Source organism: Tardiphaga sp. 841_E9_N1_2, from assembly GCF_051811065.1.
Lineage (GTDB): Bacteria > Pseudomonadota > Alphaproteobacteria > Rhizobiales > Xanthobacteraceae > Tardiphaga > Tardiphaga robiniae.
This window is the reverse complement of the sequence record NZ_JBPWQC010000003.1, coordinates 1-55,387: the sequence shown is the minus strand read 5'-3', so window position 1 is coordinate 55,387 and position 55,387 is coordinate 1. Positions and strand designations below refer to the sequence as shown.

The 55,387-nt window shown below is 58.8% G+C and carries 57 protein-coding genes and 1 pseudogene (1 of these 58 cut by a window edge); 21 read left to right on the top strand and 37 right to left on the bottom strand.

From position 1 onward, the window contains the following. Positions 1-700, bottom strand: partial view of a formylglycine-generating enzyme family protein gene (locus tag AB8A50_RS30520; protein WP_439065968.1) — the 5' portion only. The gene continues 275 nt to the left of window position 1, outside the view; 700 of the gene's 975 nt are visible here — the first part of the coding sequence; its start codon is at positions 698-700; its stop codon lies off the left edge, out of view. 864 nt (positions 701-1,564) lie between these two features. Here AB8A50_RS30520 and AB8A50_RS30515 point away from each other — a divergent pair. The 3 genes and pseudogenes from AB8A50_RS30515 (at position 1,565) to AB8A50_RS30505 (ending at position 5,425) form a co-directional block, all read left to right on the top strand. Next, on the top strand, positions 1,565-2,557 hold the full coding sequence (locus AB8A50_RS30515) for a SphA family protein (protein ID WP_439065967.1): 993 nt from the start codon (positions 1,565-1,567) through the stop codon (positions 2,555-2,557). Between the two features lie 145 nt (positions 2,558-2,702). After that, positions 2,703-3,030, top strand: a pseudogene (locus AB8A50_RS30510) (IS5 family transposase); the annotation flags it as partial. 916 nt (positions 3,031-3,946) lie between these two features. Continuing rightward, positions 3,947-5,425, top strand: coding sequence for a PAS domain-containing protein (locus tag AB8A50_RS30505; protein ID WP_439080104.1), 1,479 nt, complete (start codon positions 3,947-3,949; stop codon positions 5,423-5,425). 574 nt (positions 5,426-5,999) lie between these two features. Here AB8A50_RS30505 and AB8A50_RS30500 read toward each other — a convergent pair. The 4 genes from AB8A50_RS30500 to AB8A50_RS30485 form a co-directional block, all read right to left on the bottom strand. Beyond that, positions 6,000-6,206, bottom strand: a complete 207-nt coding sequence (locus tag AB8A50_RS30500; RefSeq protein WP_439066007.1) for a hypothetical protein — start codon at positions 6,204-6,206, stop codon at positions 6,000-6,002. A 43-nt stretch (positions 6,207-6,249) separates the two neighbouring features. Continuing rightward, a complete protein-coding gene (locus AB8A50_RS30495) occupies positions 6,250-6,642 on the bottom strand; it encodes a response regulator (protein WP_439066975.1) in 393 nt (130 codons plus the stop codon). Positions 6,643-6,834: 192 nt separating this feature from the next. Further along, on the bottom strand, positions 6,835-6,993 hold the full coding sequence (locus AB8A50_RS30490) for a hypothetical protein (protein ID WP_439066005.1): 159 nt from the start codon (positions 6,991-6,993) through the stop codon (positions 6,835-6,837). An 819-nt stretch (positions 6,994-7,812) separates the two neighbouring features. Then, positions 7,813-11,028: an autotransporter outer membrane beta-barrel domain-containing protein gene (locus AB8A50_RS30485; protein WP_439066976.1), complete on the bottom strand. Its 3,216-nt coding sequence runs from the start codon at positions 11,026-11,028 to the stop codon at positions 7,813-7,815. A gap of 640 nt (positions 11,029-11,668) precedes the next feature. On the opposite strand from AB8A50_RS30485, the gene AB8A50_RS30480 reads away from it, so the two are divergent. Next, positions 11,669-13,267, top strand: coding sequence for a winged helix-turn-helix domain-containing protein (locus tag AB8A50_RS30480; protein ID WP_439066977.1), 1,599 nt, complete (start codon positions 11,669-11,671; stop codon positions 13,265-13,267). 216 nt (positions 13,268-13,483) lie between these two features. On the opposite strand, the gene AB8A50_RS30475 is transcribed toward AB8A50_RS30480, so the two are convergent. The 5 genes from AB8A50_RS30475 to AB8A50_RS30455 all read right to left on the bottom strand — a co-directional run bounded on the left by AB8A50_RS30475 (position 13,484) and on the right by AB8A50_RS30455 (position 16,419). After that, a complete protein-coding gene (locus AB8A50_RS30475; protein ID WP_439066978.1) occupies positions 13,484-13,924 on the bottom strand; it encodes an MltR family transcriptional regulator in 441 nt (146 codons plus the stop codon). 32 nt (positions 13,925-13,956) lie between these two features. After that, the gene (locus AB8A50_RS30470) at positions 13,957-14,133 is read right to left on the bottom strand and encodes a hypothetical protein (protein ID WP_439066979.1); all 177 of its coding nucleotides are present in this window, start codon (positions 14,131-14,133) and stop codon (positions 13,957-13,959) included. Then, positions 14,093-14,530 (bottom strand): ATP-binding protein, encoded by a 438-nt coding sequence (locus AB8A50_RS30465; protein ID WP_439066980.1) that lies wholly within the window; start codon positions 14,528-14,530, stop codon positions 14,093-14,095. The genes AB8A50_RS30470 and AB8A50_RS30465 overlap by 41 nt, the downstream gene beginning before the upstream one ends. 301 nt (positions 14,531-14,831) lie before the next feature. Continuing rightward, positions 14,832-15,482, bottom strand: coding sequence for an SMC-Scp complex subunit ScpB (gene scpB, locus AB8A50_RS30460; RefSeq protein WP_439066981.1), 651 nt, complete (start codon positions 15,480-15,482; stop codon positions 14,832-14,834). 1 nt (position 15,483) lies between these two features. Next, positions 15,484-16,419 carry a DUF1403 family protein gene (locus AB8A50_RS30455; protein WP_439066982.1) on the bottom strand — a complete coding sequence of 312 codons (936 nt, stop codon included), beginning with the start codon at positions 16,417-16,419 and terminating at the stop codon, positions 15,484-15,486. Between the two features lie 122 nt (positions 16,420-16,541). Here AB8A50_RS30455 and AB8A50_RS30450 point away from each other — a divergent pair, with 122 nt between their 5' ends. After that, positions 16,542-17,681: a site-specific integrase gene (locus AB8A50_RS30450; RefSeq protein ID WP_439080103.1), complete on the top strand. Its 1,140-nt coding sequence runs from the start codon at positions 16,542-16,544 to the stop codon at positions 17,679-17,681. An 87-nt stretch (positions 17,682-17,768) separates the two neighbouring features. Here the strand turns inward: AB8A50_RS30450 and AB8A50_RS30445 are convergent, their stop codons facing one another. Further along, positions 17,769-18,164: a type II toxin-antitoxin system VapC family toxin gene (locus tag AB8A50_RS30445; protein ID WP_120286849.1), complete on the bottom strand. Its 396-nt coding sequence runs from the start codon at positions 18,162-18,164 to the stop codon at positions 17,769-17,771. Then, positions 18,164-18,409: a type II toxin-antitoxin system VapB family antitoxin gene (locus AB8A50_RS30440; protein WP_439066984.1), complete on the bottom strand. Its 246-nt coding sequence runs from the start codon at positions 18,407-18,409 to the stop codon at positions 18,164-18,166. The genes AB8A50_RS30445 and AB8A50_RS30440 overlap by 1 nt, the downstream gene beginning before the upstream one ends. A gap of 400 nt (positions 18,410-18,809) precedes the next feature. Here AB8A50_RS30440 and repA point away from each other — a divergent pair, with 400 nt between their 5' ends. From repA to AB8A50_RS30420, 4 genes are all read left to right on the top strand, one after another. After that, positions 18,810-20,018: a plasmid partitioning protein RepA gene (repA, locus tag AB8A50_RS30435; protein WP_439066985.1), complete on the top strand. Its 1,209-nt coding sequence runs from the start codon at positions 18,810-18,812 to the stop codon at positions 20,016-20,018. Further along, entirely contained in the window at positions 20,015-21,040 is a 1,026-nt protein-coding gene (gene repB, locus AB8A50_RS30430; protein WP_439066986.1) for a plasmid partitioning protein RepB, read from the top strand. The genes repA and repB overlap by 4 nt, the downstream gene beginning before the upstream one ends. A 194-nt stretch (positions 21,041-21,234) precedes the next feature. Next, positions 21,235-22,467 (top strand): plasmid replication protein RepC, encoded by a 1,233-nt coding sequence (gene repC, locus AB8A50_RS30425; protein ID WP_439066987.1) that lies wholly within the window; start codon positions 21,235-21,237, stop codon positions 22,465-22,467. A gap of 245 nt (positions 22,468-22,712) precedes the next feature. Then, positions 22,713-23,075 (top strand): DUF2188 domain-containing protein, encoded by a 363-nt coding sequence (locus AB8A50_RS30420; RefSeq protein ID WP_439067391.1) that lies wholly within the window; start codon positions 22,713-22,715, stop codon positions 23,073-23,075. Between the two features lie 243 nt (positions 23,076-23,318). On the opposite strand, the gene AB8A50_RS30415 is transcribed toward AB8A50_RS30420, so the two are convergent. Then, positions 23,319-23,786: a MarR family winged helix-turn-helix transcriptional regulator gene (locus AB8A50_RS30415; RefSeq protein WP_439066989.1), complete on the bottom strand. Its 468-nt coding sequence runs from the start codon at positions 23,784-23,786 to the stop codon at positions 23,319-23,321. Between the two features lie 365 nt (positions 23,787-24,151). Here AB8A50_RS30415 and AB8A50_RS30410 point away from each other — a divergent pair, with 365 nt between their 5' ends. Further along, positions 24,152-25,684 carry a porin gene (locus AB8A50_RS30410; RefSeq protein WP_439066990.1) on the top strand — a complete coding sequence of 511 codons (1,533 nt, stop codon included), beginning with the start codon at positions 24,152-24,154 and terminating at the stop codon, positions 25,682-25,684. A gap of 552 nt (positions 25,685-26,236) precedes the next feature. Here AB8A50_RS30410 and AB8A50_RS30405 read toward each other — a convergent pair. Both AB8A50_RS30405 and AB8A50_RS30400 read right to left on the bottom strand, forming a co-directional pair. Next, the gene (locus tag AB8A50_RS30405) at positions 26,237-26,548 is read right to left on the bottom strand and encodes a HigA family addiction module antitoxin (protein WP_439080102.1); all 312 of its coding nucleotides are present in this window, start codon (positions 26,546-26,548) and stop codon (positions 26,237-26,239) included. Between the two features lie 75 nt (positions 26,549-26,623). Beyond that, on the bottom strand, positions 26,624-26,899 hold the full coding sequence (locus tag AB8A50_RS30400) for a type II toxin-antitoxin system RelE/ParE family toxin (RefSeq protein ID WP_439066992.1): 276 nt from the start codon (positions 26,897-26,899) through the stop codon (positions 26,624-26,626). 60 nt (positions 26,900-26,959) lie between these two features. Here AB8A50_RS30400 and AB8A50_RS30395 point away from each other — a divergent pair, with 60 nt between their 5' ends. From AB8A50_RS30395 to AB8A50_RS30375, 5 genes are all read left to right on the top strand, one after another. After that, on the top strand, positions 26,960-27,682 hold the full coding sequence (locus AB8A50_RS30395) for a hypothetical protein (RefSeq protein WP_439080101.1): 723 nt from the start codon (positions 26,960-26,962) through the stop codon (positions 27,680-27,682). 424 nt (positions 27,683-28,106) lie between these two features. Beyond that, on the top strand, positions 28,107-28,811 hold the full coding sequence (locus AB8A50_RS30390) for a hypothetical protein (protein WP_439066994.1): 705 nt from the start codon (positions 28,107-28,109) through the stop codon (positions 28,809-28,811). Further along, complete coding sequence (locus AB8A50_RS30385) at positions 28,808-29,272, top strand: DnaA N-terminal domain-containing protein (RefSeq protein ID WP_439066995.1); 465 nt, start codon at positions 28,808-28,810, stop codon at positions 29,270-29,272. Before AB8A50_RS30390 ends, AB8A50_RS30385 begins: the two co-directional genes overlap by 4 nt. Positions 29,273-29,743: 471 nt before the next feature. Beyond that, complete coding sequence (locus AB8A50_RS30380; protein WP_439066996.1) at positions 29,744-30,280, top strand: DUF4142 domain-containing protein; 537 nt, start codon at positions 29,744-29,746, stop codon at positions 30,278-30,280. Positions 30,281-30,293: 13 nt separating this feature from the next. Then, positions 30,294-30,509: a DUF2188 domain-containing protein gene (locus tag AB8A50_RS30375; RefSeq protein ID WP_439067012.1), complete on the top strand. Its 216-nt coding sequence runs from the start codon at positions 30,294-30,296 to the stop codon at positions 30,507-30,509. A 265-nt stretch (positions 30,510-30,774) separates the two neighbouring features. Here AB8A50_RS30375 and AB8A50_RS30370 read toward each other — a convergent pair whose 3' ends face one another. Further along, complete coding sequence (locus AB8A50_RS30370) at positions 30,775-31,050, bottom strand: SemiSWEET family sugar transporter (protein ID WP_439080100.1); 276 nt, start codon at positions 31,048-31,050, stop codon at positions 30,775-30,777. A gap of 5 nt (positions 31,051-31,055) precedes the next feature. Next, positions 31,056-32,225 (bottom strand): zinc-dependent alcohol dehydrogenase, encoded by a 1,170-nt coding sequence (locus AB8A50_RS30365; RefSeq protein ID WP_439066998.1) that lies wholly within the window; start codon positions 32,223-32,225, stop codon positions 31,056-31,058. Between the two features lie 118 nt (positions 32,226-32,343). Between AB8A50_RS30365 and AB8A50_RS30360 the strand changes: the two genes are divergently transcribed. After that, the gene (locus AB8A50_RS30360) at positions 32,344-33,129 is read left to right on the top strand and encodes an SDR family NAD(P)-dependent oxidoreductase (protein ID WP_439067013.1); all 786 of its coding nucleotides are present in this window, start codon (positions 32,344-32,346) and stop codon (positions 33,127-33,129) included. Here the strand turns inward: AB8A50_RS30360 and AB8A50_RS30355 are convergent. The 4 genes from AB8A50_RS30355 to AB8A50_RS30340 are packed head-to-tail and all read right to left on the bottom strand — an operon-like array spanning position 33,126 to position 35,071. Next, a complete protein-coding gene (locus AB8A50_RS30355) occupies positions 33,126-33,737 on the bottom strand; it encodes a cysteine hydrolase family protein (protein WP_439066999.1) in 612 nt (203 codons plus the stop codon). The two genes, AB8A50_RS30360 and AB8A50_RS30355, sit on opposite strands and share 4 nt — an antisense overlap. 2 nt (positions 33,738-33,739) lie before the next feature. Continuing rightward, positions 33,740-34,171 carry a DUF3147 family protein gene (locus tag AB8A50_RS30350; RefSeq protein WP_439067000.1) on the bottom strand — a complete coding sequence of 144 codons (432 nt, stop codon included), beginning with the start codon at positions 34,169-34,171 and terminating at the stop codon, positions 33,740-33,742. Next, the gene (locus AB8A50_RS30345) at positions 34,168-34,509 is read right to left on the bottom strand and encodes a DUF3147 family protein (protein ID WP_439067014.1); all 342 of its coding nucleotides are present in this window, start codon (positions 34,507-34,509) and stop codon (positions 34,168-34,170) included. Before AB8A50_RS30345 ends, AB8A50_RS30350 begins: the two co-directional genes overlap by 4 nt. After that, positions 34,502-35,071: a phosphatase PAP2 family protein gene (locus AB8A50_RS30340; protein ID WP_439067001.1), complete on the bottom strand. Its 570-nt coding sequence runs from the start codon at positions 35,069-35,071 to the stop codon at positions 34,502-34,504. Before AB8A50_RS30340 ends, AB8A50_RS30345 begins: the two co-directional genes overlap by 8 nt. A 267-nt stretch (positions 35,072-35,338) precedes the next feature. Here AB8A50_RS30340 and AB8A50_RS30335 point away from each other — a divergent pair, with 267 nt between their 5' ends. Then, positions 35,339-35,842 carry a YciE/YciF ferroxidase family protein gene (locus AB8A50_RS30335; protein WP_439067002.1) on the top strand — a complete coding sequence of 168 codons (504 nt, stop codon included), beginning with the start codon at positions 35,339-35,341 and terminating at the stop codon, positions 35,840-35,842. 357 nt (positions 35,843-36,199) lie between these two features. Here the strand turns inward: AB8A50_RS30335 and AB8A50_RS30330 are convergent, their stop codons facing one another. The 8 genes from AB8A50_RS30330 to AB8A50_RS30295 all read right to left on the bottom strand — a co-directional run bounded on the left by AB8A50_RS30330 (position 36,200) and on the right by AB8A50_RS30295 (position 41,421). Further along, positions 36,200-36,349 (bottom strand): hypothetical protein, encoded by a 150-nt coding sequence (locus tag AB8A50_RS30330; RefSeq protein ID WP_439067003.1) that lies wholly within the window; start codon positions 36,347-36,349, stop codon positions 36,200-36,202. A 191-nt stretch (positions 36,350-36,540) separates the two neighbouring features. Beyond that, positions 36,541-36,846 carry a hypothetical protein gene (locus tag AB8A50_RS30325; RefSeq protein ID WP_439067004.1) on the bottom strand — a complete coding sequence of 102 codons (306 nt, stop codon included), beginning with the start codon at positions 36,844-36,846 and terminating at the stop codon, positions 36,541-36,543. 13 nt (positions 36,847-36,859) lie between these two features. After that, complete coding sequence (locus AB8A50_RS30320; RefSeq protein WP_439080107.1) at positions 36,860-37,783, bottom strand: NAD(P)/FAD-dependent oxidoreductase; 924 nt, start codon at positions 37,781-37,783, stop codon at positions 36,860-36,862. Positions 37,784-37,851: 68 nt separating this feature from the next. Then, positions 37,852-38,040 carry a hypothetical protein gene (locus AB8A50_RS30315; protein WP_439067005.1) on the bottom strand — a complete coding sequence of 63 codons (189 nt, stop codon included), beginning with the start codon at positions 38,038-38,040 and terminating at the stop codon, positions 37,852-37,854. A 9-nt stretch (positions 38,041-38,049) separates the two neighbouring features. Then, positions 38,050-38,541: a ferritin-like domain-containing protein gene (locus AB8A50_RS30310; RefSeq protein WP_439067006.1), complete on the bottom strand. Its 492-nt coding sequence runs from the start codon at positions 38,539-38,541 to the stop codon at positions 38,050-38,052. Between the two features lie 846 nt (positions 38,542-39,387). Further along, positions 39,388-39,798 (bottom strand): phage holin family protein, encoded by a 411-nt coding sequence (locus AB8A50_RS30305; RefSeq protein ID WP_439067007.1) that lies wholly within the window; start codon positions 39,796-39,798, stop codon positions 39,388-39,390. A gap of 95 nt (positions 39,799-39,893) precedes the next feature. Beyond that, a complete protein-coding gene (locus tag AB8A50_RS30300; RefSeq protein WP_439067008.1) occupies positions 39,894-40,118 on the bottom strand; it encodes a hypothetical protein in 225 nt (74 codons plus the stop codon). 25 nt (positions 40,119-40,143) lie between these two features. Further along, a complete protein-coding gene (locus AB8A50_RS30295) occupies positions 40,144-41,421 on the bottom strand; it encodes a DUF892 family protein (RefSeq protein ID WP_439067009.1) in 1,278 nt (425 codons plus the stop codon). A gap of 547 nt (positions 41,422-41,968) precedes the next feature. Between AB8A50_RS30295 and AB8A50_RS30290 the strand changes: the two genes are divergently transcribed. From AB8A50_RS30290 to AB8A50_RS30275, 4 genes are all read left to right on the top strand, one after another. Continuing rightward, complete coding sequence (locus AB8A50_RS30290; RefSeq protein ID WP_439067010.1) at positions 41,969-42,457, top strand: SDR family NAD(P)-dependent oxidoreductase; 489 nt, start codon at positions 41,969-41,971, stop codon at positions 42,455-42,457. A 551-nt stretch (positions 42,458-43,008) separates the two neighbouring features. Next, positions 43,009-43,284 (top strand): hypothetical protein, encoded by a 276-nt coding sequence (locus AB8A50_RS30285; protein WP_439067011.1) that lies wholly within the window; start codon positions 43,009-43,011, stop codon positions 43,282-43,284. A gap of 827 nt (positions 43,285-44,111) precedes the next feature. After that, positions 44,112-44,369, top strand: a complete 258-nt coding sequence (locus tag AB8A50_RS30280) for a hypothetical protein (RefSeq protein ID WP_439065980.1) — start codon at positions 44,112-44,114, stop codon at positions 44,367-44,369. Between the two features lie 471 nt (positions 44,370-44,840). Further along, the gene (locus AB8A50_RS30275) at positions 44,841-45,683 is read left to right on the top strand and encodes a universal stress protein (RefSeq protein WP_439080099.1); all 843 of its coding nucleotides are present in this window, start codon (positions 44,841-44,843) and stop codon (positions 45,681-45,683) included. A gap of 237 nt (positions 45,684-45,920) precedes the next feature. Here the strand turns inward: AB8A50_RS30275 and AB8A50_RS30270 are convergent, their stop codons facing one another. The 8 genes from AB8A50_RS30270 to AB8A50_RS30235 all read right to left on the bottom strand — a co-directional run. Further along, a complete protein-coding gene (locus tag AB8A50_RS30270; RefSeq protein WP_439065978.1) occupies positions 45,921-47,222 on the bottom strand; it encodes a glycosyltransferase in 1,302 nt (433 codons plus the stop codon). A gap of 431 nt (positions 47,223-47,653) precedes the next feature. Further along, a complete protein-coding gene (locus AB8A50_RS30265) occupies positions 47,654-48,172 on the bottom strand; it encodes a helix-turn-helix domain-containing protein (protein ID WP_439065977.1) in 519 nt (172 codons plus the stop codon). A 333-nt stretch (positions 48,173-48,505) separates the two neighbouring features. Then, positions 48,506-49,699, bottom strand: a complete 1,194-nt coding sequence (gene nhaA / locus AB8A50_RS30260) for a Na+/H+ antiporter NhaA (protein ID WP_439080106.1) — start codon at positions 49,697-49,699, stop codon at positions 48,506-48,508. A 1,251-nt stretch (positions 49,700-50,950) separates the two neighbouring features. Further along, positions 50,951-51,880, bottom strand: coding sequence for an HlyD family secretion protein (locus AB8A50_RS30255; protein ID WP_439065975.1), 930 nt, complete (start codon positions 51,878-51,880; stop codon positions 50,951-50,953). Positions 51,881-52,361: 481 nt separating this feature from the next. Beyond that, positions 52,362-52,679 (bottom strand): hypothetical protein, encoded by a 318-nt coding sequence (locus AB8A50_RS30250; RefSeq protein ID WP_439065974.1) that lies wholly within the window; start codon positions 52,677-52,679, stop codon positions 52,362-52,364. 30 nt (positions 52,680-52,709) lie between these two features. Beyond that, positions 52,710-53,699 carry an HAD family hydrolase gene (locus tag AB8A50_RS30245; RefSeq protein WP_439066968.1) on the bottom strand — a complete coding sequence of 330 codons (990 nt, stop codon included), beginning with the start codon at positions 53,697-53,699 and terminating at the stop codon, positions 52,710-52,712. Positions 53,700-53,701: 2 nt separating this feature from the next. Then, positions 53,702-54,079, bottom strand: coding sequence for a DUF1622 domain-containing protein (locus tag AB8A50_RS30240; RefSeq protein ID WP_439066969.1), 378 nt, complete (start codon positions 54,077-54,079; stop codon positions 53,702-53,704). 105 nt (positions 54,080-54,184) lie between these two features. Then, positions 54,185-55,387, bottom strand: a 1,203-nt coding sequence (locus AB8A50_RS30235) for a sulfatase-like hydrolase/transferase (protein WP_439080098.1), incomplete at its 5' end; no start/stop codon positions are given.

Genomic DNA, 55,387 nt, shown 5'->3' with positions numbered 1-55,387 from the left:
AAACGTTGCCGACCAGGTCGTGTACGCCGTAGCCGTTCGGCGGAAACGCCGTCACCGGCGAGGTGCGCTCATATCCGTCCGTGTTCAGGTTCTGACGGGGAAACTCACCTTGCCAGGTGTTGGCCATATGGACGCCGTCCGGCGTGAACTCGTCGCCCCATGCGAATTCAGCACCCTCGAGACCGCCGCGCGCCGCGAATTCCCATTCGGCCTCGGTCGGCAGGTCCTTGCCCGCCCACTGCGTGTAGGCCAAGGCATCGGCGAACGACACATGCACGACCGGATGATGATCGAGGACGTTGATGTTGCTCTTCGGTCCGTAGGGATGACGCCAATCGGCCCCCTTTAGGAACTGCCACCATTGGCTCCAGTCGCGCAGATTGGTCACACTCTGCTGCGGCGCAAACACCAATGAACCTGCGTACAGCATGTTCGGCAGCGCACCCGGATAGTCCTTCGGGTCCGGCGGAATTTCGGCAGACGTCTTGTAGCCGGTCGCTCTGACAAACGTCTTGAACTGGCGGTTTGTCACCGGCGTCCGGTCGATCCAGAAGCCCTCCACCTTAACTCGGTGAACAGGTGTTTCCTCTGGATAGTGGTCATCGGATCCCATGCGGAATATGCCGCCCGGAATCCGGACCATGTCCGAGACGTCGACCGGCCGTTCAATCTCTTCCGGAGCGGCGTCCGACAGTGTCATGACAGGCTGCTCCCGGCATTTATCGGCAATAGTCCCAGAAACCTTGGGTCCGCGATGAGTCCGTGTAGTACCAACACATGCCAGGCGCCGGAGGAGTGCCGGCCCAGGCCGCAGCGGTCGCGGCCGTCACGACTCCAATGGCCGCGCCTGCCGCTATCGCACCGCCTCTGGGCCAGCCGTAAGGACGAACCCACCGAACTCCGCCGCCGGCATATCCTGGGCGCCCCACGGCTCCTGCGCGAACAACCGTTCTACTATGATACACGCCGCCTCTCGGACCGACCGCCGTCCTGGTGCGCACTGCAACACGCCCTCGCGCACGCACCTGCGTTATGTCACCGTAATTGCGAACCTGCTGCTGGAGTTCGACGCCTGGGCTGAATGCAAATGCGGCGGGTGTGACATTCCACGCAACGCATGCGCAAGAAATACCGACCGCATATGTCGATTTGCGGAAAAGTTGGAGCAGCCTGTAGCTAGTAGGAAGAATATGGTTCACCACGAAAGAATGCATGTTGGACCCTTTCAAGCTTCGGAAGCCCTGGGAACACTGCTTTATCCGCGACAGGCGCGGACATCTTCAGGTTGCTACACTCTGCCCGTATTATTTCGGCCGTCAATGGGCAATGATACTTCGCTATTATGACGATACCCGCCTGCTCTCATGTCCGTAACTTTTATGCGCTATTGAAGACCTGAACACTCACGCGAATTCTAATCAATGTCCTGACGGTTTATATGTGACGAGCGGATGATCGCGTCGCCGCCAGAGTGGGACATCTGTTGTAATAGCGACGGAGCTGTGATCAGATTGCGCGAATATAATCTGCCAATATCAGTTCACTTTCGTGCTGCGGGTGACAGATGCGACGTGATTTTTGTGCAGCTCTTGCGTTGATCGCGATCTCGATTGTTCCCCGGCCATCGATTGCCGCCGAAGGCGGAACTGGCGCTTATCTACTCGGAACAAGAGGTCCCGGCGCTGGATTCACTCCTCCGCCTGGCGTCTATTTTCAAGACGACACATATTTCTATAGCGGAAAACTGGGCGCCGGCAGAACCTTGCCCACGGGCGGTCTTCTTGTCGCAAATGTGTCGCAGCAGACGTGGATCAACCTCCCGACAACGATCTGGGTGACGCCGGCCAAGATCCTTGGTGGCGATCTGGCGTTCTCATTGACCACACCATTTGGAGAGCCAAGGGTAAGTGCTAATCTCTTGGTGAATTCGCCGCGCTTCGGACCGATCGGCGTCAACGCAGTAGATTCCGAACTGGCTCTCAGCGACTTCTTCATCAATTCCTTCGTTGGCTGGCATTCCGGAAATTTCCACTGGCAAGTCGGTGTCGGCGGCGTGATCCCATCCGGGACTTACGTACCCGGGCAGCTCTCGAACGCGTCGCTGAACCGCCCGGCCATTGACGTCTTCACAGCGCTGACGTGGCTCGATCCGACACTGGGCTGGGATCTCTCCGCAAGCGCGGGCTTCACGTTCAATCAGCCGAACACCGCTACGGACTACAAGAGCGGCGACGAATTTCACCTTGAATGGGCAGCGACGAAATACATTTCCAAGGAATTCACACTTGGCCTAGTCGGCTATTATTATCAGCAGTTGACCGCCGATTCCGGAAGCGGCGCTCGCCTCGGATCATTTGAAGGGCGCGTGGTTGCGCTCGGCGGATCGATCGGCTACACATTTGAAGTCGGCAAGCTTCCCATTTCAACGCGCCTCAAAGTCTTCCGCGAATTTGCGGTAGAAAATCGGATGGAGGGCACATCCGGCTTTCTCACAGTGTCCCTACCGATCGCAATGGACGCGAACGTTCCCGCCGGTGCGATCAAAACGAAGTTCTGAAGAGTTGTGGGATCGACCAGCACGTAGGGCGTCTGATTACTGGACCTACGGCCGAGGCCTTGGCATGTAGTTGAGATTGAACCAGTTCGGTTCAGACGCCGGTTAGGTTCAATGTCTGCAAAGAGTCAATCGCGACGGCGTGACGGTGCCGAGGGTGGACGACCGACGGGTCCTCAACGGCACCTTCTGGAAATTTGCGGTCAGGAGCGCCATGGCGCGATCTGCCAGAGTCCTTTGGGCCTTACACGACCTGCTACAACCGGTTTGTGCGTTGGCGGACATCTGGGACTTAATCATGGAGGCCCTCGAAGAAACTCATGATGGCTGTGTCCAGATGATCGACACCTCCATTGTCCGCGTACATCAGCACGGCGGTTGCGCGGGTGGGGCCGAAACAAGGCTGATGGGCCAGTCGAGAGGTGGGCTGACGACCAAAAATACACGCTTGCGTCAATACCAATGGAATGCCGGTGCGGACTTGAACTGACGACCGGCGAGGCCCTGCTCTGCACAGACCGGGACATCTCGGCTTTGTTGCAACACCGGATTTTTCGAACCAAAAGGGAGTGTTCGGCGACCTACCATTTTGGCGCGAGCGCGAACCTTGTTGAAGATCGACACACGAAATGCCTGGCAATGCTGGGTCGTGCGACCCCTCATTTTCGGACTGCCATTGCCTATCGTCGCGGCATGGTGCGATCTGCAGCCATCTTGGAAGCTGATGGCGTGGACGTTTTTCAGCATAGTTTGGTATGGAGCGACCGACCGCATCGATGCGAGACCAAACGATGGTCGACAGCAGCCAAAGCCACCAGCCACACTCTTAACGAGGGCTCAGATTGCAGAATTGGCCAAAAGCAGCCGTCCCGACTAAGGGCTGAGATGCTTCGATTTGCCCGCAAGCGCCGCTATAAAGTCTGCGCGGCGCTATCTTCCCGCCCCTGATAGCCGCCGGATGACATCTCCTTTGCGCGCACCGGGACATTTCAACTTTGTTGCAACAGCGCGCATTCGCCGTTCGCACGTTATGGAAGGCCGAACTTTGCGGCTTGCGCAATCGCGGCACCAGCGCGCACTGAGCCTTTCAGTGCGCGCCCATGTGCGGGAGCCACGAGACACGCAACGCGCCGAATGGGCCCATCATAGCGATCCGAATAGGAGACCAGCGACCTTCCGAAGGACTTGGCGGACGAAAGGAAAGTGTCAGCGCCGCGGAAGCGGTCGCCTCAGGCCAAAGCGGCCAAAGTCGATGAGGTGGAGTCGCTATTGAGACCGGCTTTAGCCATTTCCCACTTGTGTGAACACGCCTAAAATGGTGAGGGATAGCTGTGTTCCGCTGAATTGGAATAGGTCCCAACAGCATCAAGGGGGGTGGCCGTGAGGGGCTTGGTGTCTGACGAACCTTTCCCGTTCGGCGGCGGTGAAAACGGCGCTCTTATTCGTGCGCTTGATTGGTCCGACACCGGTTTGGGACCAATCTCCGAGTGGCCCGAAAGCTTGAAGACCACGGTCAGCGTATTGCTGCGTTCCCCGGTTCCCATTGTGCTCCTGTGGGGACCGGACGGCATCATGATTTACAATGACGCCTATTCTATTTTTGCCGGAGGACGCCATCCCCTCCTGTTCGGGTCAAAGGTCCGCGACGGTTGGCCGGAGGTGGCCGACTTCAACGATAACGTGATGAAGGTCGGCTTGAGCGGGTGTACGCTGTCATACCGCAACCAAGAGCTTACCCTTCATCGTTCAGGCGTCCCTGAGCAGGTCTGGATGAATCTCGATTACAGCCCAGTGTTGGGCGAGGATGGTCGTCCGGAAGGCGTTTTCGCCATTGTCGTGGAAACAACGCAACAGGTGTTGGCAGAGCGAGCGTTAGGCATCGCGGAGGAGCGACTACGACAAGCTCTGAACGCTTCTGGGATGGTAGGTACGTTCAGTTGGCATGTACAGTCCGACACCTTCTATTCCGACGCGCGATTTGCTGAGATGTTCTCGGTCGATTCCGCCAAAGGAGACAAAGGTGCTCCGTTGTCGGAGTATCTAGCTGGCATTCATCCCGAGGATGTTCGGCGGATCGCCGATGCCGTGAACCACGCTGTCCTCACCCAGGAAAAGTATGTTCAAGAATATCGGCTTCTTCAGAAAGACGGGAGTATCCGCTGGGTCGAGATGCGCGGCGAGTGCCTCTACAGCGAGAATGGTAAGCCGGACCGCTTCGTTGGTGTAGTGATCGACGTGACCAATCAGAAGAACGCACAAGAACGTCAACGTTTGCTCGCTCGCGAAGCGGATCACCGAGTAAAGAACATTTTCGCCAATTTCCACGCAATGATTAGTCTGAGTGCACGGAGTGCCGGAAGCCCAAAGGAGATGGCTCAAGCTCTTCGTGGCCGATTGGACGCGCTGTTGCGAGCCAAGGATCTTGTCCGTCCAGGTATCATGGGTACTGAGCACGAGAGCGAGCAGACAACGATGGACGCGCTGGTGCGCACAGTGTTGCAGCCTTATGAAGATGGCTCGCCTGACCGCATCGTCATAAGCGGACCCAACGTGCCAGTGGGAGCAAGGGCCGTGACGGGCCTTGCTTTAGTGTTGCACGAGACGGCGACGAATGCGGTCAAGTACGGGGCCCTGTCTCGGCCGGATGGTTCGATCCATGTCACATGGAACGCGAGCGGTGACTACTTCAGTCTAGACTGGGACGAAACTGGCGGTCCCGAAATTAATATAACACCGCAGACGCGCGGCTTTGGTAGCACTCTCATCGACCGCAGTGTGACCGGAGAACTGGGAGGTCGGATCGAGCATGACTGGCTGAGAAACGGTCTTAGGCTAAAGCTGAGCATTCCGCTGCAACGCCTTTTAGTTTGAACTTGCATAGCCGATCGCCACCTGATCGAAGGTCCGCTTCGCACCCAGAAGCTGCCACAGCGGGTTATCGGTGTCGTCGATCCTCGATAGCACCCTTGGCTCGCAGATCGGCCCTTATCTTGCGTACGCCTGGCAGCTGAATACCCAAATCGTACGCCTTCCTTTTGACTGACGTAATGGGCCGGTCGAGCGCTGCTGCAGCACGTAGAGCAGACGCTCCGCTGTCGACCAGTGCTTTCAGCTTGGCAACGTCTTCCGTGTCCCACTGCTTCGCAAGGAGTCGCCTGCCCACGGCTATTTCTCCAGCGGCCGAAGCTCACCCTTCAACCAGCCTGCGGCTTGGATCGCGGGATCTGGCTCAACGGCGGTATTGATGAAGCTGCACTTCGGGCATCCGTAGGAATGCACAACGAAGCCCTTTTCCGGCAGAGAGCATCTGATCCAGTCAGTGGTGGCTCCGCAATTTGGACATGGTGGTGTTCGGGTGCGCGGCATGGCAGCACGTCATCAATTACAATATCCGCCCTACATAATATTCTTCAAACAAGTTGCTATCAAGGGAGGCAGAGCTCGCTCAGATCGAGGGAGCGCGCTCAATTCTGTTTTGGAACAGCGAACGCGGAACAACTTTAGAGCGAAGCGCTGCCGCTAACATTTTGCAGACGCACATCGGTTCACCTTTAACGGTAGTGCATCTGCATGTATCGCCGTATGCAAATTTGATCAGCCTGTCGATGTCGCGATCGGCGATAGCTGCTTCAATCTGATCGCTATAGGTCATGAAAATCTCGGCTGCAAACATCGTAAATCTAAGGAGAAGCGTATCAAGAAGGGTTTTGGCCGCCAATGTTGAGAAGTTGCGCTACCGCTGTCAAAAGCTGAGCAGGCGCAAAGGGTTTGGTCAGAAGCACGCTGTTCGGTACTCCTTGGGAGCTCCATTCCGCGGCACTATCGCCGGTCATATACACGACCGCCAGTTCAGGGTCGACCGATCTCGCATGCCTGGCCACATCCCACCCTGATAGCGTGCCGCGACCTAATTTTATGTCAGTCACAAGCGCGCGATATTTTGATCCGGAACTGCCGAGTAGCCTGACCGCTTCTTCGCCGGTGTCAGCCAGGACGACTTTGAATCCGCCGTCATCCAACGTCTCTTCGACTATGTTTCGGATCAGCTCTTCGTCTTCAACGAGCAAGATTACTGGAAGGTCGTCCACTGATGCGCCCCCTTGACTGTCGGAGGCGACGGTCGCGCTACAATTGATGCGGAGCCGAAAAGTTCCAATAAACCTTCGATGCTTAGCCGCCCTAGTAATGGAAAGATTGGTCTGAATTGACGCGAGTTGAGCAAAAGCGAGGTGGGATGACGGCAGACCGGTCGCATTGCGATACGGTAAACTGCCCAGCGATCACTTAAACTCGCGCGCTATTTTTTCCTTGATGTCAGTACGGCAACGCTCGGCCTCGCGATAGTAGTCAGCCCGAGTAACAGAGTCTTGTGTTTCTCGAGCAAGCGCCGTTAGACGCCGCATCTCTTGGACCGGTGTTTCGCGAATTTTGATTTTCATGTTTACCTCGTCACGGCGCCTCCGGGGTGACGTGGGTCAAGTCACCAATTGAGGATAATTTCCCCCAGCGGCGCCGAGCCTGACCGGTCCGAAGGGGGTGTGCCGGAGATGGCCTGCTAGAAGACGTCGGCATCGACCTTGCCAACGGCCCTGCGCTATTTCCTATGCCTTAATCGGCAGTCAATGTTGGGCTGCGGTTCTCCAGTGCAGCAAACAGCCTTTCAGAAGCTGACCCTGATCTGCACTCCCCCGATGCGGTCGGCGTTGGCGGAAAGGTCTCCGTCAAGGTGGAGACCAAGCCGGATATGTTCGCTGAGGCGGGCGCTGATGCCGGCGGGGATAAGCGTGCTGTTGTGATCGGCGGCGCTCCGCCGTCGCGATAGCGGCTCAAAAGCCGATAAGTCTGCCGTGGCGTGACGTTCATTAGCCCAGGCGCAGCCGCAACCGTCAGCCTGTTACTGTTCAACCGTGCGAGAACATCAAGACGGTTTAGCTCGCGCTTGTTCATCAACACCACGCTCATCGAAACGACAGCCTCCAGCGTTCCCAAAAGGACAGGAAACTGACATCTGAACTTTGCTCAGTGCTGACATTCTAGCTTTGCTGCTACACGAGGCATTCGTCCTTCGAGTGTTATGGAATGCACGGCTAAGGATACGGTCCGAGATTATTTTGGCGCGGTCCTACTGCGGCAGCTCAGCGGCGAAAACAGGCGGAGCGTTTTCGCCGAGCCAAGGGACGGAAGCGCTCCGGGGCAGGCTGCCCGATCTAGCCGTAATTTGGCAATGCGGTGGGAGCCCGCGAAGCGGGCTGCTAGCGCTACCAGGCGTAACGCACCACCCCCTTGCCCGCGTAGCTGCGGCTGACGTCGGAGAATTCGCCATCGAAGGTGGCCGCGACCGACCAGCCGCCTTTGAAGGACATTTCAGCCGAGGCCGAAGTCAGCGCCGCATTGTGGGCAGCGCGGGCGCCGTTCACGGTGAAGGTCGAACCGGGCAGCGACTGGAACACGGCGCTGACGTTGCGGTCGTTGTTGTAGTCATGCGCCCATGCGGCACGGCCGCGCAGCGTGAGAAGCGCATCGTTGACGGCGAAGGACTTGTCGCCGCGCAGGCCGAGTTCGGTGCGCGTCGAGGTCACGGTCTTCGCCGCGTAATTCAGAGCGAAGCCGCCGGCTCCGTTGGCGGATGTTTCCGAGTAGCCCGGCAGGTCGAACGCCGTGACCTGCATCGCCGCATAGGGCGTTACGCCGATGCCACCCAACGTCGGCATCAGCCAGCGATTGCCGCCTTCGATACGGCCCGAATACGCATTGGCGCTGAAGTTTGCGCGCAGGCGTTCGGTGCCGACAGCCGTGATCAGACGATCGGTGCTGATATCCTGCCAGCCATAGGCTGCGGTCGCGGTGATGTAGGACGACGCGAAGCTGTGGCGGACGAACGCGCCGGCCTGGAATAGATCGGACCGGCCATTGCCGCCATTTGCTACCGAGAAACTGGTGCCGCCACCGGCAAGCGCGAAGCCGGCCACGGTCGACGGCGAGAACCAGTAGTCGGCGCCGACGGCAGCGCCGGCGATGTTGCCGGTGGTGCGGTTCGAGCCGAGGGCCGTATTGCCATCGGTGGTGCGCGAACCGCCGAAGCCGGCGGCCCACGCGTTCCAGCGTGCCTCATAGGCGCGCGGCGGCGCCTTGGTGAACATCGCAAAGGCATCCCGCTCACCGCGCGAGCGCTTGCGGCCGTCCGGCGTATAAGCGAGCGCGTCGTCGTCGGCAGCGAAAGCCGAAGCACCCGGTGCAGTGCCGCCGCGGCCAGCGGTGAAGGGATCCGACATCACGCCCATGAACTGGGTCATGGCATCGAAGGTGGTCTGTTGCGCGCCGGTGATGGTCTCGCCCGAGATTTGCGTCAGGGCATTGAGGAGATTGTTGCCGGTCAGCACGAAAAGCCCGTTGAACGACGCAGGCATGATCGCACCGGCCTCGAGCGCGTTGTCGATTCCGGTGGCGACGTTCCTGTGGTTGATCGAGGCATTACCGGGCAGGCTCGGGTTGAGCAAACCGGGATCGAGGGTCAGCAGCACGTCGTTGCCGACATAGCTCAGCCGTGCATTGCGGCCGAAATTATTGGTCAAGGAAGCGCTGTCGAATGTGCCACTGAGCGTGCCCGCATTGAAGATCGTATAGGTCGTGGTGGATGCGAGACGCGCCAGCGGATCGACACTGACCTTGCCGGCGATGGTGGCTGTACCCGTCACGATCGTCTTGTCCGACAACGTGCCGGAGACCTGCACCAGATAGGTCGAGGCCGCGGTCATGGTCAGGCTGCCGATGGTGAGCGTGCCGATGGAATTGCCGGGCGCCAGCGTGCCGCCATTAATGACGGTGCCGCCGAGCACACCATTGCCGCCGAGTATGCCGCCGGCATTGACCGTGAGCAGGCTGGCGGCAGCGAGATTGCCGTTCACCGCGAGCGTGCCGCCATTGACGTTGACGGAGCCGGTATAAAGCGACGTACCGGTCAGCGACCACAGCGAGCTGTCGATCTTGTTGAAGGTAGTGAATCCGACATATTGAAGTGCTGGGTCCAAGCCGAGCTGCGAGATATCGAAGCTTCCGGTGCCGGTACCACCGAGCTGCAATGTGTTGCTGCCAACGGGAGCGAGGACCTGGCCTGAGATGACGGAGGTTGGCGCCAGCGTGAGCGTGTTGCCGCCGCTTTGGAAAAGCATCGCTGCGCCGAAGAACAAGGGGTCGGTGCCGCCGCGGATGGTGCCAGCGTTGAAGATCGACACGCCGGTGCTTGAGACATCTCCGTAAATCGCGACCCCAGCGGCGCTGATACTTGCTCCCGCGTTGTTGACAAGCTGCAGTCCGCCGCCGACAACGGCAATGCCGGAGCCGCCTGATGAAATCGTTCCGAAATTGGTGAGGGACAGGTTCGCAGCAGTGATGGCGGTATCGGGGAAGCTCGCGGAGATACTTGCGCCGGCGTGATTGACCAGCGTGCCACTCCCGAAGACTCTGTTGATGATGCCGAAATTGTTGGTATTCAGCACGCCGCCCAACAGCCCGATCACGCCCGTTTCCGTATTGAGCACCGTGCCTGTCGCGCCGCTGACCCCACCGAGATATCCGGAATTCTGCGCGACCATATCGGCCCCCGCGATGACGTTGCCGTTGATCGTTGCGCCGGCCCGGTTGATCAGCGTCAGATTACTTTGAGAGGAGGCGGCTACCGTGCCCGCGCCTCCGACCGTAATGGTTCCTGAATTGTCGAGATTGAGCGAACCACCACGCCCGAATATTCCGATTGTCGGACCGGAAATGACACCGCCAGCCCGGTTGATCACCGTGCCGCCGTTGAGGACATCGATGCCGGCCGTGGTCGTGCCGGTGATGCTTCCGGCATTATCGAGGGTAATGCCGCCGTTGGTCGAAACGACGCCGTTGGCACCTGAGATGACACCGCCGGCATGATTGGTCACCGTCACGTCGGAGGCCGCACTGATGCCGTTACCGGTCGTTCCGGTGATGCTTCCTGAATTGTCGGCGTTGACGGCGCCGCTGGTCGAAGCGACGCCGTCAACTTGACCGGAGATGGCGCCAGTCGCGTGATTGGTCAGCGTCACGCCGGTGGCCGCGGTGATGGCAGTCCCGTTCGTGCCGGTGATCGAACCCTCATTGGTCACAGCGAGAGAGCCGGTTGCGCCGACGATGCCGTTCGTCCAGCCCAGGATCGTGGAGCCGACACCGTTGTTGATCACGGCATCGCCGACCCAGATGCCGTGACTGGCTCCGAGCGTTGATCCCTGCACCGACGCGTTATTGAGGACGTTGATCGTGATGCCCGTTTGATTGCCGGTGCCGTAGCCATTGGGCGAATTCTGTTCGGTGGTCGTCAGGTCGCAGGTCACCGTCGTGCCCGGCGCAGGTGTGGTTGCATCGACGGCGCCAGGCGTACATGCGGCTTGCGCCAGTGTTGCCGTGGTGATTGTCACGCCGACCACCAGAGCCGCGCCCGTAGCGCGCTGCATCAACCGCTGTCCCCGACCAAACTGCACGTTCGCCCCCATCGATTTCACGCCTGCGGCGCATGTCACGATGGAGTTCAACAACGGACCGGGGCACCTCCACAACCATTAATAATGGCTTCTGCCCAAAACATGTGATGCAAGTGTCTGAAAGAGCTCACTTTCTAACAATTACTCGACAATTCAAGAACAATGCCGCAACACTCCACACGCGATGCGTGTAGCAGATAGAAGGCGTGAAAATACCGATATGTCGTTGTTGTGCATGCTTGACGGAACCTCGGCTCGATTCGGCATCGACCCGCGCTGACACACGCAACAGGGTGGCACCGCCCTGACCGCGTGCGTCCGTCAGCTGAACCTTGTCGCAGTCTATGCGGCCATCGCCTTTGTCGGCGCCATCGTGCTGCATGTGCTGTGGGGCCGTGCTTATCCCCGTTATTGCGAGCAGCGAGCGCCGAGCAACAGAACCGGCGGCGGCCTTCCTGTCGACTTAGAACCAAGTGCGCAGGACAACTGGCCGCATCCTGACGGTGGCGCATCCAGACGGTGGCAGGGTAAAGAGTAGATAAGCGCAGAATCGTCCGTTGCGAAACCGATGCTCGGTTTCGGTATCAGGTCGAAAAGCGCGACTGGAGCTGGTATGAGCAAAGCGCAAGGTCCCACTTTCGGAGAGCTGATCCTGGACGAGACCTGCCTGTTCGCGCGACGCGGCGGCACAACCATCCAGTTCACCCGCAACGAGCGCGCCCTGTTGCTTGCCTTTTCGCGCAACCCGCACCAGTTGATGTCGCGCAGCCGGCTGATTGAGGAGATCGCGTCGCCGGAGAACGAGTCTTCCGATCGCAACATCGATTTCCTGGTCAACCGTCTGCGCACCAAACTCAACGACAGCGCCAAGATGCCCCGTTACATCGCTACGCAATATGGTGAGGGCTATGTCTGGATCGCCGAGCCGTCGGCGGTGCCGGTCGCAGCGCCGCTGACGGGACCGATCGATGCCTATCTCGCCATCGTTCCGGCCTTTGCTGAACAAGGCGCGCGCATCGACCCGCGGGCTTCACAACTACTCGATCGATTGCGCGACGGAATCGCCATCGACCTGTCGCCCGCGCAGACGGTCGTCATCGTGGACGACTGGCGCCACGGCGTATCGAGCGGGGTGCGCTATGTATTGCAGGTGAGCTTTCAGACCGCCGGCGATCGCCTCGATTGCACGGCGACGCTGCGCGAGATGCCGTCAAAACGCATCGTCAGGGCGTTTCGCCTCGATCTCGCCGACAGCGCATCCTTTGCGTCAGAAGCGACCCGGGTTTCGCACGGCACGATCATCGAGCTACGAAACGCGCTCACCCACGCATCGGCGGGCCTCGGCACGCCGTCCGACCAACCGCTGGATGTCCGCCTGCGCGAGGCGTCGACCCTGCTGTCGTCGTCCAGTCCGGCCTGGCTCAAGAAGGGCCAGGAACTCAGCGCAGCGCGTGCGCAAAATCCGGCCGATCCCGACATTGCGCTGCAATGGTGCCTGCATCTGTTCGCGCGCCTCGTGCTCGCGGATCCCTTCACCGGCATCAGCAGCGAAGAACGCGCCGAGATCGAGGGCGAGATCGAGGCCACGGCGCTGGATTGTCTGCCGGCGATCGAGAACAATCCGCTGCTGATGCTGGCGGCCGCCAAGGTGTTGTATTTCGTCCATCGCGGTCATCTCGACCTCGCCGAGGATCTCGCCGATCGCGCCTTCGCACGCACGGCCGACTTCGCGGCCGCGCTGCCCCTGATGGGTCAGTTGCGGCAGGCACGGGGCAACTTCAAGGAAGCCGTCATCCTGTTCGACCGCGGCATCGAGATGGCCGATCCGGAGTCCGCGTTCCTGCTCTATCTGCGCGTGCTGAAATGCATCGCGTTGCTGGCGTCGGGCGATCGCAGCGCGCTCGATGCCGCCAACACCTTCACCTACGATATTCCTCACAGCCCCGCGCTTGTCGTGATGATCGGCATGACCATGACGGCCGCCGATCAGCCGCTGTCAGAGGCCGTGGAGAAGACGCTGACCGCGGCCGGCTCTATCGGCGTCCGCAATGCACTCGAGTATGTCTATTCCACCTCAGTGCGTCATCTCATCGCACGAACAGCACGCGCGAATGTCATGCGCGGGTTAGTCGCGCATGCGATGCGTCTGCACGGTGCAGTGGCGATTCCGCCTATCGTCCCGGCCGGCACCGGCCTTATCATTGATGCGTGACCGCGGCTCCAGTTGGCTCATCTGAGCCATCATGGAGCGCTGGGAGATCGCGCACCCGAGATGACCTGAAGTCATCTACGCGATCCAGACCCGAGATTTTACCTAGGACGGAAATCGGCTGCGCGCGGGCGTGAGTAGACGTGTCCGCTTTGCGTCCGACATCGGACGTTCGGCCGTCGAATGTTATGGAACGTGCAGCTTAAAGGCTGGCGGCGACTAGTCATCCTTTGGGAATCCGTCGACGAATGTCCAAACCGTGCCGAATAACGGTAATCGTGCTCTCAGATCCGGTTCATGCGCTGCTTGTAAGAACAATCCAGTCAGCGCCTGAGATATGACGGTGAACTGTGCACTAGCCGATCGCCGCTCATTATTTGTGTCGAGGGATATGATGGCCCCGTACAGCTTCAATCGATTACACACGACCGAGACGGCAGGAGTTTTGAAGTCAAGGTGGACCGTCGAGTGAGCAAAGGCATTTCGGACGGTGCGGATTGTGTCGAGGTCGTCACGGACAATCTTGCCATACAAGCCCAGAGCGTATCCGATTTTGATTTTGGCGGAGAATGAGGAAAGCGGCGCTTCACCTTCAAACAGCCCGCTCACCGCTCTGTCGGCTTCCTTTTCGTCGCTCGGCCATTTTAAGGCTGAGATCACACATGCTTCGAGGGCGCGTTCGAGGAGCGCGCTTAGACGCCGGCGTCCTTGAGGTCCTGAATAAGCTCACCTGACTTTTCAGCCTGACGCTGGCGGAAATAATCGCCCAGTTGATCGCGGATGTATTCGAGAACCCGGGCAAAATCGGGATCAGTCAGGCCTTCGAACTCAAGAAGGTTGGCCTTGGCAATCTCGTTGAAGATCGGCATCGATTTCGATCTTGATCCGGTATCGCTTAGCCTTGTCCTCGTACACGGAGTTCCACACAGCGCGGCGTGCGAGCGAGTAGAAGCGGAGGCGACCTTGGCCCTCCTTGCCATGAATGGCGCGCCCGAGAACGGGCGTCCGTGGCGCGTGAAGCTTCCACGAGTCACCGAGGCTCTCGAAGTCATGTTCGGCACGAACCTTCGTGATGCCAATGCCGGTGTCGGGGATCACAATGCTCTCGAGGCCCCCGAGCGCATTCCGGACTAAATCGACGCTCGTCGTCGCTGCATCGGCATCGAGCGCGTTCCAAACAAACTCCGAAATCGCCTTGATGAAGTCGCGCGTGCTCGCAACCTTCTCAAGGTGATCGTTTTTCGCTTTAAGTGTGAGAACAACCATGCTGCTTCGGCCAAGCCTGCGGAAAAAGACAATGACACCCTGGATGGCCGAGACACCAGAGTTTAAGCGGGCGGCCTAGAAGCCATCCACTGGGACGTAGCTTTAAGGTCGTTGCTCGTTGTTTGTTCTACGGCTTCGCCTTGACTGCACAGGAACCGCCAACTGACAGACCGGACTTACCAGGAGAGTGGCTGCTCCGCTTGGCCGCAGGCCTGTCCTTTCATGATCATGTGGGACTGGGCCCGCGGCTGGCGGCACGCAGGAAGCCGAGTCCGGCATGCCGTTAGAATATCGTGGTCCGCTATTGCTCCTCGATCTCTCCTGCCGTGAGCATGATGTCGGCCGCAAACAAGTTCTCCTTGCTCAGGAGCCCGGCATCTTCAAGCGCCTCCATGTCGGGCAGATCGCGCAGCGTGTCGAACCCGAACTGCGCCAGGAATGCCTTGGTCGTCACATAGGTGTAGGGCGCGCCGGGCTGCGGTGCCCGCGGGCCGGAGCCAATCAAATCCAGTCTGCGCAGCTGCCCGATGACGTCGCGGCTGATCTCCTTGCCGAAGAATCTCCCGAGCTCGGCGCGGGTGATCGGCTGGAAATAGCCCACGCACAGCAGCACCTGCATCTCGCTCGCCGACAGCGCGCCGCCCGGCTCCCCGGCCCCGGTCGCGGTGCGGATCGCGTCCGCAAATTGTTTGCGGGTGCGGTGCTGCCAGCCGCCGGCGACGGCGACGAGCTCATAGGGTCGGCCGCGCAACTCGGCCTGGATGTCGTCGATGATCAGATCGAGATTGCAGTTCGGGCCGACGACCTTCGCGAGCATGGCGCGGGTGACCGGCTCGCGTGACGCAAAGATCACCGCCTCGACCCGGCCCATCCATTCGCGCCAGCGCAGCGCGCTCGGCAGATCCGCCAGCGCGGTGTCCAACGTCACGTTGGCTCTTGGTCGGCGTCCCATCCTACAGCCCGTACAGTCGGAACGTCGGCCGCCCGGTCAGTTCGCGGACGACGCCGAGCGACACCAGCCGTTCAAACAACCGGCGGCTGGAGCGATCGCTGGCGGTCTGCCCTCCCCGCGCCGGCTGCGCATCCTCGCTGAGCAAGGTCGCCACCATGCTGTCGGCGTCCCGGCTGCGTAGTTTTGGCGCCGCGGCGAGCAAGCGATCTGCGCGGTGTCCGAGTTCGGCATAGCGATCCCAGGCGGCAGCGGCGGCGCGCGCATAAGCCAGGCTGCAGACCTGCATCCAGCCTTGATCGTCGCAGTCAATTGTTGCCCGGCGCAGAGCATTGCCGGTGAGATGCGCCGCCAGCAATGGCACCGGCGCCGGCCAGCTGAGGTGATGGGCGAGCACGGCATCGGCCAGCCACAGCGCCAGCGCCCGGCAGTCCGGTCGAACCCGCAAACTTATCGCGGCCGTTGCGCCGGCCGCGCGAACTGGATTGCCGCCGCCCGAACATTGAAGACGCGCAAAAGCAATGACCTCTTGGAGCTTCTCGTCGTCACGGCACGCCAGCAAGGCGGGCATGGTTGGCCCGGTGTTGAAGGCGAGTGCCTTGCCGGTGCCGAGCAGGCGCCAAGCGCCGAGCAATCGGCCGGCTGGGCCGGGATCGGTGGCACTCTGGCGCAGGTACCAATGGTCGCGCAAAGTTGTTTCGCCTTCGGTGCGACCGTCCTGCCACGCGAGTACAGCGGCGCACTGGAGCGCCAGGCGCTGGCGCCAGAGCCGGCCCAGCAAATGCTCGTCGCGGGCCAACGGATGCAGCGCCGCGAGCGCTGCGCCAGCCACAAATGGCGCATCGTCCGCGCGGCCTGGGACATCGCGCAGCCGCGCCCAGCCCGGCATCGGCGGGAAGCGGCGGGGCGGTGCGGGAATCGTTCGAGCGCGGGAAGACATGCCGGAGGATAAGTTGCCGCGGCGCTTATTGCCACAAAAAGCGCCAAAACCGCCCCAGGTTATGGTTAATAAAAACGAACGATAATGTTGCCTTATCGTTCGTTTTTCGAATACTCGCCCATATGAGTCTTGCCGCCCCCTCCAGCGCCGAATCCGCGACCCAAGATGGCGCCGCTCCGCCCGACGGCGCGACCGCCCCCGGCGATCGTGCGGTCGCAGACCCGGCGGGCGACGGCCTTAGCGCCCTGCCCGCCCCGGTCAGAGATCCCCGTATGCCGCCGCAGCTCGCCCGGCTGGCCGATCGCGCCCGTGACTATGTCGATGCCGCGAGCTCCGCCAATACCCGCCGCGCCTACGCCGCCGACTGGAAGCATTTTGCCGCCTGGTGCCGGCGCCATAACCTCGAGGTGCTGCCGCCCTCCCCGCAGACCGTCGGCCTTTATGTCACCGCCTGCGCCTCCGGTGCTGCGGCCGCAGATGGCCTGCCGAATTCCGTCGCCACCATCGAGCGCCGGCTGTCGGCGCTGAGCTGGAATTATGCGCAGCGCGGCACGGCGCTGGACCGTGCCGACCGTCACATCGCCACCGTGATGGCCGGGATCCGCAACACCCATGACGCCCCGCCCGGGCAGAAAGACGCCGTGCTGCCCGAGGACGTCATCGCCATGCTGGAGACGCTGGATCGCGGCAGCCTGCGGGGGCTGCGCGACCGTGCCATGCTGCTGCTCGGTTTTGCCGGCGGACTGCGGCGCTCGGAGATCGTCGGCCTCGACCTGCACCGGGACGACACTGAGGATGGCCGCGGCTGGGTCGAGGTTCTCGACAAGGGCATGCTCGTCACTCTGCGCGGCAAGACCGGCTGGCGCGAGATCGAGATCGGCCGCGGCTCGTCGGATGTCACCTGCCCGGTCACGGCGCTGCAGACCTGGTTGAACCTGGCCCGCATCGGTCACGGCCCGCTGTTCCGCCGGGTGACCGGGCAGGGCAGGGAGGTCGGACCAGATCGCCTGCACGACCAGGAGATCGCCCGGCTGGTCAAACGGGCCGCGCTTGCCGCTGGCGTCCGAGCCGATCTCAGCGAAGGCGACCGGGAGGGCAAGTTCGCCGGGCATTCGCTGCGTGCCGGCCTCGCCACCTCCGCCGAGGTCGATGAGCGCTACGTCCAGAAGCAGCTCGGCCACGCCAGCGCCGAGCAGACCCGGAAGTACCAGCGGCGCCGCGATCGCTTTCGGGTCAATTTGACCAAGGCGGCAGGGCTGTAGCGTTGTTTGGCGTGGGCCTAGCGAGGATCAACTTGCGGCGTTTGCCAGGCCCGAAGGTGGCCTGGACGGAATGAGACGATCCGAAAACTAAGCTGCCTCAATATCGGTCTGCGGAAAATCGCCACCCTTAAACATCAGAGGCTCGCCAAGATGACGAGCACACGCGTAAGCGAAGCAGTCTCCGAAATTCAGCCGAGCTGGGTGCCGACCTTTGCCGAAACGGTCGAAAGCGTTGAGTGCAATCTGGGCCGCCTCAGGCGGTACAGGCACCGCCGTGATCTCCATGAGCGACAAGTAACTTTCAACAGCCTCAGCAGCATCAGCTATCGGAAGATTAAGAATGCGCGCGACGGCGATCGCTGTTTCCCATACTGCGAGAGGCGAAGTCAGTCGGGTTTTCGCGCGCTGGACCCGGGCGAGCAACTCCCGCGCCTCATTTTCGTCGGTCAGCATCGCCGTGAGCGCCGACGCGTCGATAAACATCAGGCTTCTTCATATAGGCTGTCGCGGAACGCCTTATCCGCAGGCTTACCATTCTGCGGATCGGCCTTGGCTCTCAGATCGCGACAGAATTGTACCCCAAGATCGACTAAGCTCGGCGCGCCCTGTTCGCGCTCAAGTTCATGAGCCAAGGCAGCATGCACAGCCTCGGTCAAACCGATATTCTTTAGCGCTGCGACGCGCCGGGCTAACGCGTCCGTCTCGGGATTTTTAATATGGAAAGCCATGGACGGCCTCTACCTTGCATCGTGTAGCCTAATATAACGAGAAGGATAGACGATTATAAGTGGTCGGTGAATGGGGTGTTGGACGTTTCCCTCCAATGGAATCAACATGGCAGAGCGGCCGCTGCCGGCTGTTCCGCCGGGTCGAAGGGCAGGGGTGGGAGGACCCGGCTCGTCCCGACAACCAGGAGGTTGCCTCGCCAGCCAATCGGGCTGCGCTCGCAAGGGCAAGGTCTCGATTGCAATGGCAAGCATGCAAGAACGTTGTCTGCTGACAACATTCTTTCGCTGGACGTGTGGCCGACTGTGTAACGATCCGTTAACCCTTAAATTCTTGCGGCGACTCGGAAATCGTGTTCTCTCAAGACGGACAAATGCCGTCTGACGCAGAGAAACCGTCTTAATGACAGATACCGTAGGCGATATCGGAACAGAGGCGGCGAGCTCGAGGGTGACTCGGCACGCGAGTCTCTTGTCTGGACAACTGCGCACCCTAAGCACCACGCTCTTTCCGCCCGCCGCTCACAAAACGCTGCGCTCCTTCACCTCCGGTGAAGTTGCCAAGATCGTCCGTGTGTCAGACGGATATTTGAGACAATTGTCTCTGGACGGTCTTGGACCGGTTCCTTCGACCGGGCACGGCGGTCGGCGATCTTATACGTTGGCCCAGATCAACGAACTGCGGTCGTACCTGTCCGGTGCAAGGCCGCGGGAGGGGCAAGAGTTCTTTCCGCGGAGGCGAGAGGGCGAGAAGCTCCAGGTCATTACCGTTGCCAATTTTAAAGGCGGATCAGCGAAGACAACAACCGCGTTATATCTTTCTCAGTATCTCGCACTGGCCGGCTTTCGAGTGCTGGCTTTAGATCTTGATCCCCAAGCGTCTCTTTCCGCGATGTTTGGCTATCAACCTGAATTCGATATTGGGCAAAATGAGACGATTTACGGGGCCATCCGTTATGATGATCAGCGCCGCCCGCTGAGCGAGATCATCCGCCCCACGTATTTTGACGGGATTAGCCTCGTTCCCGGAAATCTCGAGCTTATGGAGTTCGAGCATCATACGCCAAGAGCGATGATCGAACGACGGGAGAGGGGGCATGACCTATTCTTCCGGAGGTTAGCAGTCGCGATCGATGAAGTGGCCGACGATTACGACGTGGTCGTAATCGACTGCCCGCCGCAGCTCGGCTATCTCACGATGGGAGCGCTTAACGCCGCAACGGCGATGCTCGTAACGATCCATCCGCAAATGGTGGATGTTGCTTCGATGAGTCAGTTCCTGCTGATGACTTCTGACCTCATGGCAGTCATCGAAGAAGCGGGCGGCAGGCTAGATCATGACTTCATTCGCTACGTCATCACCCGCCACGATCCTAATGACGTACCGGAAGCTCAAATCGTTGCGCTTCTACGAAATCTGTTCGGGTCCGACGTGCTGCAAGCCACGGTATGGAAGTCGACGGCGATCGCCAATGCGGGCTTAACCAAGCAATCGCTTTACGAACTCGACCGCGGATCGGTAGGGAGGGCAGCATACGAACGGGCTCTCGAATCGGTAGACGCGGTCAACGGCGAAATCGCCCAACTCATGAAGAAGGTGTGGGGACGATGAGCAAACGCACTGACACGATCAAAAGTCTGTTCACAGCGCCTCCGGCCGGATCGTTGTCTGCGGACAACAAAAACCCGGGGGCGCCGATGCCCGCGCGAGTCTCGGCCGGCGCAGTGAGATCGTTGAAGGATTCCTTTTCCGAGGTCGAAAAGGAAAACCAGGAACTGCGAGACCAGATTGCTGCAGGCGCGTCGATAATGGAAATCGATCCGCTGCTAGTTGACCCCTCTCCCGTCGTTGATCGGCTGCGCGACGATGACTCCAGCACCGACGAAGTATTAAAGCAGTCAATCGCGCAGAGGGGCCAGGAGGTCCCGATCCTCGTCCGTCATCACCCGACAATGGCCGGACGATATCAAAGTGCCTACGGGCACCGTCGCGTCCGTATTGCGCGGCAATTGGGCATCTTGATTAAGGCGATCCTCAAGCCGCTCTCAGATGAACAGCTCGTAATTGCCCAAGGCCTTGAGAACGGTCCGCGAGAAGACCTAAGCTTCGTTGAGCGAGCAATGTTTGCGCTGCGCATCGAAGAGGCTGGTCACAAGCGGTCGGTGGTTCAAGATGCGCTAGCCATCGACAGAGCTGAAGCTTCGAAATTGATCGCTGTTGCTAAGGCGATCCCACGCGACATCGTTGAGGCAATCGGTAAGGCTCCAAAGGTTGGTCGCGGTCGATGGCAAAGTTTTTCTGAACTGCTTTCGGACGTCGAAGCAGTCAAGCGCATCCGTACTGCGATCGGTGATCCGGTTTTCGCTAGCCAAGATTCAGATACGAGATTTCTCGCTGCTTTTTCTGCGGCTCGTCCGGTAGTTCGGCAAGTACGGAAGAATGATCACACAGCCCGGGTCTTGGCGGGCAATGGCGAGCAGATTGGTGAAGTTCAGCGAGCAGATCGTGAACTCAGACTTATCCTCGACAAGAAAGTGCCTGCTGCGTTTGCGGACTTTTTGGTCGGACAACTTCCGCGCTTGTTTGATTCGTTTTCCGGGTCTGAGGAGCGACGGGATGCCCCCGAGACGTAGCGAGCGTCTCAGTCACTAACACGAACCAGGAGCAGCGCTAGGCAAAAGAAAAAAGGCCCCCGAAACGAGTTCCGGAAGCCCTCTCTTCAAGTCTGACAACTGAGAGAGAATCACTTTCGCTAATCGTAGTCAAGACTGAACGCGATTCGTCGTTTCGGTAGCGGATTTTCTTTGCCCTAACTGAGGGCGAACATATGAATACGCATACCCCCACGACGCCCTTTGGGCGGCGGTCGCTGACGCTTGCCCATGTGGCGAGCCAGATGGTGGCCACTGAGAGGCCGCCTGAGAAGGTCGTGCACAAATGGAAGGTCTATCAGACCATCTGTGCCGCCCGACCACGGCTCGCGGTTTCCGAGCGATCGCTTTCGGTGCTGAATGCGCTCCTGACATTTCATCCAGAGACCACGTTGACGGGGGAGGGCGATCTGATCGTCTTCCCGTCCAACCATCAATTGTCGTTACGCGCACACGGGATGCCGGCATCCACGTTACGGCGCCATCTTGCCGTGCTGGTCGATGCTGGCTTGGTCGTTCGGCGCGACAGCCCGAATGGCAAGCGCTATGCCCGCAAGGGCACCGCCGGCGAGATCGAATTCGCTTTCGGCTTCGATCTGTCTCCGCTGGTTGTTCGATCGGAAGAGTTCGCAGGCCTCGCCGCCGAGATCCAGGCAGAAGCGCGGGCGCTGAAGCTTGTCCGCGAGCGGATCACGCTATGCCGGCGCGACATCGCCAAGATGATCGCTACGGGCATCGAGGACGATGTCCCGACACGTCGGGGAGGGCAGGGCCCGGCCGACTGGCAGGAGGTCCACACGGCCTTCCGCTCCATCGTGGACGCGATTCCGCGCACGGCGACCAGGCAAGAACTAGAGCCGATTGCCGAGGAGCTTTCGCAGCTTGCTGACGACGTCCTCAATCTTCTCGAAACACACATTAAATCCAAGAATACGAGCGCCAATGAGTCCCATTCCGAGCGTCACATACAGAGTTCAAATACAGACCCCCTTATTGATCTTGAACCTAGCCTTGCAGAAGGCAGGGCTGAAACTCTCGAGACAAAGCCGCGGGCAGAGGCGAGGGTGGAAGCAACCTACCCATTGGGGATGGTGCTGAATGCTTGCCCCGACATCGTCGATTACGCGAAGAGTGGAATTGCGAACTGGCGCGATTTTCTCGCCACTGCCGCGGTCATCCGCTCGATGCTGGGGATCAGTCCAAGCGCCTGGGAGGAGGCCGAAAAGGTGCTCGGCGAAACGCCGGCCGCGATCGTGGTTGCGTGCATCCTGCAGCGCGGGGAGGCGATCAGATCCGCCGGCGGATACCTGCGCGGGTTGACGCAGAAGGCGAGGAACGGTGAGTTCTCGCTCGGCCCGATTTTGATGTCGCAGATCAATTCGAAGCTTCGTGAAAAGCGGCGGGCGTGATGCGATGGTCTCCGGTAAGGCACGCAAGTGCTGTTCTGGAAGAGTACAGCACTCCTTTCGATGAGGTGGGCCGAGTCTGGTATCGCAACACTGTTAGCGCCTGCGAGCTTCTCGTGAAAAAACCGGATCAACTCGTCCGCTCTTAAACTTGGCGGCCTAAGTGATCGGGACGTTTGTCGCTCAATGCTATGCTCATGATCAGGCGCGTACGCGTAGAGTGATCGCCCGCACTTTCCTGCGGGAAGATGAGGTTACGAGGAGATGATAAGCCTTGTCTCCATCGGTATTCTTCCGATCGAATGTCACGACAACAACATTGTCCGTGCGCTGCACCATGGTCTAAAATTTCAATCAAGCGCAGGGAGATCGAGATGCCAGAGCGAGCGAAGTTCTACGTCATTAGCAATGACGGAAAATGGATAATTCAGCACCTGAGCAAGAACATCGGGACGTATAAGACACAGACCGAGGCCATGGATGACGCGCGGAAGATGGCAAAGAGACAACATGATGAAGGCCACAAGGCCCAGGTCCTAGTGCAAGGTAAGGACAAGCAGTTCCGAACGGAATGGACGTACGGGGACGATCCTACTGAAACGTTGGGCTAAGCTTAGACCGCCGAGCTTGCCAGTGACTGCTGATGAAGCCGCCAACCCCGAAAAAAAATCGACAAGAAGAGAGTTCGTTCAAGCAAGGCACAGCAAAGAAAGCGCCCCGACGCTTAGCCCGGAGCGCCGAGCTTCGCCTAAGCGTGGCTTTTGCAGTTACGCCGACTATTGACACAGCATCTCTACATGACGCGCGTCGTCGCCGCTTTTTGTGCATCAACAGGCGACGAGCGGGGCGCGACGTCAATCATCCAGCGCTAAAACAAGGGGAGCCTTTCCGTACCGCTTCTCCAAGCGCCTTAGAGCAGTGAGAAGGGTTTCAAGTTCGCGCGCTTCGAAGTCTGCAAACAGAAAAGCGTTAAGCGAAGACTGCCGTTGCTCGACAGCCATCATACCTTTTGATGCAAGTTCGGTGAGTGACATCAGCATGACGCGTCCATCTTCCTTGGACTGCCGACGGTGAACGAGGTTTTCCTTCTCCAGCAGTTTTGTCTGGGCTGTGACGAATGAGGGGTCGACGCGCACTCGACGCGCCACTTCTGCCACCCGTATCCCGGCGCCTTCGTCGAGTGCCTTGATGGCTGCTAAAATCGACCATTGCGGTACGGTTATGCCCATCGGTTTTGCCCAGAACTCTTGGGTCTCACCTAGCAGCCGACTTATCGATTCCAGGGCGTCAATTAGCGCCTGAGGCGTCTTTCCATCGAACATTGAGGCAGGTTCCATCACACCCTTGCCATATTACTGAATCTCCACCGCGTAAAAATCTCATCAATATCAAGTACTTGCTGCGTCCGCTCACAAAATCGTGTGTTGCCGGAATGCAACGATGCTTAACTTCCGATCAAGTGAGGCGGCAAAGTATTTTGCTAATGTGATTTGCTCATGCATTGTTGTTCCAGCGATGGGGCTCGCCCGACTCGCTCCGTCAGTGGTTCGCTTAGTACCTCGCGTACGCGGGTTTCCGAAGCGCGAAGTGCTCGGCGGTTAGTTTGGGGACTTGGGGGACTAAATCTTCGGGCGTTCGCGCCTGGCAGATCCGGAACCTTCCCTTTTGGACAACTTGGAGGTTTAACATGACAACGATTAAGGGCCTTATTCTCGGCTCGGCGGCAGGTTTGCTCGCCATCGGCGGAGCCCAGGCAGCCGATCTTCCGGTGAAGGCCAAGGCGGTGGAATACGTGAAGATCTGCTCGCTCTACGGCGCAGGCTTCTACTACATCCCGGGCACCGACACCTGCATCAAGATCGGCGGCGCGATCCGTTTGGACGTTGCGTTCAACGGCAGCACCTACGACGTTCCGTTCTGGCAGGGTGGTGCCGGCGGCAACAATCTCTGGACCAAGAACTACTTCTCGACCCGTGAACGCGTCAACTTGACGACGGACACCCGCACCGCGACCGAATACGGCGTGGTTCGTACCTACGCGAACATCCAGTTCGACTTCCTCCAGGATCGTGAATCGATCGCTGGCGGTTACACCGAAGTCGACTACGCGTTCATCCAGTTCGCCGGCTTCACCTTCGGTAAGGCCGTCTCGCAGTTCGATCCCCAGTGGGCGCTCGCCAAGCCGTACATCTCGTCGGGCTTCAACGCTGGTTCGAACAACGCGACCGGTATCCCGCAGCTCGCTTATACCGCTTCGTTCGGTAACGGCGTGTCGGGCACGATCTCGATCGAAAACGCATCGCCCTACCGCAACGCCGGTCTCTGGAACACCAACTCGTTCATCGTCGGCCCGGGCGCATCTTCGTTCACAGGCGCGTTCTACGGTTCGGCCTCGAACACCTTCCTGGGTAACTCCTACGGCGGCAACCACATTCCTGACATCGTCGGCAACATCCGCCTCGATCAGGCTTGGGGCACCTTGCACTTCGGCGCAGCAATGCACGCCATCACCCCGGGCCTTTACTCGGGTGCGAACGAGCAGCTCGGTCACGCTGACGACAGCTACGGCTTCGCAGTTACCGGTGCGGTCGAATTCAAGAACCTGCCCACCGGCGCAGGCGATAGCTTGAAGATCGAAGCATCGTACGGCAAGGGCGCAGCCAAGTACGTCTTCGGTGGCACGACCGACACCTCGGGTGGCGGCCGCTATGCGAAGGTTGATGGTAACAGCCTCGGCTTCGGTTACGTGCTCGACGGCGTTTACTCCACCAACGGCCAGGTCATCCAGAGCTCTGCTTGGGAAGTTAGCGCTTTCTACGAGCACTACTGGAACCCGGCTTGGCGCACCTCGCTGTTTGGCAACTACAGCCATATCTCGTACGGCTCCGGCAATGACCTGATGATGGCCTCCTTCCAGGGCCTGACCACTGGTGGTCCGGGCTTCAACTCGTCGGCCGCAGGCGCCGCTCGTGCAGGCGTGTTCGCCGGCACCGGCAACTTCGACCTGGGTCTCGCCCAGATCGGTACCCGTACCGCCTGGACCCCGGTTCAGAACCTGACCCTGTCGGCACAGTTCACCTACAGCCGCCTCGATCAGAACCTGAACGGCACCTACACCACGCTTGCTACTGGCGTGTCGGGCAAGCCGGCCGGTACGATCTTCAATACCGCCGACCAGAACCTCTACAACGGTTCGGTGCAGATCCTGCGCTCCTTCTAATTCTGATCGTCTCACGACGGCCAGTCTTTGAAACAAAGACCCCCGGCAGGAAACTGCCGGGGGTTTTTGCTTTAGATATTCCAGTTATGTGACAAAATAAGTTATTGCGAAAACGTTCTTCACTCATCTAAGCTTGCTGTTACCGGTTGCGGGATCGCGATCGGATGTAAACCTCCAAAGCCCCCGGGAATGCCCTCCCGGGGGTTTTTTAGTCGGCGGCTGATTGTCCTCGGCGAGGACTACACGCCGCACGACGGGTTCCGAAGACGGATCTTAACGACGCCCTGACACCGTGCACAGGGGCTTCGACAGCTACGTCACGATCACGTTTAAGAGCAAAACGGCCGATTGGTGTTGTGGATCGCGGACGGGGACCGTTCAATATCAAAGGGTCCGGCATCGGTCTGTCGAGCAGCAGACAATGCAATCCGTATGGGTGGGTATAGCACTCAGCGATGACGTCGTTCAAAACCGTTCCTTTCCGGAACAGTTTCCGCAAGCGGGCTCTCAATCAATCGAGCGGTGAACAAACGTGAGTCGAAACTGAGATGCTCACGCGGACTGCAGAAGCTTGATTTTGCTGACATCAACGGAGCGTTCAGCGTGCCAGGTGTCATACGCCCCCTGCATACGAACCCACGTGCCGGCACCGCCCCCAAACAACTTGGCGACGCGGACGGCGATTTCCGGCGAAAGCGGCTTCTTCTCACTGAGGATGTCATGAAGGTGCTGCCGGGAAATGCCAAGCAGCTCCGCGATTTCGGTCTTGGTGCGGCGGGTGGCCGGGATCACATCTTCGCGCAACAGCGCGCCAGGATGCGAGGGGCAGCGATTCGTGCTGCGCTTGGCGGCGTATTCACTCATTTTCGCTCTCCAGCGTTTGCCTGCGGCCTAATTTAATTCCCTGGGCCGATGGGCAGCAGGACACCGACCCTCATTTCAATGATACTGCTCAAAATCCACGCGGTAGGCGTCGCCTTTTTCAAGCTCGAAGGTGATGCACCAAGGTCCGTTGACGTGAACAGAATAGCGCTGCGGCTTTCCCTTTAGCGGGTGGAAGTCGAAGCCGACGAGATTCATGTCGTCCGGAGCCGAAGCTTCTTCAAGACGATCGAGCCGCCTCAGAATGCGTTCCTGCATCCTTTTATCGATCTTTGCCGATTTCTCCTTTTCCCAGAAATCCGCCAAGCTCTTGCTGCGAAACGACTTGATCATGCGATGCGTTGTAAGCTATCGTCTTACATCGTGTCAACAGTTAGACGGCAGTAGAAATAAGTGAATGCGCCTTTGGTTCCCCCTCGTTGGATCAGTTTGCGCGAAGCGTTGGAGCATGTCGTCGCTTATCGGCATTCCTCGAAATTGGCTCAAACGGCGCTCCGTGACGCTCTAGCCGCCGGCAAAATAGCCTCGCTTGCAGCGAGTTATCGAGCTGTTCCGTACCACTATGTTCCTCACAGTCCTTTCGAGCTGAAAAGTTTTTGGCCGCCTCCCGTCCCCGTCGCCAGGCAAAACTACGAAATTGAACCCGCGCTTTGGGAGCAGCTGACCATCGTCTGGCACGAGTCCGCGGCCTCGCGAAATCAAGAGATGAAGCCAAAGGAGTACGGCAGGTGGGGGGAGAGCGAGAAGCGTTTGGCTGCACGTGCAGTTTTGCATCCCACCATCGACATGTCTGGGATCGTGGTTTCCGAGGCGCACATCTTCGAGATCTGGCCGCGGCTCGTCATTGATGAAGGCGCAAACGCGCCGAAGGCGTTGCCGAGCCAGACAGAGCAGGTTGGGCGCCGGAAGGGAACGGGTTTGTACTATGTCGCCGATACAAAGACGCTCAAGGAGGTCATTGAAATGATTGACGCAGGCGCGGCCGTGTCGTGCGATGGCGCCGTCAATGAAATTTTGAGGAGGGATCCCTCACGTCTGGTCGGTAAATCGGACGATGGCATGAGAAGGCGGATTCGTGACCGCTACAGACTGTATCGGCGGAGCGCAGCTCTCTAATAGCCTCCATTCCTCTCCATTCTCCTCCAATATATCTCCATCATTTCCTCTGTCCGCCAAGGCGCTGGATGGGCCATCGTCCGACTCACAGTCAGTCACGACGAGAATGGACGATGGCACCAGCGACGAACAATATGCTCTCCGCACGGGCGATGGGGAGGAGTTACGATCAAAACGGCCCAACCGTGGCCCCTTTGGGTGAGGATCAAGCGCTCGGCTTTCCTCATCCGACCCGGATCTGCGGTCACCGCTACTTCAAGCAAGCTCAGATCCTAGGGTGGGGGCGTCGACCGCGACGGTCGGTGGACGACAGGACGAGATCACCAGAGGCTGAGCCTGTCTATTTTAGAACGTTCACGGCTTCATGCATGCTTGCGCGCTGCGAGCCGTCGTTTCCCGAGGCGCTCGACCGGAACGAACGTCGATGACAATTATCAGAAGAAGACACAATTCTCGCTACGCAACGTTTCCGAACGCGGTCTGGGAAGACCGTCGGATCGGTGCAGACGAGAAGGGCGTTCTAGGTTACCTGCTGTCGCGCCCGCCCACCTGGGATGTGAGTCTTTCGCAGGTCGGTGAGGTGATGAACGTCGGCAAAGATCGCATGCAGCGGATCTTCCGCTCGCTAATTGCTGCCGGCTACGTCACCCGGGAAGTTGTCCGTAATGAAAGTGGCGTCATCGTCGCGCTCGAGTACGTCGTGCGCGACGAGGCAGAACCGGTAACGGACATTGATGATGGCGATGCCGATCTCGTCACACAACCGGTGCGCTTTCTACCGCAGCCTGAAAAACCGGCTCCGGCTGCCCCGGCGCCGGGTAAGGCGGCTGCATATAAAGAAATGAAGACACTAAATACTGATCATACTAAACCTTCTTTTCTTACAGCGAGCTCTACTGCTGCGCGCGCGCGACCCCCTTCAACTTCACCGCCTCTCGGAACCCAGGAGCTGCAATCGCAAGTCGCCAGCCGGCTTGGCGAAGGCGATGTCGCGCGTGGTTGGGGAATACTCTGGGAACTTAGCCCCAGCAGGATTGACCAGCTTACCGCTCAGCAGCGATCGGGCAGACTGTCTGAACAAGGCTTGGCAAAGGTTCGGCTTGAGCTGTTGGCCGGGAGGGTCTCATGACAGGCAGCATTTCAACGGACCGTCTGTTTCGCTTGGCGGACACACTGCGCAAGGTCGATGATGCCGATGCGAGATTGCTGGCCAAGCTAATCGAAGGACTAGTGCGCGTTATGGAAGACGACGGGCAATCTGACCAACTAAAGCAGCTAGACACACCAGACACAGCTGTGCCCGTTGTTCGCTCCGATCCCTTCGAGCGGCCCGACATGCACCCCTTACTGGCCGCCGTGGTGTCGCGTCTCCGGGTGCGGCTCGGCGACGATAAGTGTGCCGCCTGGATCATGAAGCTGAGCTTTGTTGACGAAAGGGCGGATATCGTGACCTTGGCGGCGCCAAAAAGGTTCACAGCTAACTACATCACCGCCCAATTCGGTGTGCCGCTGCTCGATGAGTGGCAAGCCGAGCAGCCCAGTGTCGTGCGGGTGGTGGTTCGCCCTGTTCAGCATCAGAGTCCTGATTAACTGTGTGTGCCGCTGAAGTAGGCGAGGGCAGGGTGAAAGAAGGCCCATCAATGCGCATCGGTCGGCCTGAAGGCGCCTCGCATGCGCGCCGGCTTCTGCCCGTTGTCGCAGCGCTGGCGGGCAGGGCAAGTGAGCAGGTTTTGCTGGCGAGGAGACCCCCCGGGTGTAGGGACCGTAAGCCCGGTTTTTCGCATTACACGGGGTCGCAGCCCCTGGTATTTCACCAGTAGATCACCTCGCAAGCGGTACACGCGAACGCGTGCGTTGCACGTGTCTGCACGCGTTTGCGATTACGTACGGTCGTACCGGTCTTCCAATCCCGATCGCACGTCCGCAGTTGTCTCTGGGGTAGTCGAGCGCACCCGGAAAGCCCGGATGCCAAGGTCTCAACCGAGCCAGCTAATAGCCATGCGGAACTCTTTCCGTAACGCCGCATTTTATGGCTTTCATGGCCATAAGAATGGAAACGATATGAACAGAATTTCACTCCTCGCTGCAGTGGTTTCAGTAGCTGTGTGCTCTGCCGCATCCGCTCAATCCGTCGGAGAAAGAACCGGCGTAAATTCTGTACTCGGCGTCGCTCCGACTACTGCCGACTTTGTCAAGGAGGCCGCAATCAGCGATATGACAGAGATTGCCGCGAGCAAGATCGGCCAGGAACGTGGAAACGCGGCGGAGAAGACGTTTTCCGCACAGATGATCACAGATCATACAAAGACGTCCACCGAGCTTAAGGCGCTTGTCGCGGGCGGTGTAAAAGCCACTATCCCGGCCGGCCTCGATGAGGCATCTCAGAAAAAGGTCGATAAGCTGAAGAACGCGAAGGCGGAAGATTTCTCGTCTGACTTCGACTCCATGCAGGTCAGCGCGCACAAGGATGCGGTTTCACTGTTCGAGCGCTATGCTAAGGGCGGCGAGGATCCAAAGTTGAAGGATTGGGCCGGCACGACCCTGCCGCACCTGCAGCATCATCTCGAAATGGCGCAAAACCTAAATAAGAAGAAGTAGCAGGAGAATCATGATGGGATTGGCTGCGTATGACGTGATTGAAAGCGGCGCAAGCTGGGGCGTTCGTCACGACGGAAACGTTGAAGGAACTTTCGAGACCAAGGAGGCGGCATTTGAGGCCGCCGTTGCCGCGGCATCGCTTGCGATCCGGCAAGGGCACGAAGTGCGGGTGACCGCTCCAAGCCGAGACGCGGGCAACAAGACAGCGTTAGGTGGCAAAACCAATTAGGGGTAAGGCACAATGGGCTAGGAGATTTTATACGGGATCGGCGCCTTAGTATTGCTCACGGCTCTAATCTACGGCGCACTTCAATATCGCTATCGCGATAGGGCCGCCGTTCGCCGCGGCGACGAGATCGTTGCCGAGCGGTATCGGCGAGATGAAACATAAGCGGCTTTGCGCCTCGGCGGTAAGGCCAGGCTGATTTCTTCGGCGGCGAAGGCTGGCCAATGATGCGGGCCAGAATGGGCTGTGCGAGGATGCGACGTTCAGATCAGGCGCGAACGTCGCGGATCTTACAGTACAGCACGGTGGCTGTGAGCGCTGCACCTATCCCATTTCCCAACACGATCACCCAATCACCTCTCAGGACGCCATATAGGATCCAGACGGAGAGGCCTGCGGTGAGAATTCCGAGTGTCTTCAAGGACAGGTCCTCCGTCGCGCCTTGCGGCAGGGCTTTCCTGACCTGCGGAACGTACGACAGCGATGTCAGCAAAGCCGCAAGACCGCCGATCCATGGCAAGATCCCTTCGAATGTCATCGACATGCCGATCAGGGCTTCATCACCACTTTGATACAGCCGTCCTTTTTGGACCGGAAAGTCTTGTAGAGCTCGGGGCCGTCTTCAAGCTTTGCGCTATGCGTGATGACGAAAGAGGGATCGATCTCGCCCTTCTCGATCCGCTCGAGCAGGATCGGAAGATAGTGCTGCACCGGTGTCTGCGCCATCCGGAACGTCAGGCCGCGGTTGATAGCGGATCCCATTGGGATCTTGTCGACGAAGCCGCCATACACGCCGACGATCGACACGGTGCCGAAGTTGCGGCAGCAATGGATTGCCTGGCGCAGCACATGCGGCCGATCAGTCCCCATAAAGGTCGCTACCTTCACTCGGTCGATCACTGCGTCGAAGCCAGACATCGTGTCCGGCTCGGTTCCGACAGCATCAATGCACGCGTCGGCGCCTCGGCCACCAGTTAGCATTTGGATACGGTCGTAAACGTCCTCGTTCCGGAAATCGATGATGACAGCGCCCGCTTCACGCGCCATCTCCATTCGCTCTGGAACCGTATCGATAGCGATAACGCGCTCCGCGCCCAGCATGAAGGCGCTGCGAATGGCAAACTGCCCTACCGGTCCGCAGCCCCAGATGGCGACCGTCTCGCCGCCTTTCAGGTTGCAGAATTCGGCAGCCATGTAACCGGTCGGGAATATGTCCGAAAGGAACAACACCTGATCGTCGGTCAAATGAGCGGGCACCTTGATGGGACCGACATCTGCATATGGGACGCGAAGGTATTCCGCTTGGCCGCCGGAATAGCCGCCGAGTAGATGGGAGTAGCCAAACAGCCCGGCGGGAGAATGTCCCCACAGCTTCGAGGCCTTCTCGGCGTTGGGATTCGAGCGCTCGCAGCCCGAGTAGAAGCCGCGCGTGCAGAAGAAACATTCGCCGCAGGAGATCGTAAACGGTACCACGACGCGATCGCCCACTTTGAGCTTCCTGTTGTCGGCGCCGACCTCCACAACTTCTCCCATCGTCTCATGCCCGAGGATGTCGCCGCGCTCCATCGAAGGGATTACGCCATCGAAGATGTGTAAGTCGGAACCGCAGATTGCACAGGCGGTCACCTTGATGATCGCGTCCTGGCCATGTTGGATCTTGGGATCCGGTACACTCTCGCAGCGTATGTCGTTCTTGCCGTGCCAGGTGAGCGCTTTCATCGGTGATCCTTCCGTTGATCTGCCAACACAAGGTTGGAAAAGCATTCACGTTCCATCGAAGCAGGAACATGCTTTAAAGAATCGGGTTGGACGAACGACACCCGAACAGGAGCTCCCAATGTCCGCTACCCGACCATTTGCTATCGTCACCGGGGCTTCGACCGGCATCGGATTGGAACTGGCCAAGCGCTGCGCCAAAGAAGGGTTCGACCTTCTGATCGTCGCTGATGAGCCCGCCATCGAGGATGCCGCTGCGCTCCTTCGCGGAGGCGGAGCAAGCGTGGAGGCGCTCAATGCCGACCTTGCGACCACATATGGCGTAGACGCGCTCTATCACGTTGTGAATGGCCGCTCGGTCGACGCGCTTCTGGCAAATGCCGGGCGCGGGCTTGGTCGCGCCTTCCTGGATCAGGAATTTGCGAAGGCCAAGCGCGTTATCGACACCAATATCACCGGCACGGTCTATCTGATCCAGAAGATCGGCAATGACATGCGCCGTCGCAACGCCGGCAGGATCCTCATTACCGGTTCAATCGCGGGCTTCATCCCCGGGAGCTTCCAGGCGGTGTATAACGGTACCAAGGCCTTTCTGAACTCATTCGCCTTCGCGTTGCGGGAGGAGTTGAAAGGCACCAAGGTCACCGTCACCTGCCTGATGCCCGGCGCGACCGACACAGAATTTTTCCGGCGTGCCGATATGCTGGATACCGATGTGGGGACGACAGAAAAAGACGATCCAGCGAAGGTTGCTGCAGACGGTTTCGAAGCGATGATGAGCGGTACCGGCGATGTTGTCAGCGGCATCAAGAACAAGGTTCAGTCCGCAGCTGCGAACTTGCTTCCGGCGGGGCTTCTAGCCGGCCAGCATCGCAAGATGGCCGAACCGGGCTCCGCGAAGAGCTAAGAGGGTGGAGACCAGCAAGCTAGTATCTCGGCGCAGTCGGCCAACTCGATCTGCAGATCGAACCGCCTGGCGTAGAGCCCCAGCAGTGCATCGTGCGTCTCGTCCGCCGAACTGCAAAGCCCATCCTTTGCGACGATGATGCGATAACCCAGATCGACTGCACTGAGAATTGTGGAAAGTACGCAGACGTCGGTCTCTGCGCCGGTAATGATCAGGGTGTCGATGCCGCGCGCCCGTAAAAAACCATGCAGTCCCGAGTTCGAAAATGCGGAATAGGCCGACTTGTCGAAAACGACCGCGGGCGGGACGTGGCGCTGCAGAGGCTCCATGAGATCGAGAAGGTGGGGATCGACAACTTCGCGCGTCACCGAACGCCACTTGCGGAAATAGCTTCGCCACATCCCGTTCGCCTCATCCGGCGTTACCGGCGGAATGAACCGGGTAAACACGGTCTGGGAGGGAGCGCGCTCGACAAGGTGGATTACCGCTGGCATGACGCGCTCCAGCCACGGCGTCGGCCAAGGTCCTTCCGGTCCGAACAGACGCTGCATGTCCAGACACAGATGGACCGTCCGATTTCCGTCGATGTCCGAGCGGAGTTCTCCCATGCTCAACTCCGAGCTTTGCTAGATCGCTTGTAGATCCACCAACAACAGGCGGCCGCCACCGCCCAGGCAAGCGATGCTAGAGCCAGACTGCTCCACGGCGCGGGCGCGTTGGTGCGAAGGACAACCGCAGCGAATGCCATCAGCCCGACGCTGCCAAGTGCAGCTCCGGCGGCATCGAGTGCTGCGGCGTCCGCGCCGCGCCGATCACCCGTCAAACCGGCTTCCTTTTTTCGCCGGCGTTCGTGGGTCTGGACCAGCGTCGCGCTGGCGCACAGCATGGCTGGAAAGGCCAAGAAGAGACCGCCGACGGCTGGGCCCCACCATTGTCCGACGAGTCCCGTCATGACTGTCGCAGTCCCACCAAGCAGGAACCGTACGAAATATTCGTACCAGCGACTGTCGCCCAGCGACGAAAATGACACCCTCACGATCATGGATTCACCGCCGCAAAGAGGCCGAAAGCGACCGCAAACCAGACAGGTAGCGCCAGGACAGTCGCCAACGCGGCGGATAATTGAGTGCGTTTAAGGAGATGGCAGGTCGCGAAGCTGAAGGCGAGCAGGGCCGCTGCGCCGCTGAGCATCGACATGGCCTGGATGGACACGTAATCCGATCCGTGGATCGAAGTCGCGAGCGCCAATGACACCAACGCAACCGAAGGCGCGGCGCCAAAAAGTCCCGCAAAAGACTTGGGCCGCAAGACGTCGCCAATCAGGGCGAAGACCGAGACGACGGCGCCGCCCACGATGAAGCGGATGACACTCTCAGTCATGATGCCCACGACCCCTACCATAGCCCGTCCAGCGCCTGACGAGCCGTTCGACTAGAAATCCGCCGACAAAGCCCGCCACAACATCGCTACCCCAGTGCGCGAGCACGGCGACCCTTGTCAGCGAAAGTCCGATCGCGGCGCTCCAGGTGAGCTCTCGATACGGCTTAGGGAACGCCGAAGCCGCGCCCGCCAGAGCGCCCATATGAACGGCGTGCCCCGACGGAAACGCATCGTTTGGGCGGCCGGATATCGGGATGCCATGGATATGACCGATCACCGTCAGCCGATCCGGCCGACGCTGATTGAAGACGTGCTTCAGAGCGTGGGGCATGATGCCGGTCACAACGGACGTCGCCAAAAGATGCGTGCCGGCAGTTCGGGTCTGCTCGCTGCCTCTTCGCGAGAGGAGCCAAAAGGCTACAGCGGCTGCGATGAGGATATGTTCGTCCGCACCCCACGTCAGAGTCTGTGCTGCCTTCTCGAAAGCGGGGTTTGCGTGCTGCGCTACCGCTGATGCGATATCGCGATCATAGGTCGCGGGCGTGACCGTGACCGGCTGCATGGCACCTCCTGTAAAATGACGCTTAGGTGACAGGCCCTATCAACTGCGGCTCTCCAGCCTGGTTCCCGTATGCGTGTCCAGACCGTTCCCTGCCAATCCGCAGCTGCCGGTTTGTCAGAGGGGCGAATTGGACCAGCAGGGAAGCCGGCAGGTTCAGCTGCGCGCGAATGCACTCGCCTGCTGAGTTCCCATAGTGGAACAAAAGCCGGCGAGACCGATTGTCCCGGCGATCTAGGATCGTTCCTTTCCCCTGCGTGGAGACTCATGATGGCCAAAAAGCCAAAGCTTCTTTCCGACCTCTTTCACGATACGCTGAAGGATGTGTACTTCGCCGAAAAGAAGATCCTGACGACGCTGCCAAAGATGGCGAAGGCTGCCGAATCCAAACAGTTGAAGGCTGCCTTTCTGAAGCACCAGAAGGAAACGGCAGGCCAAATCAAACGCCTTGAAGCGGTGTTCAAGATTTTCGGCAAGAAGCCAACCGCCAAAAAGTGTGAAGCTATCATGGGCATCACCAAAGAAGGCGAAGAGATCATGGCGGAGTACAAAGGTATGCCGGCTCTCGACGCTGGGCTTGCTGCCTCGGCCCAGGCCGTGGAGCACTATGAGATTTCGCGTTACGGCACGCTATCGACGTGGGCAAAAGAGCTTGGGCTTAAGGAGGCCGTTTCCTTGCTCGACGCGACGTTGAAGGAAGAGAAGGCAACAGACGTCGCGCTCTCTGCGCTGGCCAAGTCGGTCGTCAACGTCGAAGCTGAGGAAGATCTATAACATCCGGCCCGGCGTCGGCACTGTTGGCCTCACGCCGGGCTGTCCTTATACCACGCCCTCGGCGCTCGCTGTAGGTGCGTAGCGACATTCGCGCTTCGCTGCTTAAGCCCGTGCAACAAGCGCTCCGTCAGTTTCCTGATCGAGCCACAGTGGCGGCCGGCGGGGGCGCTTATCCCAAGCGCAGAACGAACTTCTGTTTCCAGTTTCTGTCGCTGGCGTTGGTCCTTGCGCTGCCACTCGTTGAGAAGAGCTCGCTCAATGGTTCGTTCGCGGTCCCGCTGTTTAGTCATTGCGCCATGACGGAATTCGCAGGGCTGTGTTCCGGGACGGGCATTGCGGGGCGAATTGCGCCCACAACTAAAAACCTTTTTTTCTCGCCTTATCAAACGTGACCTTGCGGTATGGCGCCCGGCCGCGGTTCCTTGGCAGTTTCACGATGGGCGTTTTTTCTTCGGTGCCATCGGTGAAGGTTTGCAGCAGAAAGCGCTCGTCGCCTTCCTCGATCACTCTAATGCTTATTGGTTTCCCTGCATACGTAGAACGCCAATCACCCCTATCACGCAGTGGGCAAACCTTACGAGTGTATATCCTTTGCTCTGGCTGAGGAGACAAGCAATGGGCGCACACCCGGAATCGCTTTCAAGCACGAGGACGCGGCTGGCGAGGTCCGTCCGAAGATCCTAGCGAGGGAGAGCACGTCAAAGCTGTGAGATGCCGGAAAATCGAATTAGAATCTCCTTTTGCTCGAAGCCGCGCTCTAGCTCCTCACGCAGCTTAAGCCACCACTCCCGATCGAACTTCTCCGTCATGACTTCCACGACAACGATCTCATCGCGTTGTCTTTGCTCCCCGTCATCGTAACTCCCGAAGGCCGGTGACCGTGCGTAGACGGTGACTCCACCAAACGTGGAAATTAGGTTCTCTTCGATGTCAGCAAATTTTGACTGTTCTATTTTCTTTCCATCATTGTAGGACAATGGAAGAAACACTTCGATGAGGCACATTTCGCGTGGCATATCACTTAGCAGCAGAGGTGTTTAGCGCCGGCTCGACCCGCGCTAGTCGCCGCCGTAACGGCAGCGATTTGTGAATATGGGTTGCGGCGATGGCGGCGTGACCTGTTGCTACCGCAATTTGGTGAAGATCGGAGACCACGTCGCCTGCCGCATATAATCCCTCGGCCGTCGACCGTTGGTGTTCGTCGACTTTCACGCAGCCTGTTTCTGTCACGGCTGCGCCAAGCTTGACTGCCATCTGCGAACCTGCGTCGCATCCCATTGACGGATAGATCACGTCAAAGTCACACGCCCCTTCAGGTGTATCCACCCACAACTTGTTACCGCGCCTGCGCAGCGGCCCTATCGCTTCACGAATATGGATACCCGCCTCAGCGACGGGTCCCGTGGCGCTTCGTGCGGGTCTCGCGCTGACCGGCCGCAATAGGGTTACGTCGGAGGAATAGGTGCGGAGAAAGTCGGCCTTGGCAGCCGCCTCCGGCCCGTCTCCAAAGACCGCGATCGTTTTGTCCGTGGCTTCGAAGGCGTCGCAAACCGGGCAATAGCGCAGCAAGCCGTTCGAAACAGCTTCCGCGTGGCCTTCGATCGGAGGACGCTTATCCACAATGCCTGTTGCCAGCAGGACGTAAGGGGCCTCGAGGAAGCCCCGATCATGCACCACACGAAAGCCGGAGTCGATCTGGATCAATTCATTCACTGACGCCGAAATTATGGGGACGCCATACGTCCGTGCCTGTGCTGCGAGTTGTGACAGCAGCCGCTTTCCCGATATCCCGTCAGGAAAGCCCGGATAATTATGGCTCTCGGGAATGAGCATCGCCCGGCTTTCGCCTGCGTCAATCACTGTCACTCGCCTATGATAACGAGCCAAGTAGATAGCCGCCGTCAAGCCGGCCGGGCCTCCTCCAATGACAATGCAATCCACTTTAGAGCTCAAGGCATCTCTCGGTTGAGACGTAGGGAAGTCAGAGTCGGTGTCAGGCCTCAGCCCCTTCAGTGCGTATTTGTTCGGTGCCACTTTTCAAGATCAGGCTTGGGGGTATCCGGCAGGCTAGGATCCGTGGTGTTCTGGGCGTTCTGTTTCCAGGGCTCTTTGCTCTGCGGATAAGGCGCCCAGTCAGTCTTTTCCCGCGGATCGTCCTTGGGTGTCTCTCGCGGATCGTTCTTTTCGACGTATTTCATGTGCGCTCCTTAAAGGGTTGCGTGCCGAAGATATGCGGTAGTCACCTTCTCGACGTTTGCGTCAACCCAGTCCGCCATCTTCTGCTCTTCGGCAAGCGACAGCCTTAAAAGCTGTGTGTCACCGTTGCATCCGGCCGCCTCTGCCAAAGTGATGAGGGACTTGTAGGCCGCGATTTCAAAGTTCTCAAAAGCGTTATTGGCGAACGTGTTCTTGAGGATCTCGTCGTCGGCTGCGGAATGGAAGAGGGCGGTGACGTTGGCGACCAATGACTGTGCCTTGTCCTTAAGCGAAGATGAATCTTCCCCGCACGCCGTGAGGCAACGCTCTAAACGAGCGAGCTGATCCTTGGTCTCCGTCACATGCTTCGTCAGCATCATCTTGACGTCGGGATAGTCGTTCGTGCGCTCCGACTGACGCTCCATCAGCTCTCGGGCCTGAACCTCCATGGCGTGAGCGTTGCGAAGTCCGACGATGTAGATGTCTTTAGCAGTCTGGACCATGCTTCTCTCCGAATAACTGGAATAGCCGGGTAACGGACCATCCACTGTCCTGTTCCAATGACACGGCGCCGCAGGGCGGAACAAATCGGAATTATTGCTCTTTATCGGCCATGCAAGAGATATCTTCCCCGCCACAGCGTTCGGTTCTCATGGAGGAATCGGTCCAGATCGCCTGGGACTATCTGGAGCGTGCGGATAAGATTGATGACGGTCGCTTCTGCAGCCGCATATTGGCGGATTCCATCGAGGAGATGATACGGCGGGGCGTGAGAAGCCGCCTGCTGCTTTCGAACAGAGCTATCAGCCAGTACATGCGCGTTGTAGAGGCGCGAACGCTCATGGCGTCATAAGGGATTGGCATGTGGATGGTAAGGTAATGGGAAGTAGGCCGCCGATAATCCACAGCAATTCCCTACGGGCGGGCGCGTTTACGACCTTTTCGTCGGATTATGATTTCGGTGGCAGAACACGTTACAACTAAGGCGTTTCAGACCCCCCCGCGGCGGATGTCTATCATCGACGTGAACGGCGGTTCTATCCAACTGCGTGAAAAGGGCCCGTCCCGGTTACACTACGCTGGGACGTGGCGGGTGCTGCGTCCTGGGATGACGATCGTGAAGATAGGTTGCCAAGTCCGTTCTGAGTTCAGGCGCGTTCCGGGTTGCCAATTCGAATATGGCTTCCTGCAAATTCCCGGGGAAGATCGCCCCATACTTCGGCAGTAGCACGTCCGAGCAGACTGAAAAGTTGTAAATCGTTCATGGTTGCCTTTGTGTCGATGGCTACGTTGCCGAAGCACGTTGCTGTGCGCGAAAAGATGAACGCCGCGGCCTGTGAGAAACGCGTTCAGAGTGGGTGATTAGTTTTGCGACGCACGAGCGCCCAGCCTAACAAGGACGATGCAATCAGGAGGGCCGTCAAGCTAGAGCCGCTTTGTTTGCCAGCGCCGGGCGGCCGAACAGCAGAGATTGCCGTACCTGGCACGGCGTCATCCCCAGAGGGCAGAGTGCCAATCGCAACCCGCAATCGGCTTGCAAGGGGCGTGATGCGTTTCGCAGGCCGCTTTATCCGATAGATGGCGAACAGTGCGCACAGAACAGTAATGACGATCAACAACCCGCCCATCGCCCCGAAAGCTTGGAACAAGCCGTAACGAAGTTCGATCCACCGGAATAATGCGGTGACGCCGACCAGAAGTGCCGCGATCAGGAAAACACCGGCTGCGGCATATAGGCTGGCTGCGATGACGTATGACATCGCAGCCGCTTCGGCCTGTTCCACTTGGTCACGGATGTACGACTGACCGGCGTGCTTCGCGCGATCCAACTTCAGACCTAGCGTCCCGCCTAGCATCACCAGCGCCTCTTGGAGGCTCGGCCGATCAGAAACGCTACGACCAATGCGGCCAAAGGCGCCTGTCGGACGACCTTGCTTAGGGTATCCAGCGAGTTACCAGGCTTCCTGCCCTCCTCGATCGCTTCCTTGATGGTGGTCGCGGCAGATTTAACGCCGGCGGCTACGGTCGATTTGATTTCCGACAATTGGGCGCTTGCGCTAGGCGCGTGTTCATCAGTCATGGTTGCCTCGTTGAAAAAAGTTTCGTCAGGTCTCGATTGTCGTCTGCTCGACCGGGGCCGGCATCCGCGCGACCGACATCAATGAACGGGCGACCTGATTCAGCAACTGGTCGGCGTTTTCTTCTTCCGCGAGCGACATCGACAGCAGTTCGACAACGGCGCTATGTCGAAGCTGCTGCGCGAGGTTCTTCGCGGTCGTGTATGCGGATATCTCATAATGCTCTACTCGCTGCGCCGCACCGATAAGACCGAGGTCCGACGCGGCGTCTTCCTTTGCTTCCCCCTTTGCCATGACCTCCTGGCCTTCTTCGACCAGTCCCGCCATGCCTTTGCAGGGCTTCGCTCGGGCCGTCTCGCCTAAAAGGGTGAAACATTCATTCAGGCGATCGATCTGTAGTTCCGTCTCGACAACGTGCTGCTCGAACAGTTCCCTGAGTTTGTCGAATCGTGCTGCTTCCGCCATCTGTGGAAGCGCTTTCGTAAGCTGCTTCTCCGCGTGAAGGATGTCCCGAAGCTCCTCGACCAGAAGTTCCGCAATGCCTTCCGGCGCCAACGGCGGCGAGCTTTCGGCCTTGATCGGAGACGTCCCGGTCGAAGCTTCGGACAGCGCCGGGGATTCAGTGAAGTCCCAATCACCGCCCTGATTCCAGGGACCCCGCGTATCAATCTCCCCGTCGTCACCGGTGCCGGTGGAGTCGTTGAAGAATTGATCGACCAACCCCGGGGTCGGCGCGAGCTTCCCAATAGAGAACGAAGGCTTCTTCATACTCTCCAGAGCGGCGGTGAAGGCCTTCATATGGGTGATTTCGCGGGTCATCAAAAACTGCAAGGCGTCTTTGGTCCCTGCGTCGTCGCAGAAGTTAATCAGCCTTTCATAGACAATCTTCGCCCTCGCTTCCGCCGCGATATTGCTGCGCAGATCGACATCCAGTTCGCCGGTGATCTTGAGGTAGTCAGCGGTCCACGGATTGCCCTGGGAATTGAAGAGATTGACGCCGCCGCCGCCGGCTATCGCGATGAGAGGATCCGCTTCGGCGGCCTGACGGTCGAACTTCGACGGCTTCAGATGCATCCGCGCGAGGCAGCCGACGACCTCTAGATGACTGAGCTCCTCAGTTCCAATGTCCATGAGAAGATCCTTCCTCTCAGGATCTTCGCAGTTCAGGCCTTGAATGGAATACTGCATAGCAGCAGCCAGTTCTCCGTTGGCCCCTCCGAACTGCTCCAGCAACATGTTGCCAAAACTTACGCTTGGCTCATCGACGCGGACGGTGAACATAAGCTTTTTGACGTGATGATACATCGCTTTCTCCCTTTCGATTGACAGTGCAATGAGAAGCGAAGCGCCTAGTTCCGGGGTTGTTTGTTTTGATTGCCGGCGATGCCTGCCAAAGCGGACCGCCACGTCAAAAACTGTTGGTATAACGGCGCCTACTCCGTACCATCGGCGCCGTATGGCGAGCCGGAGGGTTATCCGCGCTTGGCGCAGCTTGTGGGGAGGGCGCTGCAGGAGGGCGAAGTCGGTACCACAGACGCTCGGTCAGTTTCCTGATCGAGCCACAGCGGGCAGCCGGGTGGGGCCGCTCATCAGGAGCGCGACAACGAGCCTCTTTTTCCAAATCTCGTCGCCGGCGTTGGTCCTTGCGCTGCCACTCGTTGAGAAGGGCTCGGTCCATGTCATTCCAGCTGTTTAATCATACGACTCTCAGCATCATGACCTCGTCGGAGGGCTTTGTTCCGAATATAGGGCATTCCAATCGGCCCAGAGCAAATCTCGCGAATCCAAGCATTGAGACCGGTCGGCACACCGGAGTGTAGGCAAACAGCGCTTCGTGCGCGCGCCTATTCACATGACGAAGTCAGTCGCCATCGTCACCGGCGCGAACCAAGGCATCGGTCGTGCCACCGCCATCCGTCGTCTCGCGAGAGATTTCATAACACTGGTGCTGGTGGCGCACAGCCGGGATAAGCTGGAAGCCGTCGCAGAGGAGATCCAGAAACAGAGGAGGGAGGTTCTCGTGATCGAGGCAGATCTCGCCGATCCCGCGACACCGGGCAAGGTGGTCGAGGAAAAGCAAGCGCGCTTCGGACGGATCGATGTCCTGCTCAACATCGCGGAGGGCGGTCCCCCAGATCGACCTGTTCGAGATGACCGACGCGCAGTGGGACGCTGGCCTTGGACTCAAGCTGCATGGAGCGCGGCGGCTGACGATGGCTGCCTGGCCGGCGCCAGCTACACGGCTCGTCGAGATCAGCTTGGCAATTGCGACAACGACATTCACACCAACGCTTTCAACCGCATCACCGACACCGCCATCGACTTTCCCGCGGTGCAATGAATTCGCTGGGCGCCCCCTTTGGCGTCCGATCCGGAAGCGACTGACACGAGCGAGCCGGCAACAATTCGGGCTCACGGCTCCACGCTGGCCGCTCAGTCAGCTAGACTGGAAACCCTTCGGGGAGGGAGCTGGCTACTGCACCGTCGCAATGGAGTATATCACCCACGGTTGTCGAAATTCGTTCAAGCATTGTCGTCTCCGAAGAGTTTGAGTTGACTGGGGTCGGGGTGAGCAGGAAGATGTCGAGCAACCTGGTCGGCTTCGCGTATTGAGCGCGGTAGGGGCGGGCGGTGACTTCACAGCCCCAGCACGCCATCGGTTCAATTTCGTCCCAAACCTCAGTCCACCAACGCTTGCAGTGGGCGCAGTTGTAGTGGCAGCGGAACATGGTTCCCCCCGCGGAAAAGGTTGAGATGTCGTTTGGAAGTGAGGGGATTATGATTCAGGAAATCGTATACCGCAACGCGCATTGCAGCGCGTCACAAGTCATCTGAGCGCGTGAGGAACCAAAACAGTAACTGCGGGATTTCTGAGAAAAGAAGGAGGTCATCATGTCTATGGAAGAGGTGTTCTCCAGACCGCCAGCTACCGCAGCACCGCCGTTGGTTGTCGATGCCTTCGGCAACCGCGCAATTCTGGAAATGGAAATGGCCCTAACCAAAGCGTGCGAGGTCTTGCCTTGCGAGCAGGACAGTTACAAGAACCGCTGCTTCATTGCCAAGAAAATACTTAAGCGCGTGAACGCGGGTGAGTGCACGTTCGGCGGCATGGTTTGTGCCGGTATGGCAGCTGTTGAGCAGCTACGACGTAAGCGCGAGCAAGTCTAAGGGCTCGGGCGCACAATGTGCATTGGCGCGTTGTCCTGGATCAGCTCCGGGGACTGCCTGTGGCGCGGCGGAACGGATTCGCGCTCAAAACATTCGGCTAAATAGACGAGACCTTGCCTGCGCGCCGGTTCGTGTATGCCCGCGAACGCGACCAATAGCCGAAACGCACCCTCGTCGCATGAGTGACCAAACCCCCAACGTGTTGCAGGCATTTTAGCCTCCAGGGATACCTTGCTCGGAAAGCTAGCTTACACTCAAATTTCAGGGCTGCGGAGATTTTTCGCCAAGGAATTCGTTTGAAGTATACGATGTGGTGAGTAAGAATAAAGTCAGAGCCGGTGACATGCACCTCGGCCCGACGTATTTTGACTGCCGGTGCATCGTCAAACAACAGAAGGAAGGTGCATGGATGTAAAGTCTTCAACTCTCACCCTAAAAGAACGTCAAGAACACCTTTCTCTCTCGGGTAAGGTGGCGTGTTATGTCCACCATCTTCATGGGTGGACTCGGCATAATTTGAAGCCTTACTTTGCAGTGCTGGCATCGGACGGTCGACAGCGGCCGCAGGGTCAGTCCGGCGGTTTCAAGCGACCACGACAAGTAGGAAAACATTCCATAATGAATGTTATGCGAATCGTATCGGTGATGCCATTCGAAGCGGCGAGCTCACCCGAATATGGGTGGACGACGTCGAGGGAGCATTACGCTCTGTTAAGTTCACGCCCCGATCGGGAGAGACGTTGAGGACGACGCCTAAAAGACCGTCGCAACTCGTTTTCAATCGTTGGGAAACAGCAGTTTCAACGTGCGGGAAAGGAACCAGACAGATGAAAGTACTGCATTTTATCTGCCTGATCATAATGATTGCCACCTTGGATTTGGCGGCAGCAGAATCGCTTGAGCGTCGTTTCGGGCCCGACAGGCAGAGAGGCCATCGTTCTGAGCGGGAGTTCGAGGGAACGCGCGATGGCTTCAAGAATCGGGATCGAGCGAACTTTCTCGGAGTTGAGCAAAAGTCCCATCCCGAAGCGTCAGTCATCCATCCTGACTTGCATCACTCTCCGCGCATAGGATTGCAGCGGTAGATTGGCGCTTCCGAGCAACCTGATGGTCATTGACCCGCGAAGAACTTTCCCAGTCAGCGACCCTTCTGCGGCACGATCCAGGCGTGCCGCGATATGATCCTATCGATCTACGCATGATCTAACGCAGCGAGAGGCTGGCGATTGTTCTTAGGCTCGCTTGATCTCAAGTAATTGCTGGATAATTGAGATGAGCGTTGCGCGCTGGAAATGCCGGTGGTCCGCAGCTTGTGTCGCATCTAAGCCCTCCTCTATCCACCACATTCGTTCAGCGGTCGTTCAGTCGCGCCAGCCCATGCTTCTGCTCGTGCAAAACGTCAGGTGCGTCACTCCCTCCCCTTGGCACGGCTGACGTCATCTTCATACCGGCACAACCCGGCCTGCAATGTGGACCGGCCCGCCAGCGCAATCCGGCCAGATCGCTCGCACTACAACTGCCAAACGCGACACGCGCAAACTGAACGGATAGGCACCATGGCCCTCAAGTCACTGATCGTTTTCGTCGACCCTTCGCCAGGAGCTGCGGTCCGGACCCGTTATGCCGTCCGCCTTGCTGCTGAGCACGACGCGCACCTGATCGGTGTGTTCATCGCGCCCACAGGCTGGCGGCAAAATCCCGCCGATGGCTTCGTCGCCGGAGCCATTGCCGTACGCGAAATGGTGGAGCGCCACAGCATGTTCGAACGGGAGGCGGCTGCGGGGGCCATCAAGAATTTCGAGGCCTTAGCCGGCCGCGAGCGCGTGGCCTTTGAATTCAGATCCATCGAAGCCAACAACGCCGACGAACTAGCACGGCTGCATTCGCTTCACAGTGACTTAGTCATCGTTGGCTATCCGTCGCCCGGCGGCCTGCCTGCGCAGGGTACTCCGGCGGCAATGTTGCTGGCGACCGGTGTTCCGTTTTTGATCGTGCCGGAGAGCTGGACCAGCGACAGCGTCGCTAATAGAATCCTGTTTGCTTGGAATGCGAGCCGGGAGGCGCGGCGGGCAATTAGCGATGCGCTGCCGCTGATGAAGGCCGCGCACTCCGTGACCGTGCTAGTGATCGATCCGAAGAAGAATGCGTCCCACGGCGAACAGCCGGGCGCCGATGTAGCGCACTATCTCTGCCGGCATGGCGTCATAGCCGCCGTCGAGCAACGACAGTCCAACGGCAAAGCCGTCGCCGACATTATTCGCGAATTCGCGAGCCACGATGGGTCGGACCTGATCGTGCTCGGGGCCTACAGCCATGCCAGAACTAGGGAATTCATCTTTGGCGGCGTGACACGATCACTGCTCAGGAACATCACAGTGCCGACTCTGATCGCCCATTAATCGTATTTATTGGACGTCTCGGCGAACTAGATGCATAGTTCGACTGCTGCCCATATCGCCGTTATGCAGCGGATCACGACCGATCCAAGTGTTTTCCACAATGAATGCTATGCCATGCGAAGCTGGAAGCCTCTAGGCAAAGCGCTACGGGCGCACGGCACCAGCCTGATCAGCTGAGCACAATATGGGCCGGTATTCGCGGTTATATAACTTACAGAAAAGCAGGAAGCGTGGACGCTACGAGCCCGAGTCTCCTCGTCGGTCAGCACGTCTCGATCGTGACGTGGCGCGAACAGCGGCATGAGCTTCGATAACCTGAACGGCTGTCGATTGACCGTCCGCCGTGATCTGATCCTGAATCCTCCGGGCCCCGGTCACGTATGCTTCGTTGGAAACCAACTCTACGATGGCCTCGACAAGCTGATCGACGTTCAATGCCGTGATCGGGAGAGGCTCGGGGCCAGCGCCGAGTTCAGCGATCCGACGCCCCCAAAATGGTTGATCGCCGAGGAGAGGACAAACAAGGGTCGGGCGGCCATATCGCAGTCCGGCATGCGTGGTGCCCGAGCCGCCGTGATGAACGACGGCCTGCACGCGCGGAAAGAGCCACTCATGAGGCACATCATGGACAAAATGGACATGCGGCGCCGCCTCGATCTCCTCCATGCCGCCCCAGCCTAGACCCAGCACGCCGCGCAAGCCGGCGCGTTCTAGGGCCTCGACGACAATAGCCGTTCGAACGGCGGCATTCCCTGGCGCCATACTTCCAAAGCCAATGTAAATCGGCATCAGGCCGGCCTCGAGGAACGCTACCAAATCGGCGGGTGGAGACCATGCTGGCTCAAGATCTGAGAACCAGTAGCCGGTGATGTGATCGTTGGCGGTCCAATCCGCCGGTCGGGAAACAAGGGCCTCGCTAAATCCGTAGAGCCGTGGAACGGGCTTGCCCAAGACGTTCAACATCGATGTTTTCACCGTGGCGGCCGGCGGTAGACCGAGCGCGGCGTCCCGCCATGCGTCGATCATGCCACGATACCCCAGCCGCGTGGCTGCGAGTACCAGATGGTGGCTGAACCGATTGGTCAGTCCAGACCAGACGGGCCAACGGAATAGCGGCGTCGGAAACGCAGCGGTCGGCGACAGACCTGGCATCGGCAAGGCAATCAGGGCGGGGATTCCCAATTTCTCGGCGATATGCGGCCCTGCTAGGATTTTGGGATGGTAGATCAGCAGGTCGGCGCCCGATGATGCAGCCCAAGCATCGTCGAGGACTATGCGCATCAGTGGTTTGACCTCGCGGGCGGCTTTGATGGCCCCGCGCAGGGAGCCTATGGCTTCCTGCCCTGCATGTTTCGTCATGATCTTCTTGAAGTCGATGTGAAGCGGCGCCCAGGCCAATCCAGCCTGCTCGACCGCAACGGCGAATTCCTGGCTGGTTGCGAGCCTGACATCGTGTCCAGCCTGCTTCAGCATTTGGCCAAGAGCCAGGAACGGCTGCACGTCGCCTCGCGATCCTAAAGCTTGGATCACCACCAGCATCGTGTTCCACCCATGCCGTCAATCATTGTCGGCGCTCCAGGGGGGCGCGACATCGGCGGCCTCGCGGGCAGTGCCGGTGATGAGCTTGCCCTTACAGAAAACCGATCTCTCATGGGCTGCCATCACTTGAAAGCCCAGTTGCGGCCACAGCCGATATCCCTACGGCGTATCACGACGACCGACATACAGATAGACGCCCACGATGATGACGAACGCGGCGAAGGTCCAGCCGCTGTTAACGGCGCCAAGCAACGGAAACAGGTCGGCGGGTTTCATCAAAGCCTCCAAACGATTCGCGTGAGGCCTCCCAATGTCACCACATCGGTTGTTCCCACAACACACCCGGATGCAAAGTGCATCCACGAGTGCGGTGTTAACTCAGGCCAGCGGCCGTCAAGCGTCAGCGCTTGCCGTGTCCAATGTCCTTGCCGCTAAAACGTGCCGGCCGGAAAGTCGCTCATGGTCAGTGTGACCGTGGATGGCACCTTTGCGACCGAGTTCAGGTGCTGTTCAACTGCGGCCAGAAACTGAGGCAGTCGGCCCTCTACAGCTTTTATCCTCTGGTGGGGCGTCGGGACATTACCGCGCACGATATCGTCGATGATCTCGCGTGTGATTATTACTTGGCAGGCCTGTCCTTTAAAGCGCACGGGGAAGATCAGATTCCATCCGTCCGCTCGTAGCGTGTTCGAATACTCCAAAGCCAGTTTTCGGAGCCGTACGCCAGGGCCAAGGCCCACCTGCACATCTTCAGGAATGAACTGCACGCCAGCATGCTCCAGGCTGGCGATGATGCTGTTCAGATTCCGCTGTGACGGCTCGATCCGGGAATTATTTTCGAAGGTCGCGATAGTCGCACGCGCAATTTGTGCCGCCTCCGCGAGCTTGTCCTGCGACCAGCCCACCAGGGCACGCGCAGCCGCGCATTGTTTTGACGTAATGGAAGTCACCACAACGACTCCTATTCATTTTGTAATGTCATACATAATGTATATCTTTACAAAATGCAAGATTTCTGGACGGCAGCAATAGGACTGGGCCCTTTAGGAAGCAGCGAGCGGCGCTAAGACCGGACCCAGCTTCAAAAGGCCCTCGCCTCGCTCACCCGCGTTGGCCCGACGCAAAACATGTCGCGCTTCTACAAACTGGATATTCAACCCACCTTGTTCGGCGAATGGGCCGTGATCCGGGAATGGGCGGCATCGGCAGAGGCGGCAGCGTACACGCTACGTCCTATGGGACTGTCAGCGAGGCCGATGCTGCCCGCGATCGGCAGCAGCATATCAAGCAGCGGCGGGGCTACGCGCTTCCGGTTGGCTTGTCTTCCCTTTCGTAAGGGACAGCACGAGCATCCCGAGTACGCCAGCGGTGACCGAGCCGATGAGCACACCCACCTTAACCTCGTTCTGCAGCACCGCCGCACCGGGGAACGCCAGAATTCCGATAAACAGGCTCATCGTGAAGCCGATGCCGCAGAGTAGCGCTACGCCGTAAATATGAAGCCAGGTGGCATGGTCTGGCCGCACCGCGAGCCTCAGGCCGACTGCCGCCCAAGTCGCCAAAAACACGCCCACCTGTTTGCCGAGGAATAGACCGGCTGCGACCCCAAGCGTCACGGGAGCCGTGAGAACGGCCCAATCCATGCCGGCGAACGAAACACCCGCATTTGCAAAGCCGAAGATCGGAACAATCAGAAAGGCAACCGGCGTTTGAATGGCGTGCTCGAGCTTCAACAAGGGCGGAAGATCGGCAGACGACGTGCGCGCCAGAGGCATCGACAGCGCGAGCGCAACGCCAGCAAGCGTCGCATGCACGCCGGACTTCAGCATGAAGAACCAAAGGACGACACCCATCACGAGATAAGGCGTCAGCTTTGTGACGCTGAAATAGTTGAGCATCAACAAAATGCCGAATGTCGCAACGACGGCCGCCAGCCATGCCGGCGCGAGATGGTCAGTATAAAAGATTGCGATGATGCTGACAGCGCCGAGATCATCGAGGATGGCAAGCGCTGCCAGAAAAATCTTCAACGACGCCGGGATCCGTGAGCCCAGCAAAGCCAGCGCGCCCAACGCAAAGGCGATGTCGGTCGCCGTGGGGATCGCCCAGCCCCGCAGCGTCTCGAAACTGCCGAGGTTGAATGCGACGTAAACAAGCGCCGGGGCGACCATGCCACCCAGGGCTGCTATCGCAGGAAGAATCCGGCGCGGCCAAGTCGCGAGCTGGCCCTCAATGAACTCCCGTTTGATTTCGAGGCCGACCATCAAGAAGAACACCGCCATGAGGCTATCGTTGATCCACTCAAGCACGGAAAGGCCGACAACATGCACCTGTAGCGTTCTGAAATACGCTGTTGCCATAGGAGAATTGGCGACGACCAGCGCGGCGGCCGCTGCGATCATCAAAATGATTCCGCCGCCTGCTTCACTGGTCAACAGGCGGCGGAATGTCGATTTCGGCTTAGATATTGAGTGCATAGGTGATAGTGCCACTTGTCAGAGCTTGCCTCAATGCTTTCCGGCCTTTGGCACCGGGACTGATTGATGCAGCGATCCCAACGGTCGTCATTTTCAATGTCCTGGAGACGCCATCACCGCACCAGGCTTGTCATATGTGGGGAGACACTAAAGCATCGTCGCTGTTGCTTCATTGGTGCCGATGATTTCAACGGGAATGTCATGGTGTCGAACTTAAGCACCGCGCGATCGAGAGCGCTGAGGCGAGGCAATGCCGGCTACAGGGACCAGTGCTGACCGCTGCCAGCGCGAGAGTTCCGTACTTTGCCATGCAGCCGAGTCATCGAAGAAACTTCACAATCATCGCCACGGCACACGCCGAACCTGCCAATACGGGAATGGCGACCGCAATTGAGATGAAGACATGGATTGCTGCACGATCGGAGCGCCTCGACCTGTTGCCGTGTGAATTGCGCCAATGCGTCGCCATGACTATCCCGGGTTTCGCTCTCGCGTAACAACGTGGCTCAGCCCCCAATAGACGCCAAGGCTGCAGATGCACCAACAGAGACCTCGCTCCGAACAGATCCCACCGAAAAACGGTGATGAATTCGGCCAACAGATAGACTTGGTCGCGGATCGCGTCGTCATCGAATTGCTCTACGACCAAACGCTAAACCAGAAGAGTCGAAGCGGAAACCGCAATTAGGCGCGTCATATTGACTGCGTCGGAACGTCGCGAACTGTTACTCCGTGGGTTCCGGGCCGCAAAGATGCCGACAAGATTTGCTGAGATGGAATCTGGGAAAGCTACTGGATCAGCGAAAACTCAGGCCGGTTGCGATCTGCAATGCAATCAGCAGGAAGCAGCCGATGCTTAGTATTCCGAGGCATTGATGAGCGGAAAACATTCGGAGACTTCCTACGTTATGACATGCTGCCTACAAGCACCGCACATGGTTAATGAGTGCTTAATATTCTCCAGGAGCCATGAACCGCGCCAATTGACCTCAGGTATGATAGAATCCGACCAACTGCGCCTTCGCAAAAGTAGTTAGGGCCACAGTGTCACAGAGGCACCATGCGCTCAGGATTACGTAGTTGCTAGACGCTGAGAGGCCGCTGGAGAAGTTCAATCGCGAGCTGCTATCCCGTATGTAACTTATGCGAATCTCACTTCCTCGCTCAGCACACCGTCGACGTCGACTGGGTCAGGCGGGCAAGTCTGCGTCATGTTGATATCTGCCACATGTCTCTAGGTTCTCCACGAGGTCACAAATAAAGCGCGAGCGCTCTTCCGTAGAGAAGTACCCAGCCAAAGAAATCAAACGGAGCCGAATTCGGAGCATATACTGTAGCCGTTCCAGACATGCCGGGGCGCAGTGAATCTGCGCTAAGGCCATTTGGCCTGTTTATCATCGCCGGGTACTCCGATGTGATCGATAGCGATGTCACCCTTGTGATGGTACCGGACGATGTAATCTGACCTTCACCAACGCCGCTGACAATGTCACCGATAGCCGACTCGTACAGATGGCCCGGATTGTTGGAAAGCGCGAGCTGGACGCGGGCCCCCGGCTTGATCGTCTGATAACCATTCTGGCCGAAGATTCCGACAAGCTGTACTGCGTCGGCGACCAGGAACGACATCACTGCTTTTGAGGACGTCGCTCGGTCGCCCTTGCTCAAAGCGAGGTTGGTGACATACCCGTCGGCCGAAGCGACCACGGTTGTCTGATCAAGATCGTACTGCGCTTTCTCAAGCTGAGCCTGGAGCTGGTCGACCTCCGACTGACGCTCCTGCACGTCGAAAGCTCTGCCGGTACTGCTCGCTTCTAGCTGCTTCATTTGAGATAGGCGTAGTTCCTGGAAGCCGAGCTGGGCCCTGAGCGCGCGTACCTGGGTCTCATAGGGAACCGGGTCTATTTTGAAGAGCACTGCTTTTGCCTTGACCATCTGGTTCGGTTTCACCGCAATGTCGGTGATCTGACCCGAGACGTTTGGCGTAACTTCGATCACGCGGCTGAGCACCACGACGCGTCCGGTTGGCGCAAGATAGCTGAGAAAACCTGCGAAAAGGGCGCAAACTAATAGTCCCATCAGGATGGTAGCCGTCCCTGTCCCCCATCCCCAGCGAAACCATTTCAGCTTGGTGAAGACGAGCCAAACGACCAGCAGGTACAAAACGGCAATTAGAACCATGAGGAGCTCCGGGTCCGGCTACTATTAGTTCACACGTCTTCTACAACGAGTGTAGGTAGGAACGACTTTGATGTGCTATGTCATCAAGTGCGCAGTGGATATCTTGAACACATTATTCAAAGAAGTCGCGCCCCCTGCACTGCTACAGCCCGTGACATCAAAGATACGAAATATTTTCGTCCTTCACGCCAGATAGGATCAGTTTTGCTCTTGCTGTGAATGCATCCTCTGGCGCGGCGCGATCCAGCGACTCCGCCCCTCGATATCGCAGCCGGACCACGATTGGCCTTGCGACCGCAGGTCCGTCGCGACGCGCGGCCATCCGGCGGACCGCCAACCACTGGGCGCTCAATCACCGTCCCGCTGCGAGATCCACGAACAGATCGGCTACACATTCCGATGGATTGGCGGCGTTATCTCAAAGACCGTTTTCTGACGGCTCATGCAGTGGCGCGTTTTCATAGATGCTTTGCGCGTCAATTCAATGTTTCAGCCGCATTTCCACGATGTCGATTGCTAGCAAATCGGTGTAACGACGCTCGACTGTTTCCACGTAATCGTCCGCAAAGTGTGCCCCGCTTTCCTGTGACAACGCTTGCCAGGCTGCTTGTTTCTCAGCACGGCACGACAATATTGCTAAACGCGAGACAACGAGAGCGCTTTCCGTACTTTTTGCGTATCGGGTTGCTGTAGCGTCAGCACAGGCCCGCCATTTCTTGATCGCAGGTTTCGATTCTTCCTCTGCTGTCGCGGCAAAGGAGACAAGGCATATAATAGCAGCAAGCATCGGTTTATACATTCGTTTGCTCCTCAGGTTGTGCCTTCGAGATCAAGGAAAAACCGTCTTCCAGTCCTGCTTCATGTTGACCACTGTCCAGCCTTTCGCGGTGCCTTCATCCAGCGCCTTGTCGAGCTTGCCGACCTTCGACTGACGATCATACGCGTACTCTCGCTCGGCGTCGGTATGGTGCACGATCCCCATGAAACGCGCGCCTTTACCGGCCGCCGTCCATTGCAGCATCTGGAGATCACCGTCGGAATTGCCGAATGCAAAGATTGGGCGACGGCCGATGAAGCGGTTGATGCCGACAGGCTTTCCTTGATTGTCGTCTACGAACTCGATTTTGGATGTCTTGCGCAGCGCCGGTTTCCCCTCCGCACCCATCTCGAATTTGACGACGCCACTGGAGCCGATCACCTGTTCTGGCGGAATGCCGTAGACCTTTTCCATCCATGGCCGCATGAATTCGACGCCGCCGCCCGAAACGACGAAGGTCTTGAAACCGTTTGCCCGAAGATAGGCCAGAAGCTCCAGCATCGGCTGATAGACAAGCTGCGTGTAGGGACGGCCGAAGCGCGGATGCCGCGCGGTTGCGATCCATTCGACGACCGACTTCGAAAATTCATCCGTCGTCATGCCGCTATGGGCGGCCGCGACGATCTGCAGCATGCCCCTTTGCCCCGAGGCCGCCAGCGCTTTCATATCTCCGTCGAGCAATGCCTTGAAGGGCTGTTGCTTCTTCCATTCCGGATGCTGCGGGGCCATCGCCTTGACACGATCGATCGCGAAGGCGGCCTGGAAATAAGCGGGCTGTTCAGACCACAGCGTACCGTCATTGTCGAAGGTGGCGATACGCTCGGCGACGGGCACGAAGTCCGGACCGCCCTCCGTCGTCACCCGCGAGACGAAATCCGTAATGGACTTCTTGACCGCACCATCGTTCCACGATGGCAGCGGATCCGTCGGCGGCTGCGCGGCGGCGACGTCGATGACCGACAACGCGAACAGGAGGGCCAGCAGGCGCCGTCTGGTTGGCATGGTCATCTCTCCTCTAACGGTTTCGCTGGCGTTCCGGATATCTCGCGCTGGCGGCCCCGCACCTCCTCCAGATCGCGATCGAGGAAGTAGTTGAGGAAGGTACGGATCAGCGCGACGGCGGCGATCCGCCCTGTCGCGTTCCAATCGGTCGTGATCGAAGTCTCGACGATGTCAGCGGCAAGCTGGAACGTCAGCCCCGCCACCAGCCAGCGTGCGTAGCGCAGCCAGACGTCGCGCCGCTCATGCCCGGACGGCGCCCCCAGCATCGCACGCATGCCGCTGAAGAAGGCCTCCACCGTGCCCACGACGATGATGACGAGCGCCAGCGCATCAATGACGACGATGGCGTTCTCGGTCGCATAGATCAGCCACTCTTTCATGCGTCTTCATTCCCGCTTCGGACTGAACGTCGCCCCGACCGGTTTCGAGCGGACGATGTCTATGCCGTCATCGTCCGCTGTCGCTCCACGATTGCTGCGCGCTGTTCAGTTCTTGCGACCCCCCTCCTGCAACGCCTGCAATGCCTTCTCAATGCTGAGTGATCCGGAAGCTTGGCTGGGTGGGTAATCTTTGAAGGTAGCGAGGAACTGACCCATGATACCCATGGCGGGCATCATGACCCACAGTGCCTTCCCCCACCATTCGCCGTAGGACGTCGACTCGGTCTGGTATCGCTCCCACGGGTCGACGCGCAGGTTGGTTACGAGCGGGACATTGGTAGAGTCTTCCTTGCCCGTGAACAGGTTGCCGACGATGGTCTTGAAGGTGATCTTCCACTCGTTGTAGCGCACGGCCATGAGGTCGGCGTTGTCGCTAAAGTAGAAGAATTCCCGGCGGGGGCTTTCCGCTACCTTTCCTTCGAAGAACGGCATGAAATTGTAGCCGTCGAGATGGTTTTTGAAGGTTTTCGTTCCCGCCTTGTAGCCAGTGAGCAGCTTCTGCTTCAGATCCGGATCGCCGCCGGCAGCCGCGACGAGGGTCGGCATCCAGTCTTCAGCCGACACGATTTCGTTGATAATGGTGCCCGGCTTGATGACCCCAGGCCACTTGACGAGCATGGGGACCCGGAACCCCCCTTCGTAGACAGTGCCTTTCTCGCCGCGGAACGGATGATTGCCGCCATCGGGCCAACTGAAGATTTCCGCACCATTGTCGCTGGTGAACATCACGATCGTTTCGTCGGCGATGCCGAGTTCGTCCAGCTTGGCGAGCAGCTCGCCTACGACCCAGTCCAACTCGGCCATCGCATCGGCAAACAAGCCATAGCCGGTCTTGCCGTCCCATTGTTTGGACAGATGCGTCCAGGAATGGCACCGCGTGGAGTTGTGCCAGAGGAAGAACGGCTTCTCGGCCTTCACGGACCGCTCAATGAAGTCGCATGAGCGCTTCACCAGATCGGCGTCGATGTCCTCCATGCTCACCTTTGCGGCGGGGTCCATGCCCGGATGCGGCGGAAGTGGACCGGCGTCGGTGATCTTCTGTTTGCCGACGCGGCCCCAACGCGGATCCTCCGTTGCATCATCGACGTCTGTGGCAACAGTACTGATAATGTTGCGCGGGCCAAACTTTGTGCGGAATTTCTCGTCTTTCGGATAATCCGGGTAGTAGGGTTCTTCCATTGCATTCAAGTGGTAGAGGATACCGTGGAACTCGTCGAAGCCGTGGACCGTAGGCAGATATTCGTTGCG

What these genes read in the sequence shown, in the direction of transcription:
- AB8A50_RS30515 (WP_439065967.1), top strand. Translation starts at nt 1,565, where the DNA reads ATGCGACGTGATTTTTGTGCAGCTCTTGCGTTGATCGCGATCTCGATT.
- AB8A50_RS30500 (WP_439066007.1), bottom strand. Translation starts at nt 6,206, where the DNA reads ATGACCTATAGCGATCAGATTGAAGCAGCTATCGCCGATCGCGACATC.
- AB8A50_RS30490 (WP_439066005.1), bottom strand. Translation starts at nt 6,993, where the DNA reads ATGAAAATCAAAATTCGCGAAACACCGGTCCAAGAGATGCGGCGTCTA.
- AB8A50_RS30485 (WP_439066976.1), bottom strand. Translation starts at nt 11,028, where the DNA reads ATGCAGCGCGCTACGGGCGCGGCTCTGGTGGTCGGCGTGACAATCACC.
- AB8A50_RS30480 (WP_439066977.1), top strand. Translation starts at nt 11,669, where the DNA reads ATGAGCAAAGCGCAAGGTCCCACTTTCGGAGAGCTGATCCTGGACGAG.
- AB8A50_RS30470 (WP_439066979.1), bottom strand. Translation starts at nt 14,133, where the DNA reads ATGCCGATCTTCAACGAGATTGCCAAGGCCAACCTTCTTGAGTTCGAA.
- AB8A50_RS30465 (WP_439066980.1), bottom strand. Translation starts at nt 14,530, where the DNA reads ATGGTTGTTCTCACACTTAAAGCGAAAAACGATCACCTTGAGAAGGTT.
- scpB (WP_439066981.1), bottom strand. Translation starts at nt 15,482, where the DNA reads ATGGGACGCCGACCAAGAGCCAACGTGACGTTGGACACCGCGCTGGCG.
- AB8A50_RS30455 (WP_439066982.1), bottom strand. Translation starts at nt 16,419, where the DNA reads ATGTCTTCCCGCGCTCGAACGATTCCCGCACCGCCCCGCCGCTTCCCG.
- AB8A50_RS30450 (WP_439080103.1), top strand. Translation starts at nt 16,542, where the DNA reads ATGAGTCTTGCCGCCCCCTCCAGCGCCGAATCCGCGACCCAAGATGGC.
- AB8A50_RS30445 (WP_120286849.1), bottom strand. Translation starts at nt 18,164, where the DNA reads ATGTTTATCGACGCGTCGGCGCTCACGGCGATGCTGACCGACGAAAAT.
- AB8A50_RS30440 (WP_439066984.1), bottom strand. Translation starts at nt 18,409, where the DNA reads ATGGCTTTCCATATTAAAAATCCCGAGACGGACGCGTTAGCCCGGCGC.
- repA (WP_439066985.1), top strand. Translation starts at nt 18,810, where the DNA reads ATGACAGATACCGTAGGCGATATCGGAACAGAGGCGGCGAGCTCGAGG.
- repB (WP_439066986.1), top strand. Translation starts at nt 20,015, where the DNA reads ATGAGCAAACGCACTGACACGATCAAAAGTCTGTTCACAGCGCCTCCG.
- repC (WP_439066987.1), top strand. Translation starts at nt 21,235, where the DNA reads ATGAATACGCATACCCCCACGACGCCCTTTGGGCGGCGGTCGCTGACG.
- AB8A50_RS30420 (WP_439067391.1), top strand. Translation starts at nt 22,713, where the DNA reads ATGAGGTTACGAGGAGATGATAAGCCTTGTCTCCATCGGTATTCTTCC.
- AB8A50_RS30415 (WP_439066989.1), bottom strand. Translation starts at nt 23,786, where the DNA reads ATGTTCGATGGAAAGACGCCTCAGGCGCTAATTGACGCCCTGGAATCG.
- AB8A50_RS30410 (WP_439066990.1), top strand. Translation starts at nt 24,152, where the DNA reads ATGACAACGATTAAGGGCCTTATTCTCGGCTCGGCGGCAGGTTTGCTC.
- AB8A50_RS30405 (WP_439080102.1), bottom strand. Translation starts at nt 26,548, where the DNA reads ATGAGTGAATACGCCGCCAAGCGCAGCACGAATCGCTGCCCCTCGCAT.
- AB8A50_RS30400 (WP_439066992.1), bottom strand. Translation starts at nt 26,899, where the DNA reads ATGATCAAGTCGTTTCGCAGCAAGAGCTTGGCGGATTTCTGGGAAAAG.
- AB8A50_RS30390 (WP_439066994.1), top strand. Translation starts at nt 28,107, where the DNA reads ATGACAATTATCAGAAGAAGACACAATTCTCGCTACGCAACGTTTCCG.
- AB8A50_RS30385 (WP_439066995.1), top strand. Translation starts at nt 28,808, where the DNA reads ATGACAGGCAGCATTTCAACGGACCGTCTGTTTCGCTTGGCGGACACA.
- AB8A50_RS30380 (WP_439066996.1), top strand. Translation starts at nt 29,744, where the DNA reads ATGAACAGAATTTCACTCCTCGCTGCAGTGGTTTCAGTAGCTGTGTGC.
- AB8A50_RS30375 (WP_439067012.1), top strand. Translation starts at nt 30,294, where the DNA reads ATGGGATTGGCTGCGTATGACGTGATTGAAAGCGGCGCAAGCTGGGGC.
- AB8A50_RS30370 (WP_439080100.1), bottom strand. Translation starts at nt 31,050, where the DNA reads ATGTCGATGACATTCGAAGGGATCTTGCCATGGATCGGCGGTCTTGCG.
- AB8A50_RS30365 (WP_439066998.1), bottom strand. Translation starts at nt 32,225, where the DNA reads ATGAAAGCGCTCACCTGGCACGGCAAGAACGACATACGCTGCGAGAGT.
- AB8A50_RS30360 (WP_439067013.1), top strand. Translation starts at nt 32,344, where the DNA reads ATGTCCGCTACCCGACCATTTGCTATCGTCACCGGGGCTTCGACCGGC.
- AB8A50_RS30355 (WP_439066999.1), bottom strand. Translation starts at nt 33,737, where the DNA reads ATGGGAGAACTCCGCTCGGACATCGACGGAAATCGGACGGTCCATCTG.
- AB8A50_RS30350 (WP_439067000.1), bottom strand. Translation starts at nt 34,171, where the DNA reads ATGATCGTGAGGGTGTCATTTTCGTCGCTGGGCGACAGTCGCTGGTAC.
- AB8A50_RS30345 (WP_439067014.1), bottom strand. Translation starts at nt 34,509, where the DNA reads ATGACTGAGAGTGTCATCCGCTTCATCGTGGGCGGCGCCGTCGTCTCG.
- AB8A50_RS30340 (WP_439067001.1), bottom strand. Translation starts at nt 35,071, where the DNA reads ATGCAGCCGGTCACGGTCACGCCCGCGACCTATGATCGCGATATCGCA.
- AB8A50_RS30335 (WP_439067002.1), top strand. Translation starts at nt 35,339, where the DNA reads ATGGCCAAAAAGCCAAAGCTTCTTTCCGACCTCTTTCACGATACGCTG.
- AB8A50_RS30325 (WP_439067004.1), bottom strand. Translation starts at nt 36,846, where the DNA reads ATGTGCCTCATCGAAGTGTTTCTTCCATTGTCCTACAATGATGGAAAG.
- AB8A50_RS30315 (WP_439067005.1), bottom strand. Translation starts at nt 38,040, where the DNA reads ATGAAATACGTCGAAAAGAACGATCCGCGAGAGACACCCAAGGACGAT.
- AB8A50_RS30310 (WP_439067006.1), bottom strand. Translation starts at nt 38,541, where the DNA reads ATGGTCCAGACTGCTAAAGACATCTACATCGTCGGACTTCGCAACGCT.
- AB8A50_RS30305 (WP_439067007.1), bottom strand. Translation starts at nt 39,798, where the DNA reads ATGTCATACGTCATCGCAGCCAGCCTATATGCCGCAGCCGGTGTTTTC.
- AB8A50_RS30300 (WP_439067008.1), bottom strand. Translation starts at nt 40,118, where the DNA reads ATGACTGATGAACACGCGCCTAGCGCAAGCGCCCAATTGTCGGAAATC.
- AB8A50_RS30295 (WP_439067009.1), bottom strand. Translation starts at nt 41,421, where the DNA reads ATGTATCATCACGTCAAAAAGCTTATGTTCACCGTCCGCGTCGATGAG.
- AB8A50_RS30290 (WP_439067010.1), top strand. Translation starts at nt 41,969, where the DNA reads ATGACGAAGTCAGTCGCCATCGTCACCGGCGCGAACCAAGGCATCGGT.
- AB8A50_RS30285 (WP_439067011.1), top strand. Translation starts at nt 43,009, where the DNA reads ATGTCTATGGAAGAGGTGTTCTCCAGACCGCCAGCTACCGCAGCACCG.
- AB8A50_RS30280 (WP_439065980.1), top strand. Translation starts at nt 44,112, where the DNA reads ATGAAAGTACTGCATTTTATCTGCCTGATCATAATGATTGCCACCTTG.
- AB8A50_RS30275 (WP_439080099.1), top strand. Translation starts at nt 44,841, where the DNA reads ATGGCCCTCAAGTCACTGATCGTTTTCGTCGACCCTTCGCCAGGAGCT.
- AB8A50_RS30270 (WP_439065978.1), bottom strand. Translation starts at nt 47,222, where the DNA reads ATGCTGGTGGTGATCCAAGCTTTAGGATCGCGAGGCGACGTGCAGCCG.
- nhaA (WP_439080106.1), bottom strand. Translation starts at nt 49,699, where the DNA reads ATGCACTCAATATCTAAGCCGAAATCGACATTCCGCCGCCTGTTGACC.
- AB8A50_RS30255 (WP_439065975.1), bottom strand. Translation starts at nt 51,880, where the DNA reads ATGGTTCTAATTGCCGTTTTGTACCTGCTGGTCGTTTGGCTCGTCTTC.
- AB8A50_RS30250 (WP_439065974.1), bottom strand. Translation starts at nt 52,679, where the DNA reads ATGTATAAACCGATGCTTGCTGCTATTATATGCCTTGTCTCCTTTGCC.
- AB8A50_RS30245 (WP_439066968.1), bottom strand. Translation starts at nt 53,699, where the DNA reads ATGCCAACCAGACGGCGCCTGCTGGCCCTCCTGTTCGCGTTGTCGGTC.
- AB8A50_RS30240 (WP_439066969.1), bottom strand. Translation starts at nt 54,079, where the DNA reads ATGAAAGAGTGGCTGATCTATGCGACCGAGAACGCCATCGTCGTCATT.